Source organism: Streptomyces sp. NPDC057428 (assembly GCF_042803195.1).
Lineage (GTDB): Bacteria > Actinomycetota > Actinomycetes > Streptomycetales > Streptomycetaceae > Streptomyces.
In genome coordinates this window covers 1-56,645 of sequence record NZ_JBHVCT010000038.1, presented here as the reverse complement: position 1 = coordinate 56,645, position 56,645 = coordinate 1, and the positions used below count along the sequence as shown (strand labels likewise).

Genomic DNA, 56,645 nt, shown 5'->3' with positions numbered 1-56,645 from the left:
CAGCAGGCCCCCATCGCCTACGAACAACAATCAGCTAACATCACACTTGCCGCATAACAACACAAAGGTGTCCACCGTTCGGGGACAAGACCCAAGGACCTGGCGATCGGCGCACCGGAATGCGGGTCCTGGATGCGGGCACGCCCGGTCGGGCAAAGCAGCTGGGAGGTCACCGTCGACGGGCCGCGCGACATCTGGGCGGAGATCCACGACGTCGCCGGCCGATGGCGTGCGGCCGGCTCCCCGCATACCTACCGCCTGCAGATAGAAGCCGACGGCGCCCAGCGGGCGACGACCAGCTGCACCGGCAGCAGCGTCACCAAGAGCCGATCGACGTCCACCTGCTCCTGCGTCGCGACACAGAGGCGGGCGCAGATGTCCTGCTGTCCCGCCGGGCCGGTGATGTCTACGCCTCGGGCGTCGGGTTCCAGGATGACGATCACCGGTCCGCCGCCGACTCCCGCCGCGAAGTCCTCCATCCATGCGTCGTACGCGTCCAGGTCCGGCTCCCGCCCTCCTCGCGGGCCCCGCCTCAGCCCTCCGGGAGTTCGACGGGTGCGATCTCGTCGAACACGTCGCCCGGCCCGGGGTTCGCCGGGTCGGTGGCACCGCCGAACTGGGCCATCACTCCCCACACGGCGTTCAGCGCCGTCTGCACGGCGCCCTCGGCCCATCCGGCGGTCCAGGAGATGTCGTCGCCGGCGAGGAACAGTCCGCGCTTGTCCGGGGGCAGCCGGTCCTGCATGAAGTGGGTGAACAGCCGGCGCTGGTAGCGGTAGTGACCGGGCAGGTTGGCCTTGAACGCGCCCATGAACCAGGGCTCGTTCTCCCAGGAGACGGTGACCGGGTTGCCGATGACGTGCTTGCGGATGTCGACGCCCGGATAGATCTCGCCGAGCGACTTGAGCATGACGTCCATGCGCTCCTTGGGAGACAGCGGGAGCCACTTCAGGCTGTCGTCGCACCAGGTGTAGGAGAGGCAGATGACGGCCGGCTTGTCCGGACCGTCGTCGAGGAGGTACGTACCGCGGGTCATCCGGTCGGTCAGCGTCATGGACATCGTGTCCCGGCCGGTGGCCCGGCCCTGACCGTCGACGGCCTTGTCCAGCCAGAACGGCCGGTCGACGGGCACGAACAGCTTGGAGGACTCCATGTAGTGGGTGCGCTCCATCGCCGTCCAGTGGTCGATCGGGAAGAGCGCGTCGTCGCAGGCGATCTTGGAGAGCAGGAGCCACGACTGACCTGTGAAGACCGCGGCCCGGTAGGTGCGGATGTCGCCCGAGGAATCGGTGACGGTGATCCGGTTCCCGGCCGTCCGGTCGAGCCGGGTGACCGCCGTGCGCGGCTCTCCCCCGTGCAGGGAGGACAGCGACGTCCCCGACGGCCAGTGCACGAGCTTCTGCGGCTCGCGCTCCCACAGGCGCAGCGGCAGTTGCTGGCTGCCGCCGACGATCCCCCGGTGGTGGTCGTCGGCCTCGGTGTAGACGACGCGCAGGATCTCGAGGATCGAGTTGGGGAAGTCGGTGTCCCAGCCTCCGGTACCGAAGCCCACCTGGCCGAAGATCTCGCGGTGCCGGAAGGAGGAGAAGGAGTCCGAACCGCAGAGGAAGCCGTAGAAGGTCTGGTCGTCGAGCTTCTCGACGAGCTTCGCCCAGATCTCGCGGATGCGCGGCACGTCGCGCTCGCGCATGGCGCGGTTCATGTCGGAGAAGTCGGCGCCCTCCTCCAGGCAGGAGTTCCAGGCGTCCATCACCTCGCGGTACACCGGCGGCAGGTCGTCGATGGTCCGCGCGTAGTGGGACTCGCCCTTGAGGTCGACGACGGTCGAGGGGGTGGCCGGTGAGAGGGGGTTGGGGAAGGGCTTGGTCTCCAGGCCCACCAGATCGATGTAGTGCTGGAGCGCCGTGGACGAGGGCGGGAAGCGCATGGCACCCATCTCGGCGGTGAGCGAGGGGTCGCAGCCCTCGAAGCCGACAGTGCGCAGCCGCCCGCCGATCCGGTCCGCCTCGTAGACGACGGGCTTCATCCCCATCTTCATCAGCTCGTACGCCGCGATGATGCCGGAGAGCCCGCCGCCGATGACGGCGACCTCGGATCCGTGCTCGGTGGCCGGTATCTGCCCGATGCCGGCGGGGTGCGCGAGGAAGTCGTCATAGGCGTAGGGGAAGTCCGGCCCGAACATGGTGATCGGCGGCTGCGCGTCGGTGTGCTGGACGGCGGTGGGCACCGTGGACGTCATGGGGTACGGACTCCTTGCTGGGTGAGCGCGGCTGGGGCTCGGGAAGGGAACTGCGGCTCAGGCGAGGGAGCCGTACAGGCCGGGACGACGGTCGTGCAGATAGGGGTTGGCGGCGCGCGAGGCGGCCAGGGACCCGGGGTCGACGTCGCCGACGACCAGCTCCTCGCCACGGCCCGCACGGGCGCGGGCCGTGCCGTCGGGGCCGGCCAGGCAGCTGAGCCCGGTGAACTCGAACTCGCCTTCCGTTCCGGTCCTGTTGACGTACGCGATGTACATCTGGCTCTCGAACGCGCGGACCGGCACGACGGACTCGGCGACGAAAGGGAAGGGGTGCATCAGCGCGGTCGGCACGAGCAGCAGCTCCGTGCCGGCCAGTGCGTGGGCGCGCACGTTCTCCGGGAACTCGACGTCGTAGCAGATCAGCAGCCCGATCCGGACGCCGTCCAGCTCGGCCTGGACGACGGGCAGCTCACCGGGGGTGAACCACTTCCGCTCGAAGGGGCCGAAGAGGTGGGTCTTGCGGTAGTTCGCCAGCGAGGTGCCGTCGGGGCCGATGAGCTGGGCGGTGTTGTGGATCCGCTCGCCGTCGCGCTCGGGGTAGCCGTACAGGACGGCGAGACCGTGGCGTACGGCGATCTCGGCGACCGCTCGCGCGCCGGGCCCGTCCGCGGGCTCCGCCAGTTCGGGGACGGCGTCGCCGATGGCGTACCCGGTCAGGAACAGTTCGGGCGAGACCAGCAGCCGGGCGCCCGCTCCGGCAGCCCGCGCGGCGGCCTCGTCCAGCACCTTCAGGTTCTCCGCGACGGCACCGGGCCGTCCGGAACTCTGGAGCAGGGCGGTACGCAACGGCGGCATGGCTGACCTCGGCGGGGCGGGCGGGGCGGGGAGACGTATTGAAGGTACGGCGCGGGGGACACACCGGACAAGGCGCGAATGTTGCGCGTCCACCGTCGATCCGTTGCGCCTGATGACCCTGGGACGGCGATTCGTTGCGTGCCACGTCCTCGCAGGTCAGGCGAGTGATTTCCGTCTCCGCGGAAGTCTGGGGAGCACGGCAGAGGAGGGACTACGTGCGCGGACCGGACGGCGGGACCGGTGAGGACGGCTCTCAGGCCGGCGGGACCGAGGAGTACCGCCGCAGCAGCGGGGACAGGACGAGCACGGACTTCGTCCGCTCGACGTACGGCTCCCCCGCGATGCGCTCCAGCACCTGCTCGAAGTGGCGCATGTCCGCGGCGAAGACCTGCACGATCGCGTCGGCTTCACCCGTCACGGTGGAGGCGGACGCGACCTCCGGATAGGCGGCGAGGCCCTGCTTGATCGCCTCGGGGGCGGTGTTGCGGCTGCAGTAGATCTCGATGAAGCCCTCCGTCTGCCAGCCGAGGGCCGCCGGGTCGACCCGGACGGTGAAGCCGGTGATGGCACCTTCGGCCCGCAGCCGGTCCACGCGACGTTTCACCGCGGGCGCGGACAGGCCGATGAGCGCGCCGATGTCGGCGTAGGAGCGGCGGGCGTCTTCGGCGAGGGCGTGGACGATGCGTTCGTCGAGGTCGTTCAGGCGCACGTCGGGCGGATCACTTCTCTGCGGCGGACGGTTCGGGGGCGGCGCGTGCCGCCCCCGAAGTAGATCACGCGCACACCCGGACGGGACGCGCCCACCACGGGGCGCGGCCGGTCAGAAGGGGAACTGCGAGCGTCCGTGCTGGACCGAGATCCACTTCTGGGTGGTGAACGCCTCGATCATCGACTCGCCGTTCAGCCGCCCGAGGCCGGAGTTCTTCTCCCCGCCGAAGGGGACGATGGGCTCGTCGTGCACCGTGCCGTCGTTGATGTGGATCATGCCGGTGTGGATGCGCTGCCCCACCCGTACGCCGCGCTCGATGTTGCCGGTGTGGACCGCGCCGCTCAGCCCGTACGGGGTGTCGTTGGCGATGCGCACGGCCTCGTCCTCGCCGTCGAACGGGACGAGCAGGGCGACGGGGCCGAATATCTCCTGGTGCAGGACGGGCGAGCCGGGGGCGAGGCCGGTCAGCACCGAGGGGCTGACGACGTTGCCGTCGGCGCGGCCGTGCAGCAGTGCCGTGGCGCCCGCTTCAACCGTCTCGTCGACGAGTCTGGACACCGCGTCGGCCTGCGAGGAGTTGATCAGCGGGCCGATGTGGGTGGCGGGGTCGGCCGGGTCACCGACGCGCAGGGAGGCGACCTTGGCCACGAACTTCTCGGTGAACTCCTGCTCGACCGCGCGGTCGACCAGGATCCGGTTGGCCGCCATGCAGACCTGGCCCTGGTGGACGTAACGACTGAAGACGGCGGCGTCGACGGCGTAGTCCACGTCGGCGTCGTCCAGGACGATCAGCGCGCTGTTGCCGCCGAGTTCGAGCACCGCGCGCTTGAGGTTGGCGGCGCAGACCGTCGCGACGTGGCGGCCGATCCTGTCCGAACCGGTGAAGGAGATGACCTGCGGGACGGGGTGCTCCAGCAGGGTGTCGCCGATCTCGGCGATGTCGGTGACCACGACGTTCAGCAGCCCGGCGGGCAGCCCGGCGTCCTCGAAGACCTTCGCGATCAGCGTGCCGCCGCACACCGGGGTGTTCTGGTGCGGCTTGAGGACCACGGCGTTGCCGAGGGCCAGCGCGGGTGCGACCGACTTGAGGGACAGCAGGAAGGGGAAGTTGAAGGGGCTGATGACACCCACGACGCCGACCGGCACCCGGTAGACGCGGTTCTCCTTGCCCTCGGTGGGCGAGGGCAGGATCTGGCCGGCCGGCCGCAGGGCGAGGTGTACGGCCTCGCGCAGGAACTCCTTGGCCAGGTGCAGTTCGAAGCCGGCCTTCAGCAGGGTGCCGCCGAGTTCCGCGACGATGGCCTCGCCGATCTCGGCCTCGCGCTCCTCGACGATCCGCAGCGCCCTCTCCAGCACGGCCCGGCGGGCGTACGGGTTGGTCTCGGCCCATTCCTGCTGGGCACGCTCGGCGGCACGGTAAGCCTGGTCGACCTCACCCGACGTGGCGACGGTGATCGACGCGAGCTTCTCCCCGCTGTACGGGTTGAAGTCGATGATGTCCCAGGACCCCTTCCCCGGCCTCCACTTCCCATCGATGTACTGCTGGGCCAGGTCGGTGAAGAAGGAGGACATGAGATCCCTTACCGCAGAGAGGCAGGCAGTCGATTGGGCTCATATTACTTATGCTGCAAGCGAGTTGAAGGTGGACAAGAACGCTCGGACACGAAAAACACCGGTCACTGACAGCATGCGGACGCCCCAACGCACAGGTGCCCCGCCCGGATCGATCGCCCGGGAGGGGCACCTGCGTCGCGACGACCGCCAGGGCCCGCCCGGGTCAGTTCCAGCTGGCGTGCAGCGGCTTGCCCTCCGCGTAACCGGCGGCGCTCTGCACACCCACGACGGCCTTCTCCGCGAACTCCTCGAGCGAGGCGGCGCCCGCGTACGTGCAGGACGAGCGGACACCGGCGACGATCGAGTCGATCAGGTCCTCGACGCCGGGACGGCTCGGGTCGAGGAACATCCGCGAGGTGGAGATGCCCTCCTCGAAGAGCGCCTTGCGGGCGCGGTCGTAGGCGGACTCGTCCGAGGTCCGGTTCTTGACCGCGCGGGCCGAGGCCATCCCGAACGACTCCTTGTAGAACCGCCCGTCGGCGGCCTGCTGAAGGTCGCCGGGTGACTCGTACGTGCCGGCGAACCAGGACCCGATCATGACGTTGGAAGCACCGGCCGCGAGCGCCATGGCAACGTCGCGCGGGTGCCGGACGCCTCCGTCTGCCCAGACGTGCTTGCCGTGCTTCCTCGCCTCGGCGGCGCACTCCAGCACGGCGGAGAACTGCGGCCTGCCGACACCGGTCATCATGCGCGTGGTGCACATGGCGCCGGGGCCCACACCGACCTTGATGATGTCGGCGCCAGCCTCGATCAGGTCGCGCACGCCCTCGGCGGCCACGACGTTGCCCGCGACGATCGGGACGGCCGGGTCGAGCGCCCGCACGGCGGCGACCGCGCTGATCATGGATTCCTGGTGTCCGTGCGCGGTGTCCACGACCAGCGTGTCGGCGCCCGCGTCGAGAAGCTGCTTGGCCTTGCCCGCCACGTCGCCGTTGATCCCGACGGCCGCCGCGATCCGCAGCCTGCCGTCCGCGTCGGTGGCCGGGGTGTAGAGCGTGGCCCGCAGCGCGGCCTTCCGGGTGAGGATGCCGACGAGCCGGCCGTCCGCGTCGACGGCGGGAGCCAGCTTGCGGTTGGCTCCGTCGAGCTTGTTGAAGGCATCGCGCGGGTCGATGTCCGCATCGAGGAGGACCAGGTCCTTGGACATGACCTCGGAGAGCTGGGTGAAGCGGTCCACGCCGGTCAGATCGTGCTCGGTGACGACGCCGACGGGCCGGTTCTCGGCGTCGACGACGACGCCCGCGCCGTGCGCCCGCTTGTGCAGCAGGGACAGCGCGTCGGCGACCGTCTGGCCGGGTGCGAGCACGATCGGGGTGTCGAGCACGAGGTGTCGCTTCTTGACCCAGCCGATGACCTCGGTGACGACCTCGATCGGGATGTCCTGGGGGATCACGACCAGTCCGCCGCGGCGGGCGATCGTCTCGGCCATCCGGCGGCCCGCGATCGCGGTCATGTTGGCCACGACGAGGGGGATGGTGGTGCCGCTGCCGTCCGGCGAGGAGAGGTCGACCGCCTGCCGGGAGCCGACCGCGGAGCGGCCGGGGACCATGAAGACGTCGTCGTACGTGAGGTCGTGGGGGGCCGAGGGGGCGGCCGTGTAACGGCCGGTGCCGGGCTCAAGAAAACGCATAACACCCATTTTTTCATATGAAACGGTGCAGGTCGTTTCCACGAAGACACAGCAACAGACCCCCGCGTTCGTCGGTTCCTCCAAGGAAACCGCCCGGGGGCGGGGCAAGTGGAAACCTGCCTTACCCACGGACCCTACCCGAACAGGTATCACCGCCGAGCGATCACGTTTCGCTTCCGAGTGATCACTATCGCTAGACCGGGTGACAGAGTGTCAGGTAGCTTGAAATCCGCAGGTCTCTACGGTAGCGACACCGCCACCGATGGGCCCGGAACACCTGACACGTGTTTGACCGGAGACGATGGGATCCGCCTGTGGAGAACGAACTACCCGACATCTTCTGCCCGTTCCCCCAGCGGAGCAATCCGTATGTGGGACACACCCGCGAGCACCTCGGCACCTGGATCCGGCGTACCGGCCTGGTGCACCGGGAGTCCGCGAGACTGCGCTTCGAGCAGGCCGACTTCGGTGCATTCGTGGGCATGGTCTATCCGACGGCGAACAGCGAACACCTCGATCTGGTCGCCGACTGGTTCGTCTGGCTGTTCCTCGTCGACGACCAGCTGGACGACGGACATCTCGGCCGCAGCCCCGAGCGCGTACGCGACGTGGTGGAGCAGATGCGTGCCGTGGTCGAGGGGACGGCGCCGCACCCGGGGCCGGACGAGGAGGCGCCGGCCGCCCTTGTCGCCCTGGCCGACCTGTGGGATCGCACGGTGCCGCGGGCCGCCCCGCACTGGCGCACCCGCTTCGCCTGGCACCTCATGATGTATCTGACGACCACGACGACCTGGGAGGCGGGCAACCGCGCCAACGGCATCGTGCCGTCCGAGGCGACGTACATCGCCCGGCGACGGCACACCGGGGCGATCCACGTGTGCATGGACCTGATCGAGATCGTGGCCGGCGTTGAGGCGCCGGAGTGGGTCCACAACGATCCCCGGTTCATCACGGCGCTGGAGGCCTCCTGCAACGTGGTGTGCTGGGCGAACGACGTCTACTCCTACGAGAAGGAGCAGGTACTCGGTGAGATCCACAACCTCGTCCACCTGGTCCGGCACCACCGGGGCCACGGGGAGCGGGAGGCGCTCGAGCACGTGTGCGCCGAGATAGCGACCGAGACCGAGCGGTTCCTCACCGCCGAGGAGGAGCTGATCGACATGTACCCGAGGCTTTCGGCCGTCCTCGTGCCCTACCTCGACGGGATGCGGAGCTGGATGCGCGGCAACCTCGACTGGTCCCGGCAGACACCGCGCTACAACCCGGCGGACGTCAGCCAGTACGCGGAACCCGGGGCGTATCTCGAGGAGACCGTCTTCGGTGTCAGCGCGGACCGCGCCGGGAAGGTCGCGGACACCGACAGCGTCCTGAACTGAGCACACGAAGAAGAGGCCGGGCCCCGTGCGGGGCCCGGCCTCTTCTTCGTTCCTCGACGCGGCCGGCCCTGGTCCCCGGGCCCCGCCGCCGTGGATCGCGGGCTCAGTCGTCGGGGTCGGCGCGCTCCAGCGCGGGTCGCTGCCCCGCGGCGGACTCGGTGAGGAGGAAGTCGGCGGCTGCGGTGTCCGTCACGAGGCTGGTGACGAGGCCCGAGCGCAGCACGGCGCCGATCGCCGCGGCCTTGCGCTGGCCGCCGGCGATGGCCACGACCTCGGGGATCCGGCGCAGCCTGTCGGCCTCCACCGTGATGCACCGCTCACCGAGGTCACGGCCGACCCGGCGGCCGTCCGAGTCGAAGAGGTGCGCGGACATCTCCGCGGCCACGCCGAGCGAGGCGTAATGGGCCCGCTCGTCGTCCGAGAGCATGTCGTGGACGGTGGAGATGCCGGGCTCCCAGGATCCGATGGAGACCGCGGCGACCGTCACCTTGTCGAAGTACTCGAAGGCCCGGGCGATGCCCGTCTGGTGTCGCAGGGCGGCCGCCGTCGCCGGGTCGGGCAGCAGCATCGGGGCGTAGATCGGGTGCGCCTCGCCTCCGGACACCTGCGCGGCGCGGCGGACGGCCTCGACCGAGCCGCGCTCGGCCGTCCCGGCGTCGTAGACCCCCGTCAGCTGCACGACCGTGCACGGTGGCAGCCGGTCGAGCGCCGCCGCCATGTGGATGGTGGAGCGGCCCCAGGCCAGCCCCAGCACATCGCCCTCGTTGACGAGCTCGCCGAGCAGCTCGGCCGCGACCTCGCCCAGGTTCTCCGGGTCGGCCGCGTCGTCCTGCTCCTCCGCCGGGGACTCGACCACGACGGCGTGCCGCAGGCCGTAGCGTGCCCTGAGCGCGTCGGAACGCTCCGCGTCCAGCTCCGCCGGTACCCGGATCTCGATCCGCACGAGATCACGCTCGAGGGCCGTCTCGAGGACCCGTGCCACCTTGAAGCGGCTGACGCCGAACTCCTCGGCGATCTGGATCTTCGATTTTCCCTCGAGGTAGAAGCGACGCGCCATGGCCGCCGCCTGCACCAGCTCCGCGGGTCCCATCCGCATGGCTGACCGACCCGCCGAGATGCCAGACACCGCGATCTCCTCACTGCTGTTCACACGCTCGATACGCCTTCATCCTGTCAGATCCGGCGATCCTTGATCCGGCCCGTCGGGCCGCGTTCATCCGCGGTTGGTTCAGTGGCCGCACGCCCAGGGGGCGGAAGCCGTCGCCGTCTGCGCCTGCGCGCGCAGCGCCCGCACGGCCTCGGCCGGGTCCTCGGCGCCGTACACGGCCGATCCCGCGACGAACACGTCCGCGCCGGCCTCGGCGCACCGCTCGATGGTGGTGGCCGAGACACCGCCGTCGACCTGCAGCCACAGCTCCAGGCCGTGCTTCGAGATCAGGTCACGGGTGCGGCGGATCTTCGGCAGCATGATGTCCAGGAACGACTGGCCGCCGAAGCCCGGCTCGACCGTCATGATCAGCAGCATGTCAAGCTCGGGGAGCAGGTCCTCGTAGGGCTCGATGGGCGTCGCCGGCTTCAGCGCCATGGAGGCGCGGGCCCCCTTGGCCCGGATCTCGCGGGCGAGGCGCACGGGCGCGGCCGCGGCCTCCGCGTGGAAGGTGACGGAGCCCGCACCCGCCTCGACGTACAGGGGCGCCCAGCGATCGGCGTCCTCGATCATGAGGTGGCAGTCCAGCGGGGTGTCCGTCGCCTTGCTCAGCGCCTCCACGACGGGCACGCCGAGCGTGAGGTTGGGCACGAAGTGGTTGTCCATGACATCGACATGGAGCCAGTCCGCGCCTTCGACCGCCTTCGCCTCCTCGGCGAGGCGTGCGAAATCGGCGGACAGAATGCTGGGGTTGATCTGGGCCATGCCCCAAGCCTGCCATGCTCCGCGCCACTTCCCCGCCCCGGTGCGGCGCAAAGGCTCACGGGATCATCACGGTTCGCGCATTCCCGGCGTATCCACGCGTCCGACGGCCGTCTCAGGGCCCGATCGCCTGCCCGCCGGTCAGCCCGTCCTGCGCAGCAGTGCGAGGTACATCGCGTCCGTGCCGTGCAGGTGCGGCCACAACTGGACGTCGGGCCCGTCACCCAGTGCGGGCACGCCGGGCATCAGCGGGCGGGCGTCGATCCACTCGGCCTCGACGGCCTGCCCGCCGCGGCCCTTCAGTACGTCCTCGACGACGACCCTGGTCTCCGCGAGGTGCGGCGAGCAGGTCGCGTATCCGACCACCCCTCCGACCCGTACCGCGTTCAACGCCTCGCGCAGCAGGCCGCGTTGCAGCGGGGCGAAGCTCTCGAGATCCTCCGGGCGGCGGCGCCAGCGGGACTCGGGGCGCCGGCGCAGCGCGCCGAGCCCGGAGCACGGTACGTCCATCAGGACCCGGTCGAAGGAGCCGGGCCGCCAGGGCGGCCTGGTGCCGTCGGCGGTGATCACCTGGTACGGACCCGGGTTGCCGGCCAGCGTGCGCTCGACGAGCCGCGCCCGGTGCGGCTGCTTCTCCGCGGCGAGCAGCGTCGCGCCGCGTCCGGCGGCGAGCGCGGCCAGCAGGGCGGCCTTGCCGCCCGGCCCGGCGCAGCCGTCGAGCCACCGGGTGTCGCCGCCCTCGACCGGCGCGGCCGCCAGAGCCGCGGCGACGAGCTGGCTGCCCTCGTCCTGCACGCCCGCGCTGCCGTCCCGCACGGCGGCCAGGGCGCCCGGCTCGCCGCCCTCGGCCATCCGCACGGCGTACGGGGACCAGCGGCCCGGGAGACCGTTCTCGTCGCCCAGGGCGGACAGCAGGTCGTCGGTGGTCGAGCGGCCGGGACGGGCCACCAGCGTCACCTCGGGGCGTTCGTTGTCCGCCTCCAGCAGGTCCTCGATCCCGGCGCGCCCGCCACCCAGGGCGTCCCACAGCGCCGAGACGATCCAGCGGGGGTGCGAGTGGACGATCGAGAGGTTCTCCTCGGCGTCCTCGTCGTACGCGGGGGCGACACGCTCCACCCAGCCGTCGAGGTCGTGGGCCGAGACCTTGCGCAGCACGGCGTTGACGAACTTGGCGCGCCCCTCACCGAGGACCACCCGGGCCAGCTCCACACTCGCGGAGACCGCCGCATGGGTGGGGATGCGGGTGCCCAGCAGCTGGTGGACACCCATGTTGAGCACGTCCAGCACCGGCGGGTCGACCTCCCGCAGGGGCCGGTCGATGCAGGCGGCGACGATCGCGTCGTACGTGCCCTGGCGGCGCAGGGTGCCGTAGACCAGCTCGGTGGCCAGCGCGGCGTCACGGCCCTCGAAGTCCCCCTTGGCACGTGCCTTCTTCAGCAGCGGCGGGAGGACGAGGTTGGCGTACGCGTCCCGTTCGTCGACGGCCCTGAGCGCCTCGAAGGCGAGGAAGCGCACCGGGTCCTTCTTGGGACGGCGGTGCGGCTTGGCGGGACGGCGGCTCTGCTGGTCGTTCACGTGAAAGGTGCTCCGCTGATGGTGAGGGGGCGAACCCGTCCAGCGTACGTCGCCCGGCCGGACCTCCCGTTCCGGAGGTCCCCGGTACCGGCCGCCCCTCCCCCCGTCTCAGAGGCCCAGCAGTTCCCCGGGGGCGATGCGCACACCGCGCGCCCAGTCGGCGGCCTTCATCGGCTTCTTGCCCTGCGGCTGGACCCAGAGGAGCTCGACCGCGTGCGAGCCGGTGCCCGCGTAGACGTTGTTCTTGCCCACGGACAGCTCACCGGGGGCAAGGTCGGTGCGGTCGAACACCGGGACGGCCTGGACCAGCTTGAGGCGTTCCCCGCGGAACAGGGTCCACGCTCCCGGCGCGGGGGTGCAGCCGCGCACCACCCGGTCGACGCGAAGCGCGGGCGCGGACCACTGCACCTGGGCGTCCTCCACCGTGATCTTGGGGGCGAGCGTCACGCCCTCGCCGGGCTGGGGAACGGCGTGCAGGGTGCCGTCCTCGATGCCGTCCATGGTCGCCGCGAGCAGGCCGGCCCCCGCGAAGGCGAGCCGGGTGAGCAGATCACCGCTGGTGTCGGTGGGCCGGACCTCCTCGGTCAGCACGCCGTACACCGGTCCCGAGTCCAGACCTTCCTCGATCAGGAAGGTCGAGGCGCCGGTGACCTCGTCCCCGGCCATGACCGCGTGCTGCACGGGTGCCGCTCCGCGCCAGGCGGGCAGCAGCGAGAAGTGCAGGTTGACCCAGCCGCGGGCCGGTACGTCCAGCGCGGTCTTCGGCAGCAGCGCGCCGTACGCGACGACGGGGCAGCAGTCCGGTGCGATCTCCCGCAGCCGGGCCAGGAAGTCCTCGTCGCGCGGCTTGACGGGCTTCAGCACCTCGATCCCCGCCTCCTCCGCCCGCTCGGCCACCGGGCTGGCGACCAGCCTGCGGCCCCGGCCGGCCGGCGCGTCCGGGCGGGTGATCACCGCGGCCACCTCATGGCGGTCGGAGGCGATCAGGGCGTCCAGGGCGGGAACGGCGACCTCGGGGGTGCCTGCGAAGACGAGCTTCATGGGTGGCGCACTGCCTCTCGGGCCGGAACGTGACGTGGCGAGCAGCACACCAGTCTAGAGCCAGGGGCCGGGGGGCGTACGCACGCCCGTGCGCCCCGCGCATACGCACATACGCCCCTGTTGCGTGACCACATGGCCGGGTGACGCGTTGGTCAAGTGAGATTGACCGAAGTGGGCCGCCACCGCGCGGTCCGATCCCTTTCAACGCCGGTTCGAGAGGCTTCTTCATGGCCGACCACGCAACCCACGACGCCCAAGCGCGTGCCAGTCTGCACCTGTTGGTGCGGGACATCGAGCGGGTCAGGCGGCAGGTGGACGCCCTGCGTACCCTCACTGCGCAGCTGGGCAACGTCTACCGTCCGCGCCGCTCAGGCCCCTCCGCGGGCTTCGTCGTCTACGGCAGGGCCCCGGCACCCACGGTCCGGCTGGCCCAGGAACTGCGGGACAGCGTCGAGACGCTGGTCACCGCCGCGGTGGACTTCGACCGCTCGCTGGGCTTCTCGTGGGACGCGGTGGGCTCCGCGCTCGGTGTCACCAAGCAGGCGGTGCACCGGCGTTACGGTGCGCGCAGGAACACCCCGCAGCAGGCTTCCGCCGATGCTCCGGAGACCGTGGCCCGCACGGTGCCGTCCCCGGGCTCCGACCTCCCGGCCGTGCCCGCCGCCCGTTCCATGCCGCCCCAGCCGTCGGAGCACCGTGCCGCACCGCGCGAGGAACTCCGCCCGGGTGCCTTCCCCGGCCCGCGCAACGGCTGACCGGTCCGTCCCGGACGGACGGCGGCCGGGCGGCCCGTCTCCCCCGGGCCCCGCGGGGCCGCACAGGCGCACGGGGGGGGCGGCCCCTGCGTCAGCCGATGTCCGGCGGGTCGATCCTGATCCTTACCGGGTCACCGGCGGCGCGGGCCGTCCGGGCCGCCTGCGCGGCCTTGAGTGCGGCCGCCAGTGCTGATCCGCGGCCCGGCGGGACCCTGATCAGCGCCCGCTCCCAGGTCTCACCCAGCGGGGCGTCACCCTGCCTGCGCGGCCTGCCCGGCACGGCCCGGGCGACGGGTACGGGTCCGAGCACCTCGGCCTCGGCGGGCAGCTCGGCAGTGGCGAGGTAGGCGGCCACCGCCTCCTGCGGACCCGTGACCGAGGCCATCCGGGACACCGGCGGGAAGCCGAGCTCGGCCCGCTCGGCGAGCTCCCGGCGGGCGTGCCCCACCGGGTCCCATCGGACCAGGGCCTGCACGGGCCGCAGGGTCGGCTCGGCCACGATCACGACGGTGCCCCCCTCCGGCTGCCCGCGCACCAACGCCGCGGCCGCCGTCCAGCGCCGCAGCGCCTCCTCCCCCGCCCTCAGATCGGGCCGCCCGACCATCGCCCAGGCGTCCAGCAGCAGGGCCGCCGCGTAACCGCCCTCGGCCACCGGCTCCGCCCCCGGTGTGCTGACGACCAAGGCGGGCTGGTCGGGCACGGAGTCCAGCACATGGTCCCGGCCCGACGTCCGCACGGGGACGGCGGGAAAGGCGCGCCCCAGCTCCTCGGCCGTCCGGCGGGCGCCGACGATCTGCGCGCGCAGCCGCAGACCCCCACAGGCGGTGCAGCTCCAGGCTGTCTCTGCCCGTCCGCACCAGGCGCAGTCGAGGTCCCGCTGGTCCGGCGCCTGGAGCGGCCCCGCGCAGTGCCTGCACCGGGCGGGCTCGCGGCAGCGCTCGCAGGCCAGCCGGGGTGCGTATCCGCGGCGGGGCACCTGGACGAGTACGGGGCCACTGCGCAGCCCGTCCCGGACGGTCTGCCAGGCCAGGCTGGGCAGCCGCGCCGAGCGGGCGGCTCCGTCCCGCGCGAGCTCCCCGTCGCCCACCGTGCGCACCAGGGGGGCGGCGATCCGCAGCTGCTCACGCTCCGCGCGCAGGGGCAGGGCCCAGCCGCTCTCGACGAGCTGCGCGGCCTCCACGGTGCAGTTCGTCCCGCCCAGCAGGAACGCGCAGCGGCCGTGCGCCGCCCTCAGCTCCAGCACCTCCCGGACGTGCGGGAAGGGGGCGTTGTCGTCGCTGTGGCTGGAGTCCCCGTCGTCCCAGACCGCCACCAGGCCGAGGTCGGCGACCGGGGCGAACATCGCGGCCCTGGTGCCGACCACCGCGCGCACGGAGCCGCGGCGCACCGCCAGCCACTGCCGGTAGCGCTTCTCGGGTCCGGAATCGGCGGTCAGCAGTGCGTGGCGGCCCTCCCCCAGGATCTCGGTCAGCGCGGCGTCCACCCGCCCCGCGCTGCGCCCGTCCGGTACGACGACGAGCGCGCCCCGGCCCGAGGCGAGGGTCGCGGCCATCGCGCGGGCGATCTCCTGGGGCCAGTGCGGTCCCGGAAGCGCCGTCCAGACGGCCCTCGGCGCACCGCCTTCGCTCAGTGCCCGCAGGAACGCGGGCCCCTGCGCGTAGCGCTCCCAGGTCCCGGCGGACGGAGCGGGCGGCACGGGCAGAGGTGCGGGCGAGGGCTTGGACTCCGCGCGGCCGTTCCTGGGCGGCACGGCGAGCTGCAGCACATCCGCGAGACTGCCTGCGTAACGGTCCGCGACGGCACGCGAGAGCTCCAGCAGCTCCGGTCCCAGCACCGGTTCGGGGGACACGACGTAGGCGAGGGCCGCGAGCGCGCCCTGGTAGTCGGACGAGGCCCGCCGCTCGATCAGGAAGCCGTCGATGAGACCGCCGCCCTCGCGCCTTCCGCCGCGGACCTGCCGGCCGCCGGCGCCGAACCGCACCCGCACGCGCACACCGGGCTGCGCGTCGGCGTCGAGCTCCTCGGGGACGGCGTAGTCGAAGTACTGGTCGAGGTGGAGGGCGCCTTTGTTCACCAGGACGCGGGCGACCGGCAGCTCCCCGGCGAGCGCGGCCCCTCGCCAGGTCCTGGGCTTGGCGCGCGGCACCTTGGCCGCGCGCACCGTCTCCCGGATGAGCGCAAGCTGCTCCGGTGCCCCTGCCTCGGGCTCGTCGGGCCGCTCGTCGTCGCTGCTCACAGCTGAATTCCTACCAGATGCCGCCGACAGCCGGCCCGGACGCCGTGGGGCTTCCCGCGAGGTCCGGGCGGACGTTCCGGGGCCCGGACACCGTGTGGCGGTGTCCGGGCCCCGGAACGGAGGACGGCGGGAGCGGTACTAGAGACCCGCCGCCGTGCGCAGCGCGTCCACGCGGTCGGTGCGCTCCCACGTGAAGTCGGGCAGCTCGCGGCCGAAGTGACCGTACGCCGCGGTCTGGGCGTAGATCGGGCGGAGCAGATCGAGGTCGCGGATGATCGCGGCCGGGCGCAGGTCGAAGACCTCGCCGATGGCGTGCTCGATCTTCTCGGTGTCGACCGCCGCGGTGCCGAAGGTCTCGACGAACAGGCCCACCGGCTCGGCCTTGCCGATCGCGTAGGCGACCTGGACCTCGCAGCGCGTGGCGAGACCGGCGGCCACGACGTTCTTGGCGACCCAGCGCATGGCGTAGGCGGCCGAACGGTCGACCTTGGACGGGTCCTTGCCCGAGAAGGCGCCACCGCCGTGGCGGGCCATGCCGCCGTAAGTGTCGATGATGATCTTGCGGCCGGTCAGACCGGCGTCGCCCATCGGGCCGCCGATCTCGAATCGGCCGGTCGGGTTCACCAGCAGGCGGTAGCCCTCGGTGTCGAGCTTGATGCCGTCCCCGACGAGCTGCGAGAGGACGTGCTCCACGACGAACTCACGGATGTCGGGGGCGAGCAGCGAGTCCAGGTCGATGTCCGAGGCGTGCTGCGAGGAGACGACGACCGTGTCGAGACGGACGGCCTTGTCACCGTCGTACTCGATGGTGACCTGGGTCTTGCCGTCGGGGCGCAGGTACGGGATGGTCCCGTTCTTGCGGACCTCGGAGAGCCGGCGGGAGAGCCGGTGCGCCAGGTAGATCGGGAGCGGCATCAGCTCGGGCGTCTCGTCGCAGGCGTAGCCGAACATCAGCCCCTGGTCGCCGGCGCCCTGCTTGTCCAGCTCGTCCTCCTCTTCCCTCCGGGAGGCACCCTCGACCCGCTTCTCGTACGCGGTGTCGACACCCTGTGCGATGTCGGGGGACTGCGCCCCGATGGACACCGAGACACCGCAGGAGGCTCCGTCGAAGCCCTTCTTGGAGGAGTCGTATCCGATCTCCAGGACCTTGTTGCGCACGAGGTTGGGGATGTCGGCGTAGGCCTTGGTCGTGACCTCGCCCGCGACGTGCACCAGACCAGTGGTGATCAAGGTCTCCACGGCGACGCGCGAGGAAGGGTCCTCACGCAGGAGCGCGTCGAGAATCGTGTCGCTGATCTGGTCAGCGATCTTGTCGGGGTGGCCCTCGGTTACGGACTCCGAGGTGAAGAGACGGCGGGACACATCGCTCCCTGGGGTTGCAGCGGCTGCTGGCTGATCATTGTTGGACTGCCGGGAGCTGCGCCCGGCACATTCCGTCGACCAGTTTATCGGTCACATCCGGTGATTGGGCCACACGTCTCGCCCCTTGGGAGGTCTGTGACCTGCGGCACTGTTGACGACGGTACGACAATCCCCTCTTTCGGGTGGCGGATATGGGCCTTTTGCTGGATTGCCGTTCCACCGGATCCGGAGTGGCGATCTAGCCGAAGCGTGCAGCCACGAGGTCCCACACCGTGTCGGCGAGCGCTTCCTTGGGTCCGTACGGCACAGCGGTCTCGCCGCCGTCGGCCCCCAGCACGACCGCCTCGTTCTCCTCGGAACCGAAGGTCTTGCGCTCCCCCACCTCGTTGACGACGAGGAGGTCACAGCCCTTGCGGCGGAGCTTCTCGCGGCCGTTGGCGAGGACGTCGTCCGTCTCGGCCGCGAACCCGACGACGATCTGCCCCGGCCGGGCCCGCTCGGCGGCGACCTCGGCGAGGATGTCGGGGTTGCGGACGAGGGCGACGGCCGCGGGTTCCTGGCCGTCCTTCTTCTTGATCTTGCCTGTGGCGTACTCGGCGGGGCGGAAGTCGGCGACCGCCGCCGCCATCACCACCACGTCGGCGTCGGCCGCCGCCTTCAGCACGGCTTCCCGGAGCTGCACGGCGGTCCCGGCGTGCCGGACGTCCGCCCCGGCGGGGTCGGGGAGCCCCGTGTTGGCCTCGATCAGCGTCACCCTGGCCCCCCGGGCGACGGCGGTGCGGGCCAGCGCGTAGCCCTGCTTGCCGGAGGAACGGTTGCCCAGGTAGCGGACCGGGTCGAGGGGTTCGCGGGTACCGCCCGCACTGATCACCACATGACGGCCGGCGAGGTCGGGTGCGCCAGGACCCCGGGTCAGGACGCGCCGGCAGACCTCGAAGATCTCCGCCGGGTCGGGCAGCCGGCCCTTGCCCGTGTCGACGCCGGTGAGCCGGCCGACGGCGGGCTCGATGACGACGGCACCGCGGCGGCGCAGCGTGGCGACGTTCTCCTGGGTGGCGGGGTGCTCCCACATCTCGGTGTGCATGGCAGGGGCGAAGACGACCGGACAGCGGGCGGTGAGCAGGGTGTTGGTGAGGAGGTCGTCGGCCAGGCCGTGGGCCGCCTTGGCGAGCATGTCGGCGGTTGCCGGGGCGACCACCACGAGGTCGGCGCCCTGGCCGATCCGCACGTGCGGTACCTCGTGCACGCTCTCCCAGACCTCGGTGGACACGGGGTTCCCGGACAGGGCCGACCATGTGGCGGCGCCGACGAAGTTGAGCGACGCCGCGGTCGGCACGACCCGCACGTCGTGGCCGGACTCGGTCAGCCTGCGCAGCAGCTCGCACGCCTTGTACGCGGCGATGCCTCCGCTGACCCCCAGGACGACCCTCGGCTTGTCCACTGCGTCTCCCCGCACTCGTGTCTCTGCGCACCCGGCCTCCGGCGGCCTGTGGCGTATGGACTCCATGCTGCCTCACGGCGCCCGCCGGCCCACGACGGGCCCTGCGCCGGACACACCACAGGCCCGGCGGTGACGACCGCCGGGCCTGTGGTGAAGGTGCGTGTACCGCGTACCGCCTGCTTACTGCGCGGGGCCCTCGATGGCCTCGGAGGTCAGCAGACCCGCGTTGATCTCGCGGAGCGCGATCGAGAGCGGCTTCTCGTGCACGTGGGTGTCGACGAGCGGACCGACGTACTCAAGGAGGCCTTCACCGAGCTGCGAGTAGTACGCGTTGATCTGACGCGCACGCTTGGCGGCGTAGATCACAAGGCTGTACTTCGAGTCGGTGGCCTCGAGGAGCTCATCAATCGGCGGGTTGATGATGCCCTCGGGCGTGGTGATGGAAGAGGACACTCTCTGCCTTCCGAAGGGGATAGAGATCAAAGAGATCTTTGATCGTGCTGGTTTCCGCAGTGGTGATGCTCTGCGCCCGCGGTCCGGCGAGGGGACCGGTGAAGGTCAGTCGTCGATGCCGTGGAGGCCGGAAGCCTGCAGCATCAAGGTTAGCAGCTCGCGTGCCACGTCCTCGACGGAGGTGTTGACGAGCGTCGTGTCGAACTCGTCCTCGGCGGCCAGCTCGACCTTGGCGGCCGTGAGCCTGCGCTCGATCACATCGGGCGCCTCGGTCCCACGGCCGGTGAGCCTGCGCACCAGTTCGTCCCAGCTCGGAGGGGCCAGGAAGACCAGCTGGGCCTCGGGCATGGACTGCCGGACCAGCCGGGCACCCTGCAGGTCGATCTCCAGCAGCACCGGCTCACCCGCTTCCAGGCGGTCGAGCACGGCACGACGGGGTGTGCCGTAGCGGTTGCCCGCGAACTCGGCCCACTCCAGCAGCTCGCCATTGGCGATCAGCTTGTCGAACTCCTCGTTGTCCACGAAGAAGTAGTGGACGCCGTTGCTCTCCCCGGGGCGCGGCTTGCGTGTCGTGGCCGACACGGAGAGCCACACCTCGGGGTGAACCTTGCGCATGTGAGCGACGACCGTGCTCTTGCCGACCCCGGAGGGGCCGGAGAGCACGGTCAGCCGCGGACGTACGTCCGGGGGTACGGGGGACGTCCCCCGGGATGTTGCAGCCATGGAGCGATTATCCAGCTTCTCAGGAGTGCCTGAGAACGTCAGGCGGGACTGCCGCCGAACTCACGCTCCAAAGATGCGATCTGGTTGGAGCCGAGACCCCGGACCCGGCGGCTCTCGGAGATGCCGAGCCGCTCCATGATCTGCTTGGCGCGGACCTTGCCCACGCCCGGCAGGGACTCCAGCAGGGCGGAGACCTTCATCTTGCCGATGACGTCGTTCTCCTGTCCCGACTTGATGACCTCGTGGAGGGAGGCGCCGGAGTGCTTGAGTCGATTCTTGACCTCGGCCCGCTCCCGGCGAGCCGCGGCGGCCTTTTCGAGCGCGGCTGCGCGCTGTTCAGGGGTAAGGGGCGGAAGAGCCACGCCTACGTCACCTCGGATGTCGATCTGTCGGATACGGACCGGTGAGGAACCTGATGGCTCCGCACCTGGTGAGCAACGAACAGCTTGTGCTCGTTGGCTCTCGACGGAGACTAGCCGCCAAGGCCGCCCGAAGTCAGCGAGAACAGACGAAAAGTCCTGGTCAGCCTTGGCCGACCGGGACATTTCGGCCATAACAACCCGGATTTCTGGTCAGGATTCCGTCAGCCGCCTGTTACGTGGCATGGTCAGCTTTCCGGGACGGCCGAACGGACCTCGTCCGCGAACCGTCCGGCGGCTTCGCGCAGCCCTGACGCGTCCGGTCCGTGGCGGAGCACACCCCGGCTCACGCTGGGCACGACATTGCGCACCGCGGCGCCGAAGACGCGGGGCAGGTCGGCGGGCGTCGCGCCCTGGGCGCCGATTCCGGGAGCGAGCAGCGGGCCGTTGATCGACAGATCGGCGCCCGTGTCCCCGAGAGTGGCACCGACCACCGCGCCGACGGAGCCGAGCGGGGTCGCGCCCTCGTTCTCCGCCGCCATGTGGTCGAGCATCACCTGGGCCAGCGTCCGCCCGTCCGCGGCGGTGGCCCGCTGGACCTCAGCGCCCTCCGGGTTGGAGGTGAGTGCGAGTACGAACACGCCCGCACCGGAGACGGCGGCGGCGTCGAGAGCCGGGCGCAGCGAGCCGAAGCCCAGGTAGGGCGAGACGGTGACCGCGTCGGAGAAGAGCGGCGAGTCCTTGTCGAGGTAGGTGGCCGCGTAGGCGCCCATCGTGGAGCCGATGTCCCCGCGCTTGGCGTCCATGAGCACGAGGGCCCCGGCCGCGCGGGCCTCCTCGACCGCCTTCTCCAGGACGGCGACGCCGCGCGAGCCGAAGCGCTCGAAGAACGCGGACTGGGGCTTCAGGACGGCGACCCGGTCGGCCAGGGCCTCGACGACCGTACGCGTGAAGCGCTCGAGGCCCGCGATGTCGTCGTTCAGGCCCCATGAGGTCAGGAGGGAGGCGTGCGGGTCGATGCCGACGCAGAGCGGCCCGCGGGTGTCCATGGCGTGGCGCAGGCGCGCGCCGAAGGGTTCGAGCGTCACTGTGTGGCCTTCCGTGTCTCGGCGCCGACGGCTTCGGCGAGGCTGGCGTAGGGGGAGGCGGCCAGACGGGCGGCCAGTCCCTTGTGGATCGCGCGGGCGTAGAGCGGACCCTCGTAGATGAAGGCGCTGTAGCCCTGGACGAGCGTGGCGCCGGCGAGGATGCGCTGCCAGGCGTCCTCGGCGGTCTCCACGCCTCCGACGCCCACCAAGGTGATCCGGGTCCCCACGCGGGCGTAGAGGCGGCTCAGGACCTCCAGGGAGCGCTCCTTGAGGGGTGCGCCGGAGAGTCCGCCGGTCTCCCCCGTCAGCGTCGCCGGGGACTTCAGGCCGAGGCCGTCGCGGGCGATGGTGGTGTTGGTGGCGATGATGCCGTCCAGGCCGAGCTCCACGGCGAGGTCCGCGACGGCGTCGACGTCCTCGTCCGCGAGGTCGGGGGCGATCTTGACGAGCAGCGGGACGCGCCGGTCCGGCACGGTGCGGTCGGCCGCCTCGCGCACCGCGGTGAGCAGGGGCCTGAGCGATTCCGTGGCCTGGAGGTTGCGCAGACCCGGCGTGTTGGGGGACGAGACGTTCACGACGAGGTAGTCGGCGTGGGCGGCGAGCCGCTCGGTGGACTTCACGTAGTCGCCCACGGCCTCGGCCTCAGGGACGGCCTTGGTCTTGCCGATGTTGACGCCCACGGTCGTGCGGAAGACCGGGGTGCGTGTGGCGAGGCGCTCCGCCACTGCCGCCGAGCCCTCGTTGTTGAAGCCCATGCGATTGATCAGCGCCCGGTCCGCGACCAGGCGGAACAGCCGCTTCCTGGGGTTGCCCGGCTGCGGCTCGCCGGTGACCGTGCCGATCTCGATGTGGTCGAACCCGAGCATCGACATGCCGTCGATCGCGACGGCGTTCTTGTCGAAGCCGGCGGCGAGTCCGAAGGGGCCGTGCATCCTCAGGCCGAACGCCTCGGTGCGCAGCGCCTGGTGACGGGGGGCGAGCGCGGCGGCGACGAAGGTGCGCAGCACGGGGATCCGGGCGGCGAGGCGGATCCAGCGGAACGCCGCGTGATGGGCCTGCTCCGGGTCCATCCGCTTGAAGACCAGCTGGAAGAAGAGTTTGTACATCACGGTGTCCTCATGAAGAGGGGGACACCGTTTCCGGTGTCCCCCTGCTGGGCCTGGCTGCTAGTCGCGTGCCGCGGTCAGATGTTCCGCGTGTTCCTGGAGGGAACGTACGCCGACCCCTCCGTGGTTGAGCGCGTCGATGCCCTGGACGGCCGCGGCGAGGGCCTGGACCGTCGTGAGGCACGGCACGGACCTGGCCACGGCGGCGGTACGGATCTCGTAACCGTCGAGCCTGCCGCCGGTGCCGTAGGGGGTGTTGACGATGAGGTCGACCCCGCCGTCGTGGATCAGCTGGACGATGGTCTTCTCACCGTTGGGGCCCTCACCCTCGGACTGCTTGCGCACGACGGTGGCGTTGATGCCGTTGCGCTTGAGCACCTCGGCGGTGCCGGAGGTCGCGAACAGTTCGAAGCCGTGGGCGACGAGTTCACGGGCCGGGAAGATCATCGAGCGCTTGTCGCGGTTGGCGACGGAGATGAAGGCCCGGCCCTTGGTGGGCAGCGGACCGTAGGCGCCCGCCTGCGACTTGGCGTAGGCGGTGCCGAACACCGAGTCGATGCCCATGACTTCACCGGTGGAGCGCATCTCCGGGCCGAGGACCGTGTCGACGCCGCGGCCGTGGACGTCGCGGAAGCGCGACCACGGCATGACGGCCTCCTTGACGGAGATCGGCGCGTCCAGCGGCAGCGTGCCGCCGTCGCCCACCTTGGGCAGCAGGCCCTCCGCGCGCAGCTCCGCGACGGTCGCGCCGAGGGAGATCCGGGCGGCGGCCTTCGCCAGCGGGACGGCGGTCGCCTTCGAGGTGAAGGGGACGGTCCGCGAGGCACGCGGGTTGGCCTCCAGGACGTACAGGATGTCACCGGAGAGCGCGAACTGAATGTTGATCAGTCCGCGGACGCCGACTCCCTTGGCGATGGCCTCGGTCGAGGTGCGCAGCCGCTTGATGTCGTAGCCGCCGAGCGTGATCGGGGGCAGCGCGCAGGCGGAGTCGCCGGAGTGGATGCCGGCCTCCTCGATGTGCTCCATGACGCCGCCGAGGTAGAGCTCGGTGCCGTCGTAGAGCGCGTCGACGTCGATCTCGATCGCGTCGTCGAGGAATCGGTCGACCAGGACCGGCCGGGTGGGGCTGATCTCGGTGGACTCCGCGATGTACGAGGAGAGGCGGGTCTCGTCGTAGACGATCTCCATACCGCGGCCGCCGAGCACGTAGCTGGGGCGGACGAGGACGGGGTAGCCGATCTCGTCGGCGATGGCCTTGGCCTCGGCGAACGTGGTCGCGGTGCCGTGCTTCGGGGCGGGCAGACCGGCCTCGGCGAGCACCCGGCCGAAGGCGCCCCGGTCCTCGGCGGCGTGGATGGCCTCGGGGGACGTACCGACCACCGGGACGCCGTTGTCCTTGAGTGCCTGCGCGAGGCCCAGCGGGGTCTGGCCGCCGAGCTGCACGATGACACCGGCGATCGGGCCGGCGAGCGACTCCGCGTGCACGATCTCCAGGACGTCCTCCAGCGTGAGCGGCTCGAAGTAGAGCCGGTCGGAGGTGTCATAGTCCGTGGAGACGGTCTCCGGGTTGCAGTTGACCATCACGGTCTCGTAGCCCGCGTCGCTCAGGGCGAACGAGGCGTGGACGCACGAGTAGTCGAACTCGATGCCCTGGCCGATGCGGTTCGGGCCGGAGCCGAGGATGATCACCGCGGGCTTGGTGCGGGGCGCGACCTCGCTCTCCTCGTCGTAGGAGGAGTAGAAGTACGGCGTGTTCGCGGCGAACTCCGCCGCGCAGGTGTCCACCGTCTTGTAGACCGGGCGGATACCGAGCGCGTGCCGGACCTCCCGCACGACGTCCTCACGCAGACCGCGGATCTCGCCGATCTGGGAGTCGGAGAAACCGTGCCGCTTGGCTTCGGCGAGCAGGTCGGTGTCGAGGCGCTCCGCCGCCGCCAGTTCGTCGGCGATCTCCTTGATCAGGAAGAGCTGGTCGACGAACCACGGGTCGATCTTCGTGGCTTCGAAGACCTCTTCCTGCGTGGCGCCGGCGCGGATCGCCTGCATGACGGTGTTGATGCGCCCGTCCGTCGGGCGGACCGCCTCGGCGAGCAGCTCGGCCTTGTCGCCGGTCTCACCGGTGAAGGCGAACTGAGAGCCCTTCTTCTCCAGTGAGCGCAGGGCCTTCTGCAGCGCCTCGGTGAAGTTCCGGCCGATGGCCATGGCCTCACCCACCGACTTCATGGTGGTGGTGAGGGTGGAGTCGGCGGAGGGGAACTTCTCGAAGGCGAAGCGCGGGGCCTTGACCACGACGTAGTCGAGGGTCGGCTCGAAGGAGGCCGGCGTCTTCTCGGTGATGTCGTTCGGGATCTCGTCCAGCGTGTAACCGACGGCCAGCTTGGCGGCGATCTTGGCGATCGGGAAGCCGGTGGCCTTGGAGGCGAGCGCGGAGGAGCGGGAGACGCGCGGGTTCATCTCGATGACGATGACCCGCCCGTCGGCGGGGTCGATGGCGAACTGGATGTTGCAGCCGCCGGTGTCGACGCCGACCTCGCGGATGATCGCGATACCGATGTCGCGCAGCCGCTGGTACTCACGGTCGGTGAGCGTCATCGACGGGGCGACCGTGATGGAGTCACCGGTGTGGACGCCCATGGGGTCGAAGTTCTCGATGGAGCAGACGACCACGACGTTGTCGTTCCGGTCGCGCATCAGCTCCAGTTCGTACTCCTTCCAGCCGAGGATGGACTCCTCCAGGAGCACCTCGGTGGTCGGTGAGAGCGTGAGGCCCTGGCCGGCGATGCGGCGCAGCTCCTCCTCGTCGTGGGCGAAGCCGGAGCCGGCGCCGCCCATCGTGAAGGAGGGGCGGACGACGACGGGGTAGCCGCCGAGGGTGTCGACGCCCGCGATGACGTCGTCCATGGTGTGGCAGATGACGGAGCGGGCGGACTCGCCGTAGCCGATCTTGGCCTTGACGGCCTCGACGACTCCCTTGAAGAGGTCGCGGTCCTCGCCCTTGTTGATGGCCTCGACGTTGGCGCCGATGAGCTCGACGCCGTACTTCTCCAGCACGCCGTTGTCGTGCATGGAGATCGCGGTGTTGAGCGCGGTCTGGCCTCCCAGGGTCGGGAGCAGGGCGTCGGGGCGCTCCTTGGCGATGATCTTCTCGACGAACTCGGGGGTGATCGGCTCGACGTACGTGGCGTCGGCGATCTCCGGGTCGGTCATGATCGTCGCCGGGTTGGAGTTCACCAGGATCACGCGCAGGCCCTCGGCCTTGAGCACGCGGCAGGCCTGGGTGCCGGAGTAGTCGAATTCGGCGGCCTGACCGATCACGATCGGGCCTGAGCCGATGACCAGGACGGACTGGATATCGGAGCGCTTAGGCACGCTGGCCCTCCATCAGGGTGACGAAACGGTCGAAGAGGTACGCGGCGTCGTGCGGGCCCGCGGCTGCTTCGGGGTGGTACTGGACGCTGAAGGCCGGCTGGTCGAGCAGCTGCAGCCCTTCGACGACCTGGTCGTTCAGGCATACGTGGGAGACCTCGGCCCGGCCGAACTCCGTGTCGGAGACCTTGTCGAGCGGAGCGTCGACGGCGAAGCCGTGGTTGTGCGCGGTGACCTCGACCTTGCCGGTCGTGCGGTCCTGCACCGGCTGGTTGATGCCGCGGTGGCCGTACTTCAGCTTGTACGTGCCGAAGCCGAGCGAGCGGCCCAGGATCTGGTTGCCGAAGCAGATGCCGAAGAGCGGGGTCTTCCGCTCCAGGACCCCCCGCATCACGGAGACCGGGTGGTCGGCGGTGGACGGGTCACCGGGTCCGTTGGAGAAGAACACGCCGTCGGGTGCGACCGCGTACACGTCCTCCAGGGTGGCCGTCGCCGGCAGCACGTGGACCTCGATGCCGCGCTCCGCCATGCGGTGCGGGGTCATGCCCTTGATGCCGAGGTCGATGGCCGCGACCGTGAACTTCTTGGTGCCGACGGCCGGTACGACGTACGCCTCCTTGGTGGCGACCTCGGCCGCGAGGTCGGCGCCGGCCATCTCCGGGGCCTGGCGCACGCGGGCGAGGAGCGTCTCCTGGTCGGCGAGGCCCTCGCCCGAGAAGATGCCGACGCGCATCGCGCCGCGCTCGCGAAGGTGGCGGGTGAGGGCGCGGGTGTCGACACCGCTGATGCCGACGACGCCCTGGCTCGCGAGCTCCTCGTCGAGGGACCGGCGCGAACGCCAGTTGGAGGGCATCCGCGCGGGGTCGCGCACGACGTAGCCGGAGACCCAGATCCGCTTCGACTCGGGGTCCTCGTCGTTGACCCCGGTGTTGCCGACGTGCGGGGCGGTCATGACGACCACCTGGCGGTGGTACGAGGGGTCGGTGAGCGTTTCCTGGTAACCGGTCATGCCGGTGGAGAAGACAGCCTCTCCGAAGGTCTCCCCCACGGCCCCGTAGGCGCGGCCGCGGAAGGAGCGGCCGTCCTCCAGGACGAGTACGGCGGGAGCTTTTCCGGCTCCCCGGGTGGAGATCGTCATCGTGCGGTGCCTTCCGTCGTGCTGGTGGTTTGGTCGGCGGCTGCGCCGCCGAGGTTGTCGATCGCGTCGACCCAGGCCTGGTGCTCGGCCGCGTGGTCGGAGCGGAAGCCCGAGTCGATCAGCTGGTCGCCGAGCGCCCAGGTGATGACCAGCAGGCCGCCTTCGGGCAGGACCTTGCCCGCGAGTGCCTTGTCGAGCCTGGCTCCGCGCAGCGCGGCTGCCGGGACGAAGAAGTCGCGGGCACCGGGGCGCACCACGTCGAGGCCCTGTTCGGTGAGGGTGAGCTCGACGCGGCTCCGGGTGCCGAGGCCGTGGGCCACGATCCTGTCGAGCCACTGCCCGGCGGTCGTCGAGGCGTGGTAGCGGCCGGTCAGGGTGAGCAGCTTCCCGGTGTCAGCGAACCCCTCGGGGGTGGTCGCGAGCTCGGGCAGACCGGACTGCAGGGTCCCCCGCCACTTCCATCCCTGGCGCATCAGCCAGTAGACGAACGCGACGAAGACGATCAGTCCGAGGACCCAGCTGATGCGGGCGGACCAGTCCGTCACCTCGGCTGACTTCTGGCCGGCCGCCAGCCGGTACAGCTGAGAACTGGGGTTGAGTGTTGTCACGCGAGCTTCCCGTCGACGACCGTGGCACGGCCCCGCAGGAAGGTGTGGGTCACTCGGCCGGGCAGCTCGCGACCCTCGTACGGAGTGTTGCGGCTGCGGGAGGCGAAGCCCGCGGGGTCCACTGCTCCACGGTATGCCGGATCGACCAGGGTGAGGTTGGCGGGCTCACCCGCCGAGACGGGGCGGCCGTGTCCCTCGAGCCGGCCGATGGCCGCGGGACGCGACGACATGCGGTCCGCGACTCCCGCCCAGTCGAGGAGGCCGGTGTCCACCATCGTCTGCTGGACCACGGACAGCGCGGTCTCCAGACCCACCATCCCCATGGCGGCCGCCGCCCACTCGCAGTCCTTGTCCTCGTGCGGGTGCGGCGCGTGGTCGGTGGCCACGCAGTCGATGGTGCCGTCGGCGAGGGCCTCGCGCAGTGCCATGACGTCCGCCTCGGTGCGCAGCGGCGGGTTCACCTTGTAGACCGGGTTGTAGGACCGCACGAGTTCGTCGGTCAGCAGCAGGTGGTGCGGCGTGACCTCGGCCGTGACGTTCCAGCCCTTGGACTTGGCCCAGCGCACGATCTCGACGGAACCGGCGGTCGACAGGTGGCAGATGTGCACCCGGGAGCCGACGTGGGCGGCGAGCAGCACGTCGCGGGCGATGATCGACTCCTCGGCGACGGCGGGCCAGCCGCCGAGACCGAGCTCGGCCGAGACGACGCCCTCGTTCATCTGGGCGCCTTCCGTGAGGCGGGGCTCCTGGGCGTGCTGGGCCACGACGCCGTCGAAGGCCTTCACGTACTCCAGGGCGCGGCGCATGATCACCGCGTCGTCGACGCACTTGCCGTCGTCGGAGAAGACCTTCACTCCGGCGGCGGAGTCGTGCATGGCGCCGAGCTCGGCGAGCTGCTTGCCCTCCAGGCCCACGGTGACGGCGCCGATGGGCTGCACGTCGCAGTAACCGGACTCCTTGCCGAGCCGCCAGACCTGCTCGACGACACCGGCGGTGTCGGCGACGGGAAAGGTGTTGGCCATGGCGTGGACGGCCGTGAAGCCGCCGATCGCCGCTGCCCTGGTGCCGGTGAGCACCGTCTCGGAGTCCTCACGGCCGGGCTCGCGCAGGTGGGTGTGCAGGTCGACGAGGCCGGGCAGCAGGATCTGGCCCTGCGCCTCGATCACGGTGGCGCCCTCGGCCTCCAGGCCGGTGCCGGTCGCGACGATGCTCTCGCCGTCGATGAGGACGTCCTGCGGCTCGCCGCCGAGGACCTTCGCACCGCGGATAAGGGTCTTGCTCATGGTTACTTGTTCTCCTCGGTACGGGCGGAGGCGGACGTCAGGGCGGTCTCGGAGCCGCCCAGCAGCAGGTAGAGGACGGCCATGCGCGTGGACACGCCGTTCGCGACCTGCTCCACGGCGGTGCACCGGTCGGAGTCGGCGACCTCGGCGGTGATCTCCATGCCGCGGACCATCGGACCGGGGTGCATGACGATGGAGTGCTCGGGCATCCGGGCCATGCGCTCGCCGTCCAGGCCGTAGCGGCGGGAGTACTCGCGCTCGGTGGGGAAGTAGGCGGCGTTCATGCGCTCGCGCTGAACACGCAGCATCATGACCGCGTCCGACTTCGGCAGCACGTCGTCGAGGCGGTAGCTGACGTCGCAGGGCCACTGCTCGACGCCGACGGGCACGAGGGTCGGCGGGGCCACCAGGGTGACGTGCGCGCCGAGGGTGTGCAGCAGGTGGACGTTGGAGCGGGCCACCCGGCTGTGCAGGATGTCACCGACGATCGTGATCCGGCGGCCTTCGAGGTCACGGCCGATCCCGGCGTCGGGACCGACCAGCCTGCGGCGCATCGTGAAGGCGTCCAGCAGCGCCTGGGTGGGGTGCTCGTGCGTCCCGTCACCGGCGTTGACGACCGCGCTGTCGATCCAGCCGGACGTCGCGAGGCGGTACGGGGCCCCGGAGGCACCGTGCCGGATGACGACGGCGTCCGCTCCCATGGCTTCGAGCGTCAGGGCTGTGTCCTTGAGCGATTCGCCCTTGGAGACGGACGAGCCCTTCGCGGAGAAGTTGATGACGTCCGCGGAGAGCCGCTTGGCGGCGGCCTCGAACGAGATCCGGGTCCTCGTCGAGTCCTCGAAGAAGAGGTTGACGACGGTACGGCCCCGCAGGGTGGGGAGCTTCTTCATCGGCCGGTCCGCGACCCGCGCCATCTCCTCGGCGGTGTCGAGGATCAGGACGGCGTCGTCGCGGGTGAGGTCGGCGGCGGAGATGAGGTGACGGGGGGGCCGGGGGTGTTCCCCGGGAGGGCGCAGCATCTGGGATCTCCGAGAGGGGGGGGAGGATTCAGGCAAACGGGCGTGCTGAAGCTGCCGGGCTGCCGGTGGGGCGCACGGAACCGGACGGCAACTACTGCTCGCCCGCCGGGACGGTCTGCTTGATGCCGAGCAGCACGGCGTCGCGGCCGTCCTCCTCGGAGAGCTGGACCCTGACCGTCTCCCGCAGGGACGTGGGGAGGTTCTTGCCGACGTAGTCGGCGCGGATCGGGAGTTCGCGGTGGCCGCGGTCGACGAGGACCGCGAGCTGCACGGCACGGGGCCGGCCGATGTCGCCGAGCGCGTCGAGTGCCGCGCGGATCGTACGGCCGGAGAAGAGCACGTCGTCGACGAGCACGACGAGGCGGCCCTCGATGCCCTCACCGGGGATCTCGGTGCGTCCGATGGTGCGCGCGGGGCGCATCCTGAGGTCGTCGCGGTACATCGTGATGTCGAGCGATCCGACCGGCGTCTTCAGGCCGGTGATCTCCTCGAGTTTCCCGGCGAGCCGACGGGCGAGGAAGACCCCTCGCGTCGGGATGCCCAGGAGCACCACGTCGTCGGCGCCTTTGGCGCGTTCGACGATCTCGTGGGCGATTCGGGTCAGAACCCGGGCGATGTCGGGAGCCTCGAGAACGGGGCGTGCCGCATTGCCGGTGTGGTCATGCTGTGCGTCCATAAGAAACGGACCTCCTTCTCCGCCTCACTGGACGGACGTTAAAGGACGTCGAAATTGCGTCATCCACGTTACCAGGACTTGCGCGAGACCTCGGCCCCACCCCCAGGAGGTGGCACAGCGGACCTTTCGGCTTGACGCAGCCAAGTAACGCTGCGTAACCTCACAGTGAGTTACCAGCCACGCGGCCCAGCCGCGACACGTTCCAGCGTCCGGGGAGCCCTATGTCCAGCGAATACGCAAAGCAGCTCGGGGCCAAGCTCCGCGCCATCCGCACCCAGCAAGGCCTCTCCCTCCACGGCGTGGAGGAGAAGTCGCAGGGCCGCTGGAAGGCCGTCGTGGTCGGTTCCTACGAGCGCGGCGACCGCGCCGTGACCGTGCAGCGCCTTGCCGAGCTGGCCGACTTCTACGGCGTCCCGGTCCAGGAGCTCCTGCCCGGCACGACGCCCGGCGGTGCCGCCGAGCCGCCGCCGAAGCTGGTCCTCGACCTCGAGCGCCTCGCCCACGTGCCGCCGGAGAAGGCAGGTCCGCTGCAGCGTTACGCGGCGACGATCCAGAGCCAGCGCGGCGACTACAACGGCAAGGTGCTCTCGATCCGCCAGGACGACCTCCGCACCCTGGCCGTGATCTACGACCAGTCGCCTTCGGTGCTCACGGAGCAGCTGATCAGCTGGGGCGTGCTGGACGCGGACGCGCGCCGCGCGGTGGCCCACGACGAGGGCTGACCAGCCCCCGCAGAAACGTACCGCCGGGTCGGTGGGGTGCCTCACGGCGCCCCGCCGGCCCGGCTTTTTCCGTACCTCGTCCGCAGCCTCACCGGCCGCACGCGGGCGCCGGGTACGCCGAAGGGCCCACGGCCGGATCCTGAGTTCAGGGGATCGGCCGTGGGCCCTTCGTTCGGCTCAACGCCGCCGGACCGCTACTGCTCCCGGCGGAGGTTCGGCTTGAGGTCCTTGAACCGGGCCAGCAGGCCGTTCACGAAGGCCGGGGAGTCGTCCGTGGAGAACTCCTTGGCGAGCTGTACCGCCTCGTCGATCACCACGGCGTCCGGAGTGGAGTCCATCCAGATCAGCTCGTACGCGCCGAGCCGCAGGATGCTCCGGTCGACGACCGGCATGCGGTCGATCTCCCAGTCCACCGCGTAGGTGACGATGAGGTCGTCGATGCGGTGCGCGTACTGCGCGTACCCCTCGACCAGCTCCATCGTGAATTCGCCGACCGGCGGCTGACGGTCGTCGGTCCGCGAGAGCCGCACCCAGTCCGCGAGGACCGTCTGCACGGACTCACCGCGCTGGTCGGCCTCGAAGAGGATCTGGAAGGCGCGCTTGCGGGCCTTGTTCCGAGCAGCCACGGTTAGCTGTTCACCCGGCCGAGGTAGTCGCCCGTGCGGGTGTCGACCTTGATCTTCTCGCCGGTGGTGATGAAGAGCGGGACACCGATCTCGTAACCGGTCTCCAGGGTGGCGGGCTTGGTGCCACCGGTGGAGCGGTCGCCCTGGACGCCCGGGTCGGTGTGCTGGATGGTCAGCTCGACCGCGGCGGGCAGCTCGACGTAGAGCACCTCGCCCTCGTGCTGGGCGACGGAGGCGGTGAAGCCCTCGATCAGGAAGTTGGCGGCGTCACCGACGGACTTGCGGTCGACCATGAGCTGGTCGTACGTGTCCATGTCCATGAAGACGAAGTACTCGCCGTCCATGTACGAGAACTGCATGTCCCGGCGGTCGATGGTGGCCGTTTCGACCTTCACGCCGGCGTTGAACGTCTTGTCGACGACCTTGCCGGAGAGCACGTTCTTGAGCTTGGTGCGCACGAAGGCGGGGCCCTTGCCGGGCTTGACGTGCTGGAACTCGACGACGGACCAGAGCTGGCCTCCGTCGAGCTTGAGCACCAGGCCGTTCTTGAGGTCGTTCGTGGAAGCCACGGTTGCGGAATCTCCTGGACTGAAGCTGGTGGACGACCGAGGATGCGCGCTAGAGCGCGAGCAGCTCCTTGGTCGTAATGGTGAGTAGCTCGGGTCCGCCGTCCGCCTCGGGGCGCACGACGAGCGTGTCATCGATCCGGACACCGCCCCGGCCCGGGAGGTGGACCCCCGGTTCGACGGTGACCGGCACACAAGCGTCCAGTTTACCCATGGCTGTCGGTGCCAACTGCGGGTCCTCGTCGATTTCGAGCCCGACCCCGTGCCCGGTAGCGGGCTGGAGCCCTTCCGAGTGGCCCGCGGAGTCCAGGAGCTGGCGGGCCGCCCGGTCCACGTCGCGGTAGGCGGCTCCTGGTACGAGAGCCTCCCTCGCCCCCCGCTGAGCGGCGAAAACGAGGTCGTAGAGGTCGATCTGCCAGTCCGCGGGACTGGTCCCGATGACGAAGGTACGCCCGATCTCGCAGCGGTATCCGCGATAGTTCGCACCGAGGCAGACCGAAAGGAAATCGCCCTCCTCGACCCTTCGGTCCGAGGGCCGGTGCCGCCCCCTGCCCGAGTTGGGACCGGTCCCGACAGAGGTGGGGAAGGCCGGCCCGTCCGCGCCGTGGTCCACCAGCCGGCGCTCCAGTTCCAGGGCCAGGTGGCGTTCGGTACGGCCGACGAGGATCGACTCCAGGAGTTCTCCGAGCGCGTGGTCGGTGATCTCGGCGGCGATCCGCAGGCAGGCGAGCTCCTCCTCGTCCTTGACGATCCTCAGCTGCTGCACGGCGAGGCCGAGGTCGGCCAGGCGCAGCCCGGGAGCGACGGAGAGCATGGCGCGGTGCCGGGCGACCGTGAGGTCGTTCTCCTCTACGGAGAGCGAACCGGCGTCCGAGGAGAGGGCCAGGCCGGCCGCGGCGACGACGGGGTCGCCAGCCGGGTCGGGCAGGATGCTCAGCCGCAGCTGTTCGTCGGGGCTGCCGTGCACGGAGTGGTCGGACGGAGCACGGGGGCAGAGCAGGACGTCCTCGCGGGGGCCGAGCAGCAGCACGGCCCCTGGCGGGGCGGCGCCCGCGAGGTAGCGGACGTTGGCGGGGCGCGAGACCAGGGCCGCCGCGGATCCGGCGGCGGCGTAACGGTCGCGCAGCAGCCCGCGTCGGACGGCGTACACCTCTGACATGTTTTCGAGCCTACGAGCGCGGGCGGCAGCCCGCCCGGTCAGCGCATCCGACCGGGGTCCCGCCAGGCCGTCACCAGGCGGGCGGGCTGGCTATGGAGCGGGCCAGGACGTCGTCGAGGACCCGGGCGGTCGTCTCGACGTCGTAGGTGGAGTTGTCGATGATCGGCAGACCCGAGCCGTACCAGCCGGCCATCCGGCCGTGGATCCGGGCCACCTCCTCGTCGGAGAGCCTGCGGTTCCCGCTGCGGGCCGCGTTGCGCTCCAGGACGACCTCGAGGCCGGGCAGCAGGACGACGGGCAGCAGGCCGGGGCCGACGTGGCGCTTCCAGCCGCCGAGGCCGACGACGGGCCGGTCCGGGAAGACGGCGTCGTCGAGGATGCAGGAGATGCCGTTGGCGAGGAAGTTGCGGGCGGCGAAGCCGCAGGTGCGCCGGGCCAGGCGGTACTGGGCCTCGGACTGGTCGTTCCATCCGGCCTGCGGGTCGGCGAAGCCGGAGCAGACCCACTCACGGACGTCGTCGAGCGAGACGTGCGCGGTGGGGACTCGGCGGCGGCCCGCCCAGAGCTTGGCGACCGTGGTCTTGCCCGCTCCGGCGGGACCGATGAGCAGTACCGCCAGGGTCGCCGCTCCGGTGCCCGGCTCGGCGGGCGGCGCGGGCAGCGGTACGGGGCCGCCGGGTGGCAGCTGGACGTGCCCGGTGGACTCCCTGGAGGGCTGCACCGGGGCGTGCCGGGGCGTGGGCGGCGCATGGGGCGCCGGTGCCGCGGGAGGCGGCGTCCCCGGGCCGCCCGGATGGCCTGGGTGCTGGGCCTGGTGCGCCCACGGTCCGTTCCCGGAACCCTGGGGCGGCGGCAGCGGGGCCCCCACTGCGTGCTGCATCCGGTGCCACTCCGTCTCGTGCAGGCAACTGGCGCTGGTCGACGGCAACGGTACCCTCCCCGGCCGCCACGCCGTGAACGGGCGGGGAGGGCACGAAGTGCCCGGTGTCAGTCCGTCAGTTCACCGGCGATGGCGCGCAGGGCGAGCCGGTAGGAGCCGATCCCGAACCCCGCGACGGTCCCGGTGGCCACCGGGGCGATCACCGAGGTGTGGCGGAACTCCTCGCGTGCGTACGGATTCGAGATGTGCACCTCGATCAGCGGGGCGGTGCGCTGTGCCGCCGCGTCCCGCATTCCGTACGAGTAGTGCGTGAACGCACCCGGGTTGATGACGACCGGGAGGGAGGCGTCCGCCGCCTCGTGGAGCCAGCGGATCAGCTCGCCCTCGTCGTTGGTCTCGCGGACCTCGACGTCGAAGCCGAGTTCCTTGCCGACTGCCTGGCAGGTGTCGACGAGACCGGCGTACGACGTCGCCCCGTACACGTCGGGCTCGCGCGAGCCGAGACGTCCGAGGTTGGGCCCGTTGAGCACGAGGACCCTGCGGGGGCTCACGCTGAGACCTCCCCGTAGGCGGCGAGCAGCACGGCCGGGTCGGGGCCTTCGAGCACGGTGGGCTTGCCGATTCCGTCCAGGACGATGAAGCGCAGCAGGTCGCCGCGGGACTTCTTGTCGACCTTCATGTTCTCCAGGAGCTTGGGCCACTGGTCGCCGCGGTAGGTGAGCGGCAGGCCGACGGACTCCAGGACGGCGCGGTGCCGGTCGGCGGTGGCGTCGTCCAGACGCCCCGCGAGACGGCCCAGTTCGGCGGCGAAGACCATGCCGACGGAGACGGCGGCGCCGTGGCGCCACTTGTAGCGCTCGTTCTTCTCGATGGCGTGGGCCAGCGTGTGCCCGTAGTTGAGGATCTCCCGGAGCCCGGATTCCTTGAGGTCGCTGGAGACGACCTCCGCCTTGACCCGGATGGAGCGCTCGATCAGTTCCGCGGTGTGCGGGCCGGCGGGCGTACGGGCGCCCTGGGGGTCTGCCTCGACCAGGTCGAGGATCACCGGGTCGGCGATGAAGCCCGCTTTGATGATCTCGGCCATGCCGGAGACGTAGTCGTGCACCGGCAGCGAGTCCAGCGCGGCGAGGTCGCAGAGCACCCCGGCGGGCGGGTGGAAGGCGCCGACGAGGTTCTTGCCCTCGGCCGTGTTGATGCCGGTCTTGCCGCCGACGGCCGCGTCGACCATGCCGAGCACGGTCGTCGGTACGGCGATCCACCGCACCCCGCGCAGCCAGGAGGCCGCGACGAAGCCCGCGACGTCGGTGGTGGCCCCGCCGCCGATGCCGACGATGACGTCGGTGCGGGTGAAACCGGTCTGGCCCAGCGCCTTCCAGCAGTAGGCGGCGACCTCGACGGTCTTGGCCTCCTCGGCGTTCGGCAACTGGATCGCGATGGCCTCGTAGCCCTGGGACGCGAGGTCCTCGCGGATCGCCTCACCGGTCTCGGCGAGCGCCTCGGGGTGCAGGACGGCGACCCGCTTGACGCGGTCGCCGATGAGGCCAGGCAGCTCGCCGAGGAGCTGGCGGCCCACGAGTACCTCGTAGGGGTCGGTGCCCGCCGTGCCGGCGATCTGGATGCGCGTGGTGCCGTGCTCGGTCATTGCTGTGTTCTCCCGGCCGGACGCCACGGGCTCACCCGTGCGCTCCGGCAGTTCCAGTGCGTCGAGGATCGCCTGGGCGACCTCTTCGGGGGTGCGGTCGTCGGTGGCGACGGTGGCCAGCGCCACTTCCTCGTAGAAGTGGCGCCGGGCGTCCATGAGTTCGCGCCACTGCCGCCGCGGGTTCACCGCGAGGAGGGGGCGCGCGGTGTTCAGCCCGACCCTCCGCACGGCCTCGTCCACGTCCATCGAGAGGTAGACGACCCGGCGCCCGGCCAGCAGTGCCCGGGTCTCGGCGTCCAGTACGGCGCCGCCGCCGAGGGCGAGGACTCCCGTGTGCTGGGCCAGGGCGGCCCGTACGGCCTCCCCTTCCAGCGCGCGGAAGTGCTCCTCGCCCTCGTCGAAGAAGATCTCGGAGATCGCCTTGCCGGTCGTGGCGACGACGTCCGCGTCGGTGTCGCGGTACCCGGCGCCCAGACGCTCCGCGAGCAGCTCGCCCACCGTGGACTTGCCGACCCCCATCGGGCCGACCAGGACGATCAGCGGCCCGCTCACCGGATCTGGAGGTGGGAGAGGTACGACTGCACGTTGCGGTGGGTCTCGGCGACGCTGTCGCCGCCGAACTTCTCCGCGACCGCGTCGGCCAGCACCAGGGCCACCATGGCCTCGGCGACGATGCCGGCGGCCGGGACGGCACAGACGTCGGATCGCTGGTGGTGGGCCTTCGCCGCCTCGCCGGTCACCACGTCGATGGTGGCGAGCGCCTTCGGCACGGTGGCGATGGGCTTCATCGCGGCGCGCACCCGCAGCAGCTCACCAGTGGTGAGGCCGCCCTCGGTGCCGCCGGAGCGGCCGGAGGCGCGCTTGATGCCGTTCTCGGTGGCGAGGATCTCGTCGTGCGCCTTGGATCCCGGCACCCGGGCCAGATCGAAGCCGTCGCCGACCTCGACGCCCTTGATGGCCTGGATACCCATCAGCGCGGCGGCGAGGCGGGCGTCGAGCCTGCGGTCCCAGTGCACGTGCGAGCCGAGGCCGACGGGCACGCCGTACGCGAGCACCTCGACGACACCGCCGAGGGTGTCGCCGTCCTTGTGGGCCTGGTCGATCTCGGCGACCATCGCCTTCGACGCGTCCGCGTCCAGACAGCGCACCGGGTCGGCGTCGAGCCGCTCGACGTCGGAGGGCTTGGGGTAGACGCCGTACGGCGCCTTGGCCGCGGCCAGCTCGACGACGTGGCTGACGATCTCGATGCCCGCGGTCTCCTTGAGGTAGGAGCGGGCCACGGCGCCGAGGGCCACACGGGCGGCGGTCTCACGGGCGCTGGCACGCTCCAGGATGGGCCGGGCCTCGTCGAAGCCGTACTTCTGCATCCCCGCCAGGTCGGCGTGACCGGGCCGGGGGCGGGTCAAGGGGGCGTTGCGGGCCTGCGTCGCGAGCACCTCGGGGTCGACCGGGTCGGCCGACATGACCTGCTCCCACTTGGGCCACTCGGTGTTGCCCACCATGACCGCGACGGGCGAGCCCATGGTCAGACCGTGCCGGACGCCGCCGAGGAAGGTAACCTCGTCCTGCTCGAACTTCATCCGCGCGCCGCGCCCGTATCCGAGCCGTCGCCGGGCGAGCGCGTCCGCCACCATCTCCGTGGTGACGGGGATACCGGCGGGAAGACCCTCCAGCGTCGCCACCAGTGCGGGGCCGTGCGACTCCCCCGCGGTCAGCCAGCGCAACCTGCTCAACGGTGCTCCTCATGCTCGCGCCTGAAACTGCGACGGCGCGACCGGGTGCGCGGCCCTGGCCCGCCACCACCGATCCTCCCACGTCCGGGGGTGCGGACCTGCCCCGGTCCAGCAGACGGACGCTCCGGGCGTTTCCGCCGCCTCGGTGAAACAGCTGCGGCGCAGTCAGCCGTCCACGGCCGGATGCCTGCCCGCCAATGCCGCTTCCCCGGCCACGCGCATCGCTGCGAGGGGGCCTGGAGCACGGCCCGTCATCTGCTCCACCTGAAGCACGGCCTGGTGCACCAGGAGGTCGAGACCTCCGACCACCGGCGCGCCTCGCAGGGTCCAGCTCATGGCCAGCGGCGTCGGCCAGGGCTCGTACAGCACGTCGAACAGTGTGCCGGGGGCCGGAGGGACGCTGTCCGCGAGGAAGTCCGTCGCGCCGGCCGGAGTGGTGGCGATAACCAGGGGGGCCCGCAGCGCCTCGTCGGCCGCGTCCCAGGCCGCGATCCTGACGTCGACGCCGAGACGTTCACCCCAGCCTCGCATCTCGTCGGCCCGGGCCGAGCTGCGCACATAGGCCGTGACCGGCCCGGTGCAGATCTCGGAGAGGGCGGCCAGCGCCGAGGAGGCGGTGGCGCCGGCGCCGAGGACGGCGGCCGACTCCACCTTCTCGACCCCGCGTTCGCGGAGGGCGGCGATCATCCCCGGGATGTCGGTGTTGTCACCCAGCCTGCGGCCGTCCCCGGTCAGGACCAGCGTGTTGACGGCCTCGACGGACGCCGCCGACTCACTGATCTCGTCGAGCAGCGGGATGACCGCCCGCTTGAGCGGCATGGTCAGGGAGAGCCCCGCCCAGGAGGAGTCCAGCCCGTCGATGAAACCGGGCAGCGCCGCTTCGTCCACGTCGAAGCGGCCGTACGACCAGTCCTCCAGGCCCAGTTCCGCGTAGGCGGCCCGGTGAAGGGCCGGCGAGAGGGAGTGCGCGATGGGTGAGCCGAGTACGGCAGCTCGGCGGGCGTCAGTCGAGGGCATCGAACTTCTTCTTCAGCTCCAGGAATTCGTCATAGGTCTTGGCGAATTCCGTATTGTGATGCCCGTCGGTGGCCACGAAATAGATCCAGCCGTCCGCGGTCGGGTTCAGAGTCGCGGCCAGTGCGTCACCACCCGGATTACTGATGGGTCCGGGTGTAAGACCTCGCTGCGTGTAGGTGTTGTACGGATCCTTGTTCTGGTGGATCTCGGACACACTGATGTTGATCTTACTTTGCTTCTTCAGGTAGTTGAACGTGGAGTCGAACTGGAGCAACTGGTTTGTCTCGGTGTTGTCGGGCTTGAGCCGATTGTAGATGACTTCACTCATCTTCCGGAAGTCGTCGTGCGTCTTGCCCTCGGCCTGGACGAGGCTGGCCACGGTGATGACCTGCCAAGGACCGTCGAGACCATGCTTCTTCGCGGCCTTCGGGAGATCGAGCTTCTTGTACTCCGCATTCGCCCGAGTGACCATCTTCTTCAGGACGTCTTCGGGTTTCGTCCCCTTGGACACCGGATAGGTGGCCGGGTAGAGGAATCCTTCCAGCGGATCCTTTATCGTCGGGTCATCGTCCGCCCAGTCAGGCAGACCAAGGCTTCCCATGTTCTTTTCGGCGGCCTGTTCGGTCGTCCCCGCCTTGAGGTCCAGCCTCTTGTCGATGGTTGCGTACACCTCGGCGTTACGCGTGCCCGGAGGAACGACCAAGCCGTTCTGACTACCCGGACTCAGCATCAACTCGATGGCACTGTCGGCGGACATCTCCTTCTTCAGCAGATAGACACCGGCCTGGAGCGATTTCCCCTTGGGATTCGCGTTCTGGGCCGAGATGAAGGCGTCGGACGACTTCACGACGCCGGCCTTCTTCAGGATGCTCGCGATCTCGTTCCCGAGGGCTCCCTCGGGAATTTCGACCTCGACCGAGCCGGTGCCGCTGCCCGTGTAGTCGGGCGCCGCACCGAACTGGCTCTTGTAATACGAATAGCCGAAGTAACCGGCCCCGCCGAGACCCCCGACGAGGATCAGCGAGACGCCGAGGCAGGCGCAGCCGCTGCGGTTCTTCTTCTTGCCCTTGCCGCGTCTCTCGCCGCCGCCCCGCTGGACCTCACGGGAGTCGTCGTCGTACTCGTCGTCGTCACCGGACCCGCTGGAACCCCGGGAATCGCGCGGTCTCCGGTCGTCGGCGGGCTCGTCCGCGCCCGTGAAGAAAGGATGCGTCTCCTCCTCCGGCACGTCCGGATCCCAGTCCGGGCTCTGCTGCTGCGGCGCCTCGTCGCGGCGGCCCGGGGGCTGAGGCGGCGGGTACGCCTCGGGGGTGCCGTAGGAGTCGGGCTGCTCGGCGTAGCCGCCAGGCTGATTGCCGTAGGGCTGCTGGGCTCCGTACGGCATGACGGGCTGCTGGCCTGTGTCCCAGCCGGTGTCGTAGTGCGGCTGCTGCGGCTGCTGGGCGTAGGGATCCTGGGGGCCACCGTGCTGCTGGTGCTGCTGCGCGTACGGGTCCTGCTGGTGCTGGTGCGCGTACGGGTCCTGCTGCGGCTGCTGGGCGTAGGGGTCCTGCTGCGGCTGCGCGTACGGGTCCTGCTGGTGCTGCCGCTGCTGGGCGTACGGATCCTGCTGGTGCTGCGCGTAGGGGTCCTGCTGGGCGGCGTACTGCTGCTGGGCGTGCGGGTTCTGCTGGTGCTGCTGCGGCTGCTGTTGCGCGTAGGGGGCCTGCTGGTAGCCCTGCTGGGCGTACGGGTCCTGCGCGTAGGGCTGCTGCTGGCCGTCGTACTGGCCCTGGCCGTGGGCGGCCTCACGGCCTCCCCATCCCTGGTCCCCGTACAAGGGGTCCTCTGGATGCCACGGTTCGGAGCCGGAGCCCCGGCCATACTCAGTCATCGATCCCCTTGACGCCGCGAGACGACGCTCCGCCTCTTCGCTTGGCTGTGCGGGTGTTTAATCGAACACCGGCGCATCGCGCGGAACGTTACCGTATCGCGATCAGACAACCACTTCGACGCCCTCGCCCGGAGCAGTGCCTGACGCCCGTTCGGACTCCAGAGCGTTCTGAAGGATCACCACAGCGGCAGCCTGGTCGATGACAGACCTGCCCTTCTTGGACTTCACGCCCGAAGCCCGCAGCCCTTGAGTGGCCGTCACCGTGGTCATCCTCTCGTCCACGAGACGCACGGGGATGGGTGCGATCGCGCGGGCGAACACCTGGGCGAACGCGCGGACCTTCGCGGCCGCCGGCCCCTCTCCCCCACCCAGCGAGCGGGGGAGCCCGAGGATGACCTCGATCGGCTCGTACTCCTCGACGATCTGGCCGAGCCGCCGGTGGGCGGCCGGGACGTCGCGTCCCGGCACGGTCTCCACCGGCGTGGCGAGGATCCCGTCGGGGTCGCACGAGGCGACCCCGATACGGGCGTCCCCGACGTCGACGGCAAGTCGGCGTCCACGGCGCATCTGCGGCGTGTCCGGCGTCATGCCGTCTCGGTGACGAGGCGTTCGACAGCGGCGACGGCGTCGCCGATGGCGTCGGGGTTCTGACCGCCGCCCTGGGCGACGTCCGGCTTGCCGCCGCCACCGCCGCCGAGGGTCTTGGCTGCGGTACGGACCAGCTCACCGGCCTTGAGACCCCGCTCGCGGGCCGCCTCATTGGTGGCGATGACCGTCAGCGGACGTCCGTTCGCCGTGGTGAACAGGGCCACGACGACGGGCCGGCCACCCTGGATGCGCCCGCGCACGTCGAGGACCAGCTTGCGCAGGTCGTCGGCCGAGGTGCCGTCCGGCACCTGCCCGGTGACCAGAGCGACGCCACGTACGTCCTTCGCCGAGTCCACGAGTCCGCCGGCGGCCTGGAGGACCTTCTCCGCGCGGAACTTCTCGATCTCCTTCTCGGCGTCCTTGAGCTTGCCGAGCATGCCGGAGATCTTCTCGGGGAGCTCCTCGGGACGCCCCTTCAGCAGTTCCTGGAGCTGGGCGACGACCGTGTGCTCCTTGGCGAGGAAGTTGTACGCGTCGACACCGACGAGGGCTTCGATGCGGCGCACGCCGGAGCCGATGGACGATTCGCCGAGCAGCTTCACCAGGCCCAGCTGGGCGGTGTTGTGCACGTGCGTACCACCGCACAGCTCCTTGGAGAAGTCGCCGATGGTGACGACCCGGACCCGCTCGCCGTACTTCTCGCCGAACTCGGCGATGGCGCCCTGCTTCTTGGCGTCGTCGATGGACATGACCTCGGCCTGGACGTCGAGTTCCCGGGCGAGGACCTCGTTGATCTTCTGCTCGACGTCGGTGAGCACCGTGCCGGGGACGGCGGCGGGCGAACCGAAGTCGAAGCGGAAGCGGCCGGGCGAGTTCTCCGAGCCGGCCTGGGCTGCCGTCGGACCGAGTGCGTCACGCAGCGCCTGGTGCGTGAGGTGGGTGGCGCTGTGGGCACGGGCGATGGCGCGGCGGCGGGTGATGTCGATGGAGGCGTGGGCCGAGGCCCCGAGCGTCACCTCTCCGACCTGCACCGAACCCTTGTGGACCGAGACGCCGGGCACGGGCTGCTGCACGTCGCGGATCTGGATGACGGCGCCGGTGTCGAGCCTGATGCGGCCCTGGTCGGCGAGCTGGCCGCCGCCCTCGGCGTAGAACGGGGTGCGGTCCAGGACGACCTCGACCTCGTCACCCTCGCTCGCGGCGGGCGAGGGCACGCCGTCGACGAGGAGGCCGACGACCGTCGACTCGCCCTCGGTGGAGGTGTAACCGGTGAACTCCGTGTCGCCGGACCTGTCCGCCACCTCGCGGTAGGCGGAGAGGTCGGCGTGACCGGTCTTCTTGGCCTTGGCGTCGGCCTTGGCCTTGTCCCGCTGCTCCTGCATCAGGCGGCGGAAACCCTCTTCGTCGACCGCGAGGCCCTGCTCGCCGGCCATCTCCAGCGTGAGGTCGATCGGGAAGCCCCAGGTGTCATGGAGCAGGAAGGCCTTGTCGCCGGCCAGGACCCGGCCGCCGGCGGCCTTGGTCTCGGTGACGGCGGTCTCGAGGATGTTCGTGCCGCCCTTGAGGGCCTTGAGGAAGGCGGCTTCCTCGGCGAGCGCGACGGTCTCGATGCGTTTGCGGTCGGTGATCAGCTCCGGGTACTGCAGTCCCATGGTGTCCACGACGACGTCGATGAGCTCGCGGACGACCGGGCCGGTGGCACCCATGAGGCGCATGTTGCGGATCGCGCGGCGCATGATGCGGCGCAGGACGTAGCCACGGCCCTCGTTGCCGGGGGTGACGCCGTCACCGATGAGCATCGCCGAGGTGCGGATGTGGTCGGCGACCACGCGCAGGGAGACGTCCGAACCATGGTCGGCGCCGTAGCGGACGCCGGTGAGCTCGGTGGCCTTGTCCATGACGACGCGCAGGGTGTCGGTCTCGTACATGTTCTGTACGCCCTGGAGGATCATCGCGAGGCGCTCGAGGCCGAGTCCCGTGTCGATGTTCTTCGACGGCAGGTCGCCCAGGATCGGGAAGTCCTCCTTGCCGTCGCCCGCGCCTCGCTCGTACTGCATGAAGACGAGGTTCCAGATCTCCACGTAGCGCTCGTCGTTGACGGCGGGGCCGCCCTCGACGCCGAACTCGGGACCGCGGTCGTAGTTGATCTCGGAGCAGGGGCCGCAGGGGCCGGGGACGCCCATGGACCAGAAGTTGTCCTTCTTGCCCAGGCGCTGGATGCGCTCGGCGGGGACACCGATCTTTTCACGCCAGATCTGCTCGGCCTCGTCGTCGTCCAGGTAGACGGTGATCCACAGACGCTCGGGGTCGAGCCCGAAGCCGCCGTCCTCCAGGGAGTTCGTGAGCGCCGCCCAGGCGAACTCGATGGCGCCTTCCTTGAAGTAGTCGCCGAAGGAGAAGTTTCCGCACATCTGGAAGAACGTGCCGTGCCGCGTGGTCTTGCCGACCTCTTCGATGTCCGGCGTACGCACACACTTCTGCACGCTGGTGACGCGCGGGGCGGGCGGCTTGGCCTCGCCGAGGAAGTACGGCTTGAACGGGACCATGCCCGCGGGGACCAGCAGCAGAGTCGGGTCGTCCGCGATGAGCGACGCCGAAGGGACGACGGTGTGACCGCGCTCCTCGAAGAAGCTCAGCCAGCGGCGGCGAATCTCAGCCGACTCCATCAGTGGTCCTCATTCCGGTTGTTCGAGTTGCAGGGAAGCGATCGGTAGGTGGCGGGGCCGGGGTCGTCGGCGGCCTCGATGCCGAGCGCCCCGCCCAGTTCGGCTTCTCGCCTGACCATGCCCTCACGTACGTCGAGGGCGAAGTCCTTCAGCTTGTGACCTGCCTCGAGGGCCTTGTCGGCGGCCTGCGCCGCGAGGCTCTCGGGTGTCAGCTGCCGGATCTTGCGGTTGACCTTGGTGGTGGCCCAGACACCGGCGGCTGCGCCGGCGGTGAACCAGAACGTACGGCGGAACATCGCTGCGTCAGTCCTTCTGTCCACGGGAACTCCGGCCGGTCCGCTTCCGGTCGCGGGCGGACGGCACGGTACGGCCGACGATCACGGTGCGGCGGGGGGTCCGGCGGGCCGGTTCCGGCTCCGCGGCGGTACGGCGGCCGATGGCCTGCCGCACCCCGTAGCCGAACGCCGCGACCTTCACGAGCGGGCCGCCGAAGGTCGAGGCCACGGTCGTGGAGAGCGCGGAGGCGTTGGAGGTGACTTCCTGCACGTCACTCGCGATGGCGTCGACCTTGTCCAGCTGGGTCTGCGCGGAACGCAGCGTCGCGGAGGCGTCGGCGAGCAGCGGGACCGCCTGCTCCGTGACATCCGCCACCAGCGCGGTGGCAGCCCTGAGCGTCTGGGCCAGTCTCACCAGAACCACGGCGAGGAAGGAAACCAGGATCGCCCAGAAGACAGCCACCAGAATGCCGGCCACCTCTCCACCGGACACAGTGCACCGCTCTCTGCTCGTCGCCCGTACGGGCCGGTGTTCCCCGGCTCGCTCGGCCTGTCTCGGTTCGGCGGGCGCGTGGAGCCGTCGCCGCCGATCGTCGTCCCCCGAGCCTATCGCGCCGGGCGTCACGCGCCGTACCGCATTACGGGCGGACGGTTCGGGCCCCCGGAGAGCATGGAGATTGTACGGAGAGCTTATGTGCCAGTACTCTGCGTGTTTCATGCGACGCTCTCAGCGCCCCCTTCCCGCACCCGAAGACGCAGAGCCCCGTTCCGTACGGGGGAACCTCCCGGCGGAGCTGAACACCTTCGTGGGACGCGACGAAGAACTGGCGGAAGTCGGGGCGCTTCTGGGGCAGTACAGGCTCGTCACCGTGGCGGGGGTCGCGGGGGTCGGCAAGACCCGCTTCGTCAGCCGGATCGCGGCACTGATGGAGAAACGGTACTGCGACGGGGTCTGGATCGCCGAGCTGTCGGCCGTCCATGATGCAGGGCTGCTGGAGCACACGCTGGCCGGCGCGATGGGGCTGACGGACCACACCAGCAGACCGCCCCGCACCATGCTGCTGGAGCACTGCGCGGGGCGCCGGTTCCTGCTCGTGATCGATGGCTTCGAACACCTCACCGACGACTGTGCGACGCTCGTGCGGGAGCTCCTGCGCGTGGCGCCCGGGCTCCAGGTGCTCGCGGCGGGACGCCGTCCCCTGCGGGTGGACGGTGAACTCACCTATCCGCTGGCGCCGATGACCGACGGCGACGCGGTGGAGCTGTTCGCCCGGCGAGCGGCCTCGGTCCGCCCCGGGTTCGCCCTCGGCGACGGCAACCGGGAGACCGTGCGGGAACTGTGCCGCCGGCTCGACGGAATCCCGCTGGCGCTGGAACTCGCCGCCGGCAGGCTGCGGGCCCTGACCGTGGAACAGGTGCTGCAGCGCCTCGACGACCGGTTCCGGCTGCTGACCGGGGGCAGCCCGAGCGCGCTCCCCCGTCACCAGACCCTCCGTACGGCCATCGGCTGGAGCCATGAACTGTGCGCCCCCGAGCAGCGGCTGCTGTGGGCGCGGCTCTCGGTGTTCGCCGGGCAGTTCGACCTGGAGGCAGTCGAGTACATCTGCAGCGGCCCCGGTCTGCCGGCCGACTCGGTGCTGGACGTGCTGGACGAACTGCTGGCGCAGTCCGTGGTGCTGCGCGAGGACTCGGCCGTCGGCTGCCGCTACCGGCTGCTGGACACCGTGCGCGAGTACGGCGCGGACTGGCTGCGCGCGACCGGGGACGCCGAGCGGCTGCGGCGCAGGCACCGCGACTGGTACCTGGGGCTGGCGACCTGGTGCGAGCTCGACTGGTTCAGCCCGAGGCAGGCCGAGGCCGCGGCGCGGATCGACAGCGAGCTGCCCAACCTCCGCCGGGCAATGGAGTGTTCGATGGAGAGCCCCGACGAGGTCCACCTCGCCCAGTACCTGGCAGGCACGCTCTGGTTCTACTGGGCGGGCTGCGGACGCCTCTCGGAGGGCCGCCACTGGCTGGACCACGTCCTGGAGGAGGACTCGCCCTACGACCACTCACGGCTGAAGGCGCTGTGGGTGCTCGGATACGTCGCCGTGCTTCAGGGGGACGCGGTGGGCGCGGTGTCGGCACTGCAGGAGTGCCGCGAGGAGGGTGAGCGGGCGGGGGACGCGTCCGCCGTGGCCTACGCCGTGCACCGCACGGGCTGTCTCTCCATCGTCACGGACGACCCGGTACGCGCCGAGGAACTGCTGCGGGAGGCGCTCGGGCGCTACCGGGAGATCGGCGAGCTCAACAGCAACGTCCTGATGGCGCAGGTCGAACTGGGCATGGCCGTGGCCTTCCGCGGGGACCTCGACGGTGCAGCCGAGATCTGCACCGAGGTCCGCGAGATCTGCGAGGACCACGGAGAACGGTGGGCCATGGCCTACGCGTTGTACGTCCTCGCTTACGCGGCGCTGCAGTCGGGCCGGAGCGAGCGTGCGCGGCAGATGCTCGGGGAGGCCCTTTCCATCGCGCACGCCTTCCACGATCTGCTCGGCACGGTCCTCTCGCTGGAGCTGCTGGCCCTCGTCACGGTGGTCGAGGGGGATGCCGCGGAAGCCGCGCTGCTGCAGGGGGCCGCGGACCGGATCTGGCCCTCGGTGGGACTGCCGCTGTTCGGCTCGGTCCACTACGGCAGGCCGCGGGCCGAATGCGAGGAGCGGGCCAGGGCGGAGCTGGGTGACGCGTGTTACGAGGCGGAGCGGCTCACCGGCAGTCGGCTGGACACGAGGGCCGCGGTCACCCGGGCGCTCGGCGTGCGGACGCACGGAGGGCCGGCGGGCGGCGGCCCGGCGGACGGGAGGCCGGCCCGGGAGGGGGCGAGGGACGGCGGGGCCGCCGGGGAAACGCGAAGGCCCGCCGCCTCCCGTACGACGGGGAGGGGCGGGCCCGAGCTCGGCTGAGCGTTACGCCTGGATCAGCGGGCGTAGTACTCGACGACGAGCTGCTCGTCGCAGATGACCGGAATTTCCTTGCGGTTCGGGTCACGGTCCAGGCGGAAGGCCAGGGCCTTCAGGTTCACCTGGAGGTAGCGCGGGGTCTCACCGTCGGTGTCGTAGCCACCCTCACGGGCGACCTGGAACGGCACCTTGGTGCGGCTGCGCTCGCGGACCTGCACGACGTCGTCGGGGCGCACGCGGAAGGAAGGCTTGTCGACCTTGCCGCCGTTGACCTCGATGTGGCCGTGGACGACCATCTGGCGGGCCTGGTAGATGGTGCGGGCGATGCCCGAACGCAGGACCAGGGCGTCGAGGCGACGCTCGAGCTCGACGACCAGCGCCTCGCCCGTCTTGCCTTCGGCCTTCTTGGCGCGGTCGTAGGCACGCGCCATCTGGCGCTCGCTGATGTCGTACTGCGCACGCAGGCGCTGCTTCTCCAGCAGACGGACCTTGTAGTCCGAGTTCTGCTTGCGGCCACGGCCGTGCTCGCCCGGCGGGTAGGGACGGGCTTCGAAGTACTTGACAGCCTTGGGCGTCAGGGCGATGCCGAGGGCACGCGACTTCTTGACCTTGGGACGCGACTGGTTAGGCACGTTCTCCAGACCTCCGTTGTAGGTGGTTTACCTTGCTCAAGGAGATCGCATGTCTCGCCCTGGGAACACCACACACGTCACGGACAACGCTCAGCGACGGCACGCACAAGGGTGCCGTAACGACGGAAGGCCGATCTGATCGTGGTCAGCCGCGTCCCAGCGGGCTTGAAAACACTCGGATGCCGTCAGCAGCCGAGCGCACACGAACTCTCGTACAGACTACCTGCTCCGCGGTGCTGCTCTTACCGGGGCCGTCCGCCACGGCTTACGACCGACAGCGGGAGCATCGCCGCGGCGGGGAGGCCGTGCCTCGGCTCCCCCGCCGGTTCCCCGCCGGTACGGGCGGCGACGCGTGCCCGGGGCGACGAACTGACGGCTGTGCTGCAGATCACCCGACGTACCGGTCTCCGTCCCCCGCCGCATCCGCGGCCGTCACGGGGACGCGGCGCCGTCTCCCGCATCGCCGCGGCCGAGCCGCTCCCGGACCCGCTCCGCCACGTCGGCGTACCGCGCCTCGGCGCCGTACCTCGTGGGTTCGTAGTACCGCCTGTCGCGCACGGCGTCCGGGGCGTACTCCTGGGCGGCGATCGCCCCGGGGACGTCGTGCGGATAGATGTAGCCCTGGGCATGGCCCAGCTTGGCCGCGCCCTTGTAGTGGCCGTCGCGCAGATGGGCGGGGACCGGGCCGGCGAGGCCTCTGCGCACGTCGTCCTGCGCGGCGGAGATCGCCAGCGTCGCGGCATTGGACTTGGGGGCGAGCGCCAGCGCGATCGTGGCGTGGCTGAGGGTGAGCGCCGCCTCGGGGAACCCGATCATGGCCACGGCCTGGGCCGCCGCCACGGCTGTGGGCAGCGCGGTGGGATCGGCGAGCCCGATGTCCTCGCTGGCGGAGATCATCAGCCGCCGCGCGATGAAGCGCGGATCCTCCCCCGCCTCGATCATCCGCGCCAGGTAGTGCAGGGCCGCGTCCACGTCGGACCCGCGGATCGACTTGATCAGCGCACTCGCGACGTCGTAGTGCTGATCGCCGTCCCGGTCGTACTTCACGGCTGCGCGGTCGACGGTCTCCTCGAGCGTCTCAAGGGTGATGTCGTCCTCGTGTTTGGAGAGGGCCGCGCCCGCGGCGGCCTCCAGCGCGGTCAGCGCTCGGCGGGCGTCGCCTCCGGCGATCCGCAGCAGGTGCGCCTCGGCGTCCTGTGACAGCGTGACCGCTCCCCCAAGCCCGCGCCCGTCGGCCACCGCGCGGCGGAGCAGAGCTCGCAGGTCGTCGTCGGTGAGGGGCTCCAGGGTGAGGAGCAGCGAACGCGAGAGCAGCGGCGAGATGATCGAGAAGTAGGGATTCTCCGTGGTGGCCGCGATCAGCGTCACCCAGCGGTTCTCCACGGCGGGGAGCAGGGAGTCCTGCTGGGCCTTGGAGAAGCGGTGGATCTCGTCGAGGAAGAGGACGGTCTCCTTGCCGAAACCGCCGGTGGCGCGGCGCGCGCCCTCGATGACCGCGCGGACCTCCTTGACGCCCGCGGTGATCGCCGACAGCTCGACGAAGCGCTTGTTGGTCGCCTTGCTGACGACGTAGGCGAGGGTCGTCTTCCCTGTGCCGGGCGGGCCCCAGAGAATGACCGAGGACGGGCCGGCGGGACCTCCGCTCCCCTCGCCCACGAGACGGCGCAGCGGGGACCCCGGCCTGAGCAGGTGCTGCTGGCCGACCACCTCGTCCAGCGTGCGGGGACGCATCCGGACAGCGAGGGGGCTGCTGGAGGGGTCCTTCTCCTGGCGGTCTTCGGCTGCTGCGGTAAAGAGGTCGGGCTCCACGTCCTGAAGCCTATGTCACCCCACTGACATGACCGCCGGCCGAGTCAGCTGGTCCAGAAGTCCCACCAGCGGGTGAGGATCAGCATGCCGATGATCCCGATCCAGAGCACCGGGGGCACCCAGTGGAACTCGGTGAGGGCGTTCCGCAGCCCGGCGGGGGCGGGGATGATGCCGTACTTGATGTTGTGCGTCGTGACGTAGCAGAACATGAAGATCGTGGCGACCCAGGCCAGGCAGCACCACAGGCAGAGCGAGTTGATGTTGTAGAGCGACTGGTACTGCAGCCAGGTGCAGAAGCCGACGCCGAACAGGGTGCCGGCGTTGAGGCCCAGCCAGTACCACGCACGGAAGCGGGCGCCCGCGAGGAGCGCCATGCCGATCCCGATGACCACCGAGTAGGTGGCGATCCCGAGCATCGGGTTGGGGAAGCCGAAGGCGGAGGCCTGCTCGCTCTTCATGATGTTGCCGCACGCGACCACCGGGTTCAGGCTGCAGCCCGGGGTGAAGCTCGGGTCCTCGAGCAGCTTGAACTTGTCGATGGTGATCACCCATGCGGCGAGCAGCCCGGCCGCTCCCGTGATCACCAGCAGCAGCGCGAGCGCGCGACTGCCGCCGAAGGTCTTCGCACCGTCGTCCTCGTCCTGCGCGGAGGAGGGGTGGTCTACCGCTGCCATCGTCATAATCGCCGTTCCATCACTGAGTAGCCGGCCGGGCCTCGCCATTGTGCCGCACTGTCGACACGGGCATCTGTTCGGCGAACATAAAGGTGTTCCCAAACGGGGCGCGGAACGCAGGGTTCCAGGGGATCCTCCCCCGTATGACAGAGACAGCGGTCGACGTACGAGGACTGCGTAAACGATATGGCGGCCTGACCGCGGTGGACGGCCTGGACCTGCGGATCCGTCCCGGAGAGGTGTTCGGGCTCCTCGGGCCGAACGGGGCGGGGAAGAGCACCACCGTGGAGATCCTGCAGGGCCACCGCAGCCGCGACGGCGGCACGGTCCGGGTCCTCGGCGTCGATCCGGCCACCGCCGACCGCCGCTGGCGTTCCCGGATCGGCATCGTCTGGCAGGATGAATCGGCTCCCGCCGAGTTGACGGTACGGGAGACGGTGGAGCACTTCGCGCGGTACTACCCGAGACCGAGGGACCCCGGAGAGGTCATCTCCCTGGTCGGCCTGGACGGCAAGGCAGGCTCGCGGATCAAGGAGTTGTCCGGCGGCCAGCGGCGCAGGCTGGACGTGGCGCTGGGCATCGTGGGCTCCCCCGAACTCCTGCTCCTGGACGAGCCGACGACGGGTTTCGACCCGTCGGCGCGGCGGCAGTTCTGGGAGGTGGTGAGGCTCCTCGCCCGGGAGGGAACCACAATCGTGCTCACCACCCACTACCTGGAAGAGGCCGAGGCGCTGGCCGACCGGCTGGCGGTGATCGCGGCGGGACGCATCGTCGCCGAGGGTGAACCCGCGGCGCTTCGCGAGCGGTTCGGCACGGAGGCCACCGTCATGTGGACCGAGCCGGACGGAACCCAGCGCTCCGAGCGCACCGCGACCCCCACCCGCAGCGTCGCGGACCTGATGGGCCGCTTCGACGGCGAGATACCCGGGCTGCGGGTCGACCGCCCGACCCTGGAGGACGTCTACCTCCGGCTGACAGGACAGGAGACGCACCGATGAGCGCGGCCGAGGCAACTCCCGGAACTGCTTCCGCCTCGGCGCCGGGAGACGCCGCCCTCCCCGGTGCGTGGGGGCTGGGGCTGCGACGGGGCGCACTGGAGCTGAAGCAGTTCTTCCGCCAACGTGACCAGGTCCTCTTCACGTTCGCGTTCCCCGTGGTGTTCCTCACACTGTTCGCGTCGATCTTCAGTGACGACGTCGAGGGTGCGGGCATCACCGCCTCGCAGCTGTACGTCCCGTCGATGCTCGCCTCGGGCGTCATGTCGACCAGCTTCCAGTCGCTGGGTATCTCGATAGCGATCGAACGGGACGAGAAGGTGCTGCGCCGGCTGCGCGGGACCCCCATGCCACCCGCCGCGTACTTCCTCGGCAAGGTGTGGCTGGTGCTGGTCACCTGCCTGCTCGAGGCCGTGGTGCTGCTGCTCATCGGCACCACGGCGTTCGATGTCGCCCTTCCCGGTGACATCGCCGACTGGCTGGCCTTCGCCTGGATCTTCCTGCTCGGTATCACCGGCTGCGCGCTGCTGGGAATCGCGATCAGCAGCCTGCCGAGGTCGGGCCGGAGCGCGAGCTCCGTCGTCGTACTGCCCTTCCTCGTCCTGCAGTTCGTCTCCGGCGTCTACATCCCGGTCAACGAACTGCCCGGCTGGCTGGTCACCGTGGGGTCGCTGTTCCCGCTGAAGTGGATGTGCCAGGGGTTCCGCTCGGTCTTCCTGCCCGACTCCGCGGTCGTCATCGAGCAGGCCGGGGCCTGGGAGCTCGGCCGGACCGCCCTGGTGCTGGGCGCCTGGTGTGCCGGCGGACTGGTCCTGTGCCTGCTGACCTTCCGGTGGCGCGGCAGGCGCTGAAAACGCCGTGCCCGCCCGGGCGGACCGGGCGGGCACGTGCGTGGACGATGGTGCGGGATCAGCCCAGCTCGGCCTGGATCACGGCGACCAGATCGCCGACCGCCACGGCCTTCTGCTCGCCCGACTCCATGTCCTTGAGCTGGACGTTGCCCTCGGCGAGGTCCCGCTCGCCGGCCACGACCGTGTAGCGGGCTCCGGAACGGTTCGCGCTCTTCATCGCGCCCTTGAGGCCGCGGCCGCCGAACGCGAAGTCCGTGGCGACGCCCGCCTTGCGCAGTTCGGTGACCAGGCCGAAGAGCACCCGCCGCGCCTCTTCGCCGAGCGGCACCGCGTAGACGCTGGTGGCGGCGGGGATGTCGAGTTCGACGCCCTCGGCCTCCAGGGCGAGCACCGTGCGGTCCACGCCGAGGGCCCAGCCGACGGAGGGCAGCGCGGGGCCGCCGATCATCTCGGACAGGCCGTCGTAGCGCCCGCCACCGCCCACCGCGGACTGGGAGCCCAGACCGTCGTGGACGAACTCGAAGGTGGTGCGCGTGTAGTAGTCGAGGCCGCGGACGAGCTTCTCGTCGTCCTCGAACGCCACCCCCGCCGACGTCAGCAGGTCGCGGACCTCCTCGTGGTACGCCTTGCAGGCGTCGCAGAGGAAGTCACGCAGCATCGGGGCGCCGGTCAGCTGCTTCTGGACGTCGGGACGCTTGTCGTCGAGGACCCGCAGCGGGTTGATCTCGATGCGCCGGCGGGTCTCCTCGTCGAGGTCGAGGTCGCGCAGGAACGTCTGCAGCGCCTCCCGGTAGACGGGGCGGCACTCCTTGTCCCCCAGCGAGTTCAGCAGGATGCGGAACCGTGTGAGGCCGAGCGAACGGTAGGCCTGGTCGGCGAGGATGATCAGCTCGGCGTCCAGCGCCGGGTCCTCGGTGCCGATGGCCTCGGCGCCGACCTGCGAGAAGTGGCGGTAGCGTCCCGCCTGGGGTCGCTCGTAGCGGTAGTACGAGCCCGAGTACCAGAGCTTGACGGGCAGGTTGCCGGCCTTGTGGAGGTTGGCCTCCAGCGCGGCGCGCAGCACGGACGCGGTGCCCTCGGGGCGCAGCGCGAGCTTGTCGCCGCCCTTGGTCTCGAAGGCGTACATCTCCTTGGACACGATGTCGGTCGACTCGCCGACGCCCCGGGCGAACAGGGCGACGTCCTCGAAGCCGGGCGTCTCGATGTATCCGTAGCCGGAGTTCCTCAGGGGCGAGGAGATGGCCTCACGCACCGCGAGGAACTTCGCGGAGCGGGGCGGGGTCAGGTCGTACGTGCCCTTGGGGGCCTGGAAGGTGCTCACAGGTTTTTTCTCTCGTCACATTCCTCGGCGGGGCGCGTCCAGTCCGTGCATGTACGGATTGGAGGCGCGTTCGCGGCCGATGGTCGTCTGGGGGCCGTGGCCGGACAGCACCACGGTCGAGTCGTCGAGCGGGAGGCACACACGGGCCAGCGACTCGATCAGCTCGGCGTGGTCGCCGCCGGGCAGATCGGTGCGTCCGACGGAGCCGGCGAAGAGCAGGTCGCCCGAGAAGAGGACCTGCGGCACGTCCGCGGCCTCGGGCATCCTGAACGTCACCGACCCCTTCGTATGGCCGGGTGCGTGCGCGACGCCGAACTCCATGCCCGCCAGCCGGAGCGCGGCACCGTCCGTCAGCTCCCTCACGTCATCCGGTTCGCCGACCGTCAGCTCGCCCATGAGCGGCATCCCGATCGAACGGCCCAGCGCCTTCTCGGGGTCGCTCATCATGTAGCGGTCATCGGGGTGGATCCAGGCCGGGACGTCGTGGGCGCCGCACACCGGGACGACCGAGGCGACGTGGTCGATGTGGCCGTGGGTGAGCACGACGGCGACGGGCTTGAGCCGATGCTTCGCGAGCGCTTCCTCGACGCCCTGGGCGGCCTGGTGGCCCGGGTCGATGATCACGCACTCCTCACCGGCGGCGGGGGCGACCAGGTAGCAATTGGTCCCCCAGGCCCCGGCAGGGAACCCGGCAATGAGCACGATCGTCCTTAGAGTTCGTCCGGCGAGGAAGGCCGTGGAGAGGAATGCGGCAGATCAGAGCCTACCGGCGCTCCTCATTCCACAGCTAACCCATATACCGTACGGGGCAATCGAGGCCCGAACACACGACGTACAAGGAGACCATCCGGTGGTCAGCAGCGATCAGCGGCGGCGGCAGCTCGCCCGGGAGAAGTTCGAGCGGCAGCAGCAGCGCCGGGAGGAGGCCCGCCGCAGGACCAGGCGCCTCACGGCGATCATCGGTTCGTCGGTGGCCGTGGTGGCGGTCATCGCTGCGGGCTCGTACCTCTTCCTCGACGGCGACGACTCGAAGGACTCGGCGGACGCGGCCGCGAGCGCGAGCCCGTCCGCTCCCCCGTCGCCTTCGGCGAGCGAGAGCAAGGCGCCCGAGCCTGCCATGGACATCGACAAGACGGCCACGTACTCGATGTCGCTGAAGACGAACCAGGGTGACATCGCGATCGCGATGGACGCGGCGAAGACCCCGCACACCACGAACTCGTTCAAGGCCCTCGCGGACAAGGGGTACTTCGACGGCACGAAGTGTCACCGCCTGACCACGGAGGGCATCTTCGTGCTGCAGTGCGGCGACCCGAAGGGTGACGGCACCGGGGGTCCGGGCTACACGATCCCCGACGAGAACCTGACCGCGCTCGGCAAGGCGGGCGACGACGGCTCGGTCACGTATCCGGCGGGCAGCGTCGCGATGGCGAACACAGGACAGCCGGGGACCGGCGGCAGCCAGTTCTTCCTGGTGTACAAGGACACCAAACTGCCCCCCACCTACACGCCGTTCGGCACCATGGACGACGCGGGTCTGAAGGCCGTCAAGAAGGTCGCCGAGGCGGGTGTGACCGGCGGAGCGGGAGACGGTGCTCCGAAGAAGGCCGTCACGGTCGAGAAGGCGACGGTCGGCAAGGACTGACCCTCCCGCGGGCGGCCGGCGCCCGGCTTCACGGCCGGACCGGAGAATTTCAGCCGCGCTGAGTGCGGACAGCCGGGCGGCCGGTCGCCTAGATTGACGTTGTGCAGGGCGGGCGCTGCCCGCCCCAGGAAACTGTGGACGATGCGAGGGGGGCGAACCCCTTCGACGCATCAGGTGGAGGAGGCGCTGTGACCAGCGACCCGTGGGGCCGTGTCGACGAGACGGGCACCGTGTACGTGCGTACGGCCGAGGGCGAGCAGGTGGTCGGATCGTGGCAGGCCGGTTCCCCCGAGGAGGCTCTGGCCTATTTCGAGCGCAAATACGAGGGCTTGGTGGTCGAGATCGGCCTCCTCGAGCGGCGGGTGAAGACCACCGACCTGTCGGCGAAGGACGCCACCACCGCGATCGAGCACCTGCGCGTACAAGTCGACGAGCACCACGCCGTCGGTGACCTCGCCGCGCTCGGCAAGCGGCTGGACGCGCTCGTGGCGACGGTCGACACGCGCCGCGAGGAGCGGAAGGTCCAGAAGGCGAAGCAGACCGACGAGGCCCGTCAGGCCAAGGAGGCTCTCGTCGTCGAGGCGGAGGAGCTGGCACAGAGCGAGCAGTGGCGGTCGGCGGGTGAGCGTCTGCGGGCGCTCGTCGACACGTGGAAGGGCCTGCCCCGTCTGGACCGCAAGTCCGACGACGAGCTGTGGCACCGCTTCTCGCACGCCCGTTCCGCGTTCTCCAAGCGCCGCAAGGCGCACTTCGCCGCGCTGGACGCGCAGCGCGAGGACGCCCGCAAGGTCAAGGAGAGGCTGGTCGCCGAGGCCGAGTCGCTCTCCGGCTCGACCGACTGGGGCACGACGGCTGCCCGCTACCGCGACCTGATGACCGAGTGGAAGGCGGCGGGACGCGCCCAGCGGGAGTCGGAGGACGACCTGTGGAACCGCTTCCGCGGCGCCCAGGACGTGTTCTTCGCGGCCCGCAGCGGCGTCTTCGCCGAGCGGGACGCCGAGCAGGGCGAGAACCTCAAGCTCAAGGAGGAGCTCGCCGCCGAGGCCGAGAAGCTGGTGCCGGTGACGGACCTGAAGGCGGCCCGGGCCGCGTTCCGCTCCATCAACGAGCGCTGGGAGGCCATCGGCCACGTGCCGCGCGACGCCCGCCCCAAGGTCGAGGGCCGGGTGCAGGCTGTGGAGCGCACGCTTCAGGAGGCCGAGGAGTCCGAGTGGCGCCGGACGAACCCGGAGGCGCGTGCGCGTGCCGCGGGTCTGACCGGTCAGCTCCAGGCCGCGGTCGACAAGCTGCGTACGCAGATCGACACCGCGCGCGCCTCGGGCAACAACGCCAGGGCCGACAAGCTCTCCCGCGAGCTCGAGGGCCGGCAGGCGCTGCTGGACCAGGCGCTGAAGGGCCTGGAGGAGTTCGGCGGCTGACGCCTGCCAGTACCGACGAGAGGGGCTCCCGTACGCATCGCGTACGGGAGCCC

At 70.6% G+C, this 56,645-nt stretch carries 50 protein-coding genes; 8 read left to right on the top strand and 42 right to left on the bottom strand.

Annotation, left to right across the window (positions count from 1 at the left end; genetic code table 11):
* Window positions 1-251 precede the first annotated feature (251 nt).
* The 6 genes from ACFU5K_RS17150 to ACFU5K_RS17125 all read right to left on the bottom strand — a co-directional run bounded on the left by ACFU5K_RS17150 (window position 252) and on the right by ACFU5K_RS17125 (window position 7,047).
* The gene (locus tag ACFU5K_RS17150; protein WP_384061990.1) at window positions 252-479 is read right to left on the bottom strand and encodes a hypothetical protein; all 228 of its coding nucleotides are present in this window, start codon (window positions 477-479) and stop codon (window positions 252-254) included.
* 53 nt (window positions 480-532) lie between these two features.
* Window positions 533-2,239 (bottom strand): flavin monoamine oxidase family protein, encoded by a 1,707-nt coding sequence (locus tag ACFU5K_RS17145; protein ID WP_384061987.1) that lies wholly within the window; start codon window positions 2,237-2,239, stop codon window positions 533-535.
* A 57-nt stretch (window positions 2,240-2,296) separates the two neighbouring features.
* Entirely contained in the window at window positions 2,297-3,094 is a 798-nt protein-coding gene (locus tag ACFU5K_RS17140) for a carbon-nitrogen hydrolase family protein (RefSeq protein WP_384061985.1), read from the bottom strand.
* A gap of 253 nt (window positions 3,095-3,347) precedes the next feature.
* On the bottom strand, window positions 3,348-3,803 hold the full coding sequence (locus tag ACFU5K_RS17135; RefSeq protein ID WP_384061982.1) for an Lrp/AsnC family transcriptional regulator: 456 nt from the start codon (window positions 3,801-3,803) through the stop codon (window positions 3,348-3,350).
* Window positions 3,804-3,914: 111 nt separating this feature from the next.
* Complete coding sequence (locus tag ACFU5K_RS17130; protein ID WP_384061979.1) at window positions 3,915-5,375, bottom strand: aldehyde dehydrogenase family protein; 1,461 nt, start codon at window positions 5,373-5,375, stop codon at window positions 3,915-3,917.
* A gap of 205 nt (window positions 5,376-5,580) precedes the next feature.
* Complete coding sequence (locus ACFU5K_RS17125) at window positions 5,581-7,047, bottom strand: GuaB1 family IMP dehydrogenase-related protein (RefSeq protein WP_384061976.1); 1,467 nt, start codon at window positions 7,045-7,047, stop codon at window positions 5,581-5,583.
* Window positions 7,048-7,361: 314 nt separating this feature from the next.
* On the opposite strand from ACFU5K_RS17125, the gene ACFU5K_RS17120 reads away from it, so the two are divergent.
* Window positions 7,362-8,423: a terpene cyclase gene (locus ACFU5K_RS17120; protein ID WP_384061974.1), complete on the top strand. Its 1,062-nt coding sequence runs from the start codon at window positions 7,362-7,364 to the stop codon at window positions 8,421-8,423.
* A 103-nt stretch (window positions 8,424-8,526) separates the two neighbouring features.
* Here the strand turns inward: ACFU5K_RS17120 and ACFU5K_RS17115 are convergent, their stop codons facing one another.
* The 4 genes from ACFU5K_RS17115 to fmt form a co-directional block, all read right to left on the bottom strand.
* Window positions 8,527-9,573, bottom strand: a complete 1,047-nt coding sequence (locus ACFU5K_RS17115; protein ID WP_384061971.1) for a sugar-binding transcriptional regulator — start codon at window positions 9,571-9,573, stop codon at window positions 8,527-8,529.
* A gap of 78 nt (window positions 9,574-9,651) precedes the next feature.
* Window positions 9,652-10,335 carry a ribulose-phosphate 3-epimerase gene (gene rpe / locus ACFU5K_RS17110; RefSeq protein WP_384061969.1) on the bottom strand — a complete coding sequence of 228 codons (684 nt, stop codon included), beginning with the start codon at window positions 10,333-10,335 and terminating at the stop codon, window positions 9,652-9,654.
* A gap of 138 nt (window positions 10,336-10,473) precedes the next feature.
* Window positions 10,474-11,907, bottom strand: a complete 1,434-nt coding sequence (locus ACFU5K_RS17105; protein WP_384061967.1) for an RsmB/NOP family class I SAM-dependent RNA methyltransferase — start codon at window positions 11,905-11,907, stop codon at window positions 10,474-10,476.
* 108 nt (window positions 11,908-12,015) lie between these two features.
* The gene (gene fmt, locus ACFU5K_RS17100; RefSeq protein ID WP_384061964.1) at window positions 12,016-12,948 is read right to left on the bottom strand and encodes a methionyl-tRNA formyltransferase; all 933 of its coding nucleotides are present in this window, start codon (window positions 12,946-12,948) and stop codon (window positions 12,016-12,018) included.
* Between the two features lie 227 nt (window positions 12,949-13,175).
* On the opposite strand from fmt, the gene ACFU5K_RS17095 reads away from it, so the two are divergent.
* On the top strand, window positions 13,176-13,703 hold the full coding sequence (locus ACFU5K_RS17095) for a hypothetical protein (protein ID WP_384061961.1): 528 nt from the start codon (window positions 13,176-13,178) through the stop codon (window positions 13,701-13,703).
* Window positions 13,704-13,794: 91 nt separating this feature from the next.
* On the opposite strand, the gene ACFU5K_RS17090 is transcribed toward ACFU5K_RS17095, so the two are convergent.
* From ACFU5K_RS17090 to pyrR, 14 genes are all read right to left on the bottom strand, one after another.
* Window positions 13,795-15,939: a primosomal protein N' gene (locus tag ACFU5K_RS17090; protein WP_384061958.1), complete on the bottom strand. Its 2,145-nt coding sequence runs from the start codon at window positions 15,937-15,939 to the stop codon at window positions 13,795-13,797.
* Between the two features lie 138 nt (window positions 15,940-16,077).
* The gene (metK, locus tag ACFU5K_RS17085; RefSeq protein WP_384061955.1) at window positions 16,078-17,301 is read right to left on the bottom strand and encodes a methionine adenosyltransferase; all 1,224 of its coding nucleotides are present in this window, start codon (window positions 17,299-17,301) and stop codon (window positions 16,078-16,080) included.
* Window positions 17,302-17,539: 238 nt separating this feature from the next.
* Window positions 17,540-18,742, bottom strand: a complete 1,203-nt coding sequence (coaBC, locus tag ACFU5K_RS17080; protein WP_384061952.1) for a bifunctional phosphopantothenoylcysteine decarboxylase/phosphopantothenate--cysteine ligase CoaBC — start codon at window positions 18,740-18,742, stop codon at window positions 17,540-17,542.
* 180 nt (window positions 18,743-18,922) lie between these two features.
* Window positions 18,923-19,195 carry a DNA-directed RNA polymerase subunit omega gene (gene rpoZ / locus ACFU5K_RS17075; protein WP_003970369.1) on the bottom strand — a complete coding sequence of 91 codons (273 nt, stop codon included), beginning with the start codon at window positions 19,193-19,195 and terminating at the stop codon, window positions 18,923-18,925.
* Between the two features lie 105 nt (window positions 19,196-19,300).
* The gene (gmk, locus tag ACFU5K_RS17070; RefSeq protein ID WP_384061949.1) at window positions 19,301-19,918 is read right to left on the bottom strand and encodes a guanylate kinase; all 618 of its coding nucleotides are present in this window, start codon (window positions 19,916-19,918) and stop codon (window positions 19,301-19,303) included.
* A gap of 38 nt (window positions 19,919-19,956) precedes the next feature.
* Window positions 19,957-20,280, bottom strand: a complete 324-nt coding sequence (locus ACFU5K_RS17065; RefSeq protein ID WP_024490957.1) for an integration host factor — start codon at window positions 20,278-20,280, stop codon at window positions 19,957-19,959.
* Window positions 20,281-20,525: 245 nt separating this feature from the next.
* Complete coding sequence (gene pyrF, locus ACFU5K_RS17060; protein WP_384061946.1) at window positions 20,526-21,365, bottom strand: orotidine-5'-phosphate decarboxylase; 840 nt, start codon at window positions 21,363-21,365, stop codon at window positions 20,526-20,528.
* Entirely contained in the window at window positions 21,362-22,471 is a 1,110-nt protein-coding gene (locus ACFU5K_RS17055) for a quinone-dependent dihydroorotate dehydrogenase (RefSeq protein WP_384061943.1), read from the bottom strand. The genes pyrF and ACFU5K_RS17055 overlap by 4 nt, the downstream gene beginning before the upstream one ends.
* Before the next feature lie 60 nt (window positions 22,472-22,531).
* A complete protein-coding gene (gene carB / locus ACFU5K_RS17050; RefSeq protein WP_384061939.1) occupies window positions 22,532-25,840 on the bottom strand; it encodes a carbamoyl-phosphate synthase large subunit in 3,309 nt (1,102 codons plus the stop codon).
* The gene (carA, locus tag ACFU5K_RS17045) at window positions 25,833-26,975 is read right to left on the bottom strand and encodes a glutamine-hydrolyzing carbamoyl-phosphate synthase small subunit (RefSeq protein WP_384061936.1); all 1,143 of its coding nucleotides are present in this window, start codon (window positions 26,973-26,975) and stop codon (window positions 25,833-25,835) included. The genes carB and carA overlap by 8 nt, the downstream gene beginning before the upstream one ends.
* Window positions 26,972-27,583: a hypothetical protein gene (locus ACFU5K_RS17040; protein WP_384061934.1), complete on the bottom strand. Its 612-nt coding sequence runs from the start codon at window positions 27,581-27,583 to the stop codon at window positions 26,972-26,974. The genes carA and ACFU5K_RS17040 overlap by 4 nt, the downstream gene beginning before the upstream one ends.
* Window positions 27,580-28,866 carry a dihydroorotase gene (locus tag ACFU5K_RS17035; RefSeq protein WP_384061931.1) on the bottom strand — a complete coding sequence of 429 codons (1,287 nt, stop codon included), beginning with the start codon at window positions 28,864-28,866 and terminating at the stop codon, window positions 27,580-27,582. The genes ACFU5K_RS17040 and ACFU5K_RS17035 overlap by 4 nt, the downstream gene beginning before the upstream one ends.
* 2 nt (window positions 28,867-28,868) lie before the next feature.
* Complete coding sequence (locus ACFU5K_RS17030) at window positions 28,869-29,885, bottom strand: aspartate carbamoyltransferase catalytic subunit (RefSeq protein ID WP_384061928.1); 1,017 nt, start codon at window positions 29,883-29,885, stop codon at window positions 28,869-28,871.
* Between the two features lie 91 nt (window positions 29,886-29,976).
* Entirely contained in the window at window positions 29,977-30,561 is a 585-nt protein-coding gene (gene pyrR / locus ACFU5K_RS17025) for a bifunctional pyr operon transcriptional regulator/uracil phosphoribosyltransferase PyrR (protein ID WP_384061925.1), read from the bottom strand.
* 221 nt (window positions 30,562-30,782) lie between these two features.
* Here pyrR and bldD point away from each other — a divergent pair, with 221 nt between their 5' ends.
* Window positions 30,783-31,283, top strand: coding sequence for a transcriptional regulator BldD (gene bldD, locus ACFU5K_RS17020; RefSeq protein WP_014157378.1), 501 nt, complete (start codon window positions 30,783-30,785; stop codon window positions 31,281-31,283).
* A gap of 194 nt (window positions 31,284-31,477) precedes the next feature.
* Here the strand turns inward: bldD and nusB are convergent, their stop codons facing one another.
* The 13 genes from nusB to ACFU5K_RS16955 form a co-directional block, all read right to left on the bottom strand.
* Window positions 31,478-31,909, bottom strand: a complete 432-nt coding sequence (gene nusB / locus ACFU5K_RS17015) for a transcription antitermination factor NusB (RefSeq protein ID WP_384061922.1) — start codon at window positions 31,907-31,909, stop codon at window positions 31,478-31,480.
* Window positions 31,910-31,911: 2 nt separating this feature from the next.
* Window positions 31,912-32,478, bottom strand: coding sequence for an elongation factor P (gene efp, locus ACFU5K_RS17010; protein WP_299540949.1), 567 nt, complete (start codon window positions 32,476-32,478; stop codon window positions 31,912-31,914).
* 49 nt (window positions 32,479-32,527) lie between these two features.
* Complete coding sequence (locus tag ACFU5K_RS17005) at window positions 32,528-33,634, bottom strand: M24 family metallopeptidase (protein WP_384061918.1); 1,107 nt, start codon at window positions 33,632-33,634, stop codon at window positions 32,528-32,530.
* Between the two features lie 70 nt (window positions 33,635-33,704).
* Entirely contained in the window at window positions 33,705-34,514 is an 810-nt protein-coding gene (locus ACFU5K_RS17000) for a Pro-rich N-terminal domain-containing protein (protein ID WP_384061916.1), read from the bottom strand.
* 107 nt (window positions 34,515-34,621) lie between these two features.
* Entirely contained in the window at window positions 34,622-35,065 is a 444-nt protein-coding gene (aroQ, locus tag ACFU5K_RS16995; RefSeq protein ID WP_384061913.1) for a type II 3-dehydroquinate dehydratase, read from the bottom strand.
* Entirely contained in the window at window positions 35,062-36,708 is a 1,647-nt protein-coding gene (aroB, locus tag ACFU5K_RS16990) for a 3-dehydroquinate synthase (protein ID WP_384061910.1), read from the bottom strand. Before aroB ends, aroQ begins: the two co-directional genes overlap by 4 nt.
* Window positions 36,705-37,889, bottom strand: coding sequence for a chorismate synthase (gene aroC, locus ACFU5K_RS16985; RefSeq protein ID WP_384061907.1), 1,185 nt, complete (start codon window positions 37,887-37,889; stop codon window positions 36,705-36,707). Before aroC ends, aroB begins: the two co-directional genes overlap by 4 nt.
* A 165-nt stretch (window positions 37,890-38,054) precedes the next feature.
* Window positions 38,055-38,906, bottom strand: a complete 852-nt coding sequence (locus ACFU5K_RS16980; protein WP_384061904.1) for a shikimate dehydrogenase — start codon at window positions 38,904-38,906, stop codon at window positions 38,055-38,057.
* Complete coding sequence (mltG, locus tag ACFU5K_RS16975) at window positions 38,893-40,779, bottom strand: endolytic transglycosylase MltG (protein ID WP_384061901.1); 1,887 nt, start codon at window positions 40,777-40,779, stop codon at window positions 38,893-38,895. Before mltG ends, ACFU5K_RS16980 begins: the two co-directional genes overlap by 14 nt.
* 102 nt (window positions 40,780-40,881) lie before the next feature.
* Entirely contained in the window at window positions 40,882-41,367 is a 486-nt protein-coding gene (gene ruvX, locus ACFU5K_RS16970; RefSeq protein ID WP_384061898.1) for a Holliday junction resolvase RuvX, read from the bottom strand.
* Window positions 41,364-44,033, bottom strand: coding sequence for an alanine--tRNA ligase (gene alaS / locus ACFU5K_RS16965; protein ID WP_384061895.1), 2,670 nt, complete (start codon window positions 44,031-44,033; stop codon window positions 41,364-41,366). The genes ruvX and alaS overlap by 4 nt, the downstream gene beginning before the upstream one ends.
* Window positions 44,033-44,329: a hypothetical protein gene (locus tag ACFU5K_RS16960; RefSeq protein WP_384061892.1), complete on the bottom strand. Its 297-nt coding sequence runs from the start codon at window positions 44,327-44,329 to the stop codon at window positions 44,033-44,035. Before ACFU5K_RS16960 ends, alaS begins: the two co-directional genes overlap by 1 nt.
* Window positions 44,330-44,336: 7 nt before the next feature.
* Complete coding sequence (locus ACFU5K_RS16955; RefSeq protein WP_384061888.1) at window positions 44,337-44,786, bottom strand: DUF948 domain-containing protein; 450 nt, start codon at window positions 44,784-44,786, stop codon at window positions 44,337-44,339.
* Between the two features lie 238 nt (window positions 44,787-45,024).
* Between ACFU5K_RS16955 and ACFU5K_RS16950 the strand changes: the two genes are divergently transcribed.
* Complete coding sequence (locus ACFU5K_RS16950) at window positions 45,025-47,250, top strand: ATP-binding protein (RefSeq protein ID WP_384061885.1); 2,226 nt, start codon at window positions 45,025-45,027, stop codon at window positions 47,248-47,250.
* A gap of 14 nt (window positions 47,251-47,264) precedes the next feature.
* Here the strand turns inward: ACFU5K_RS16950 and rpsD are convergent, their stop codons facing one another.
* From rpsD to ACFU5K_RS16935, 3 genes are all read right to left on the bottom strand, one after another.
* On the bottom strand, window positions 47,265-47,879 hold the full coding sequence (rpsD, locus tag ACFU5K_RS16945; protein ID WP_015607373.1) for a 30S ribosomal protein S4: 615 nt from the start codon (window positions 47,877-47,879) through the stop codon (window positions 47,265-47,267).
* Window positions 47,880-48,311: 432 nt separating this feature from the next.
* Window positions 48,312-49,688: a replication-associated recombination protein A gene (locus ACFU5K_RS16940; protein WP_384061882.1), complete on the bottom strand. Its 1,377-nt coding sequence runs from the start codon at window positions 49,686-49,688 to the stop codon at window positions 48,312-48,314.
* 44 nt (window positions 49,689-49,732) lie between these two features.
* Window positions 49,733-50,368: a vitamin K epoxide reductase family protein gene (locus ACFU5K_RS16935; RefSeq protein ID WP_384061879.1), complete on the bottom strand. Its 636-nt coding sequence runs from the start codon at window positions 50,366-50,368 to the stop codon at window positions 49,733-49,735.
* 137 nt (window positions 50,369-50,505) lie between these two features.
* Here ACFU5K_RS16935 and ACFU5K_RS16930 point away from each other — a divergent pair, with 137 nt between their 5' ends.
* Together ACFU5K_RS16930 and ACFU5K_RS16925 are read left to right on the top strand one after the other, a co-directional pair.
* Window positions 50,506-51,360, top strand: coding sequence for an ABC transporter ATP-binding protein (locus ACFU5K_RS16930; protein WP_384061877.1), 855 nt, complete (start codon window positions 50,506-50,508; stop codon window positions 51,358-51,360).
* A complete protein-coding gene (locus ACFU5K_RS16925) occupies window positions 51,357-52,208 on the top strand; it encodes an ABC transporter permease (protein ID WP_384061874.1) in 852 nt (283 codons plus the stop codon). Before ACFU5K_RS16930 ends, ACFU5K_RS16925 begins: the two co-directional genes overlap by 4 nt.
* A 58-nt stretch (window positions 52,209-52,266) precedes the next feature.
* On the opposite strand, the gene hisS is transcribed toward ACFU5K_RS16925, so the two are convergent.
* Window positions 52,267-53,529: a histidine--tRNA ligase gene (gene hisS, locus ACFU5K_RS16920; RefSeq protein WP_384061871.1), complete on the bottom strand. Its 1,263-nt coding sequence runs from the start codon at window positions 53,527-53,529 to the stop codon at window positions 52,267-52,269.
* Between the two features lie 15 nt (window positions 53,530-53,544).
* Window positions 53,545-54,231 (bottom strand): MBL fold metallo-hydrolase, encoded by a 687-nt coding sequence (locus ACFU5K_RS16915; RefSeq protein WP_384061868.1) that lies wholly within the window; start codon window positions 54,229-54,231, stop codon window positions 53,545-53,547.
* Window positions 54,232-54,379: 148 nt separating this feature from the next.
* Here ACFU5K_RS16915 and ACFU5K_RS16910 point away from each other — a divergent pair, with 148 nt between their 5' ends.
* Entirely contained in the window at window positions 54,380-55,174 is a 795-nt protein-coding gene (locus ACFU5K_RS16910) for a peptidylprolyl isomerase (RefSeq protein WP_384061866.1), read from the top strand.
* A gap of 188 nt (window positions 55,175-55,362) precedes the next feature.
* Complete coding sequence (locus ACFU5K_RS16905) at window positions 55,363-56,592, top strand: DUF349 domain-containing protein (RefSeq protein WP_384061863.1); 1,230 nt, start codon at window positions 55,363-55,365, stop codon at window positions 56,590-56,592.
* Window positions 56,593-56,645: the final 53 nt, after the last annotated feature.

What these genes read in the sequence shown, in the direction of transcription:
- ACFU5K_RS17150 (WP_384061990.1), bottom strand. Translation starts at nt 479, where the DNA reads ATGGAGGACTTCGCGGCGGGAGTCGGCGGCGGACCGGTGATCGTCATC.
- ACFU5K_RS17145 (WP_384061987.1), bottom strand. Translation starts at nt 2,239, where the DNA reads ATGACGTCCACGGTGCCCACCGCCGTCCAGCACACCGACGCGCAGCCG.
- ACFU5K_RS17140 (WP_384061985.1), bottom strand. Translation starts at nt 3,094, where the DNA reads ATGCCGCCGTTGCGTACCGCCCTGCTCCAGAGTTCCGGACGGCCCGGT.
- ACFU5K_RS17130 (WP_384061979.1), bottom strand. Translation starts at nt 5,375, where the DNA reads ATGTCCTCCTTCTTCACCGACCTGGCCCAGCAGTACATCGATGGGAAG.
- ACFU5K_RS17125 (WP_384061976.1), bottom strand. Translation starts at nt 7,047, where the DNA reads ATGCGTTTTCTTGAGCCCGGCACCGGCCGTTACACGGCCGCCCCCTCG.
- rpe (WP_384061969.1), bottom strand. Translation starts at nt 10,335, where the DNA reads ATGGCCCAGATCAACCCCAGCATTCTGTCCGCCGATTTCGCACGCCTC.
- fmt (WP_384061964.1), bottom strand. Translation starts at nt 12,948, where the DNA reads ATGAAGCTCGTCTTCGCAGGCACCCCCGAGGTCGCCGTTCCCGCCCTG.
- ACFU5K_RS17095 (WP_384061961.1), top strand. Translation starts at nt 13,176, where the DNA reads ATGGCCGACCACGCAACCCACGACGCCCAAGCGCGTGCCAGTCTGCAC.
- gmk (WP_384061949.1), bottom strand. Translation starts at nt 19,918, where the DNA reads ATGGCTGCAACATCCCGGGGGACGTCCCCCGTACCCCCGGACGTACGT.
- ACFU5K_RS17055 (WP_384061943.1), bottom strand. Translation starts at nt 22,471, where the DNA reads ATGTACAAACTCTTCTTCCAGCTGGTCTTCAAGCGGATGGACCCGGAG.
- carA (WP_384061936.1), bottom strand. Translation starts at nt 26,975, where the DNA reads ATGACGATCTCCACCCGGGGAGCCGGAAAAGCTCCCGCCGTACTCGTC.
- ACFU5K_RS17035 (WP_384061931.1), bottom strand. Translation starts at nt 28,866, where the DNA reads ATGAGCAAGACCCTTATCCGCGGTGCGAAGGTCCTCGGCGGCGAGCCG.
- ACFU5K_RS17030 (WP_384061928.1), bottom strand. Translation starts at nt 29,885, where the DNA reads ATGCTGCGCCCTCCCGGGGAACACCCCCGGCCCCCCCGTCACCTCATC.
- pyrR (WP_384061925.1), bottom strand. Translation starts at nt 30,561, where the DNA reads ATGGACGCACAGCATGACCACACCGGCAATGCGGCACGCCCCGTTCTC.
- bldD (WP_014157378.1), top strand. Translation starts at nt 30,783, where the DNA reads ATGTCCAGCGAATACGCAAAGCAGCTCGGGGCCAAGCTCCGCGCCATC.
- ACFU5K_RS17005 (WP_384061918.1), bottom strand. Translation starts at nt 33,634, where the DNA reads ATGTCAGAGGTGTACGCCGTCCGACGCGGGCTGCTGCGCGACCGTTAC.
- ACFU5K_RS17000 (WP_384061916.1), bottom strand. Translation starts at nt 34,514, where the DNA reads ATGCAGCACGCAGTGGGGGCCCCGCTGCCGCCGCCCCAGGGTTCCGGG.
- ACFU5K_RS16980 (WP_384061904.1), bottom strand. Translation starts at nt 38,906, where the DNA reads ATGCCCTCGACTGACGCCCGCCGAGCTGCCGTACTCGGCTCACCCATC.
- mltG (WP_384061901.1), bottom strand. Translation starts at nt 40,779, where the DNA reads ATGACTGAGTATGGCCGGGGCTCCGGCTCCGAACCGTGGCATCCAGAG.
- ruvX (WP_384061898.1), bottom strand. Translation starts at nt 41,367, where the DNA reads ATGACGCCGGACACGCCGCAGATGCGCCGTGGACGCCGACTTGCCGTC.
- alaS (WP_384061895.1), bottom strand. Translation starts at nt 44,033, where the DNA reads ATGGAGTCGGCTGAGATTCGCCGCCGCTGGCTGAGCTTCTTCGAGGAG.
- ACFU5K_RS16960 (WP_384061892.1), bottom strand. Translation starts at nt 44,329, where the DNA reads ATGTTCCGCCGTACGTTCTGGTTCACCGCCGGCGCAGCCGCCGGTGTC.
- ACFU5K_RS16950 (WP_384061885.1), top strand. Translation starts at nt 45,025, where the DNA reads ATGCGACGCTCTCAGCGCCCCCTTCCCGCACCCGAAGACGCAGAGCCC.
- ACFU5K_RS16935 (WP_384061879.1), bottom strand. Translation starts at nt 50,368, where the DNA reads ATGACGATGGCAGCGGTAGACCACCCCTCCTCCGCGCAGGACGAGGAC.
- ACFU5K_RS16930 (WP_384061877.1), top strand. Translation starts at nt 50,506, where the DNA reads ATGACAGAGACAGCGGTCGACGTACGAGGACTGCGTAAACGATATGGC.
- ACFU5K_RS16925 (WP_384061874.1), top strand. Translation starts at nt 51,357, where the DNA reads ATGAGCGCGGCCGAGGCAACTCCCGGAACTGCTTCCGCCTCGGCGCCG.